The organism is Pedobacter agri (assembly GCF_032678665.1).
GTDB lineage: Bacteria > Bacteroidota > Bacteroidia > Sphingobacteriales > Sphingobacteriaceae > Pedobacter > Pedobacter agri_A.
Genome location: NZ_JAVTSH010000006.1, coordinates 115,344 through 173,014 on the forward strand (window position 1 = coordinate 115,344; position 57,671 = coordinate 173,014).

General features: G+C 38.4%; 52 protein-coding genes and 1 riboswitch (1 of these 53 only partly in view). Of the genes, 24 read left to right on the forward strand and 28 right to left on the reverse strand.

All coding sequences use genetic code 11. From position 1 onward, the window contains the following. Positions 1 to 626 precede the first annotated feature (626 nt). The 11 genes from hemC to dnaK all read left to right on the forward strand — a co-directional run bounded on the left by hemC (position 627) and on the right by dnaK (position 13,645). Positions 627 to 2,207: a hydroxymethylbilane synthase gene (gene hemC / locus R2Q70_RS13755; protein WP_316808144.1), complete on the forward strand. Its 1,581-nt coding sequence runs from the start codon at positions 627 to 629 to the stop codon at positions 2,205 to 2,207. A 661-nt stretch (positions 2,208 to 2,868) separates the two neighbouring features. Next, positions 2,869 to 3,837 carry a porphobilinogen synthase gene (hemB, locus tag R2Q70_RS13760; RefSeq protein ID WP_316808145.1) on the forward strand — a complete coding sequence of 323 codons (969 nt, stop codon included), beginning with the start codon at positions 2,869 to 2,871 and terminating at the stop codon, positions 3,835 to 3,837. 97 nt (positions 3,838 to 3,934) lie between these two features. Continuing rightward, the gene (gene hemL, locus R2Q70_RS13765; protein WP_316808146.1) at positions 3,935 to 5,305 is read left to right on the forward strand and encodes a glutamate-1-semialdehyde 2,1-aminomutase; all 1,371 of its coding nucleotides are present in this window, start codon (positions 3,935 to 3,937) and stop codon (positions 5,303 to 5,305) included. Between the two features lie 628 nt (positions 5,306 to 5,933). Next, entirely contained in the window at positions 5,934 to 6,800 is an 867-nt protein-coding gene (locus tag R2Q70_RS13770; RefSeq protein WP_316808147.1) for a sensor histidine kinase, read from the forward strand. Between the two features lie 8 nt (positions 6,801 to 6,808). After that, positions 6,809 to 7,513 carry a response regulator transcription factor gene (locus R2Q70_RS13775; protein WP_010602455.1) on the forward strand — a complete coding sequence of 235 codons (705 nt, stop codon included), beginning with the start codon at positions 6,809 to 6,811 and terminating at the stop codon, positions 7,511 to 7,513. Beyond that, the gene (locus R2Q70_RS13780; RefSeq protein ID WP_316808148.1) at positions 7,513 to 8,028 is read left to right on the forward strand and encodes a hypothetical protein; all 516 of its coding nucleotides are present in this window, start codon (positions 7,513 to 7,515) and stop codon (positions 8,026 to 8,028) included. The genes R2Q70_RS13775 and R2Q70_RS13780 overlap by 1 nt, the downstream gene beginning before the upstream one ends. A gap of 198 nt (positions 8,029 to 8,226) precedes the next feature. Further along, the gene (gene hemE / locus R2Q70_RS13785) at positions 8,227 to 9,252 is read left to right on the forward strand and encodes a uroporphyrinogen decarboxylase (RefSeq protein WP_316808149.1); all 1,026 of its coding nucleotides are present in this window, start codon (positions 8,227 to 8,229) and stop codon (positions 9,250 to 9,252) included. Positions 9,253 to 9,333: 81 nt separating this feature from the next. Then, positions 9,334 to 9,594, forward strand: coding sequence for a hypothetical protein (locus tag R2Q70_RS13790; RefSeq protein WP_316808150.1), 261 nt, complete (start codon positions 9,334 to 9,336; stop codon positions 9,592 to 9,594). A 34-nt stretch (positions 9,595 to 9,628) separates the two neighbouring features. Next, positions 9,629 to 10,183, forward strand: a complete 555-nt coding sequence (locus R2Q70_RS13795) for a CopD family protein (protein ID WP_316808151.1) — start codon at positions 9,629 to 9,631, stop codon at positions 10,181 to 10,183. A 133-nt stretch (positions 10,184 to 10,316) separates the two neighbouring features. Then, positions 10,317 to 11,471, forward strand: a complete 1,155-nt coding sequence (locus R2Q70_RS13800) for a hypothetical protein (RefSeq protein ID WP_316808152.1) — start codon at positions 10,317 to 10,319, stop codon at positions 11,469 to 11,471. 269 nt (positions 11,472 to 11,740) lie between these two features. Next, complete coding sequence (gene dnaK, locus R2Q70_RS13805; protein ID WP_316808153.1) at positions 11,741 to 13,645, forward strand: molecular chaperone DnaK; 1,905 nt, start codon at positions 11,741 to 11,743, stop codon at positions 13,643 to 13,645. Between the two features lie 421 nt (positions 13,646 to 14,066). On the opposite strand, the gene R2Q70_RS13810 is transcribed toward dnaK, so the two are convergent. From R2Q70_RS13810 to R2Q70_RS13840, 7 genes are all read right to left on the reverse strand, one after another. Then, positions 14,067 to 15,140, reverse strand: a complete 1,074-nt coding sequence (locus tag R2Q70_RS13810) for an aminoglycoside phosphotransferase family protein (RefSeq protein WP_316808154.1) — start codon at positions 15,138 to 15,140, stop codon at positions 14,067 to 14,069. Further along, on the reverse strand, positions 15,131 to 16,030 hold the full coding sequence (locus tag R2Q70_RS13815) for an NDP-sugar synthase (RefSeq protein WP_316808155.1): 900 nt from the start codon (positions 16,028 to 16,030) through the stop codon (positions 15,131 to 15,133). The genes R2Q70_RS13810 and R2Q70_RS13815 overlap by 10 nt, the downstream gene beginning before the upstream one ends. Positions 16,031 to 16,192: 162 nt before the next feature. After that, positions 16,193 to 17,767, reverse strand: coding sequence for a helicase HerA-like domain-containing protein (locus R2Q70_RS13820; protein WP_316808156.1), 1,575 nt, complete (start codon positions 17,765 to 17,767; stop codon positions 16,193 to 16,195). Between the two features lie 104 nt (positions 17,768 to 17,871). Then, complete coding sequence (locus R2Q70_RS13825; protein WP_316808157.1) at positions 17,872 to 18,168, reverse strand: chaperone modulator CbpM; 297 nt, start codon at positions 18,166 to 18,168, stop codon at positions 17,872 to 17,874. A 5-nt stretch (positions 18,169 to 18,173) separates the two neighbouring features. Next, on the reverse strand, positions 18,174 to 19,073 hold the full coding sequence (locus R2Q70_RS13830; protein WP_316808158.1) for a J domain-containing protein: 900 nt from the start codon (positions 19,071 to 19,073) through the stop codon (positions 18,174 to 18,176). A 154-nt stretch (positions 19,074 to 19,227) separates the two neighbouring features. Continuing rightward, positions 19,228 to 21,645, reverse strand: a complete 2,418-nt coding sequence (locus R2Q70_RS13835; RefSeq protein WP_316808159.1) for an alpha/beta hydrolase family protein — start codon at positions 21,643 to 21,645, stop codon at positions 19,228 to 19,230. 118 nt (positions 21,646 to 21,763) lie between these two features. Further along, a complete protein-coding gene (locus tag R2Q70_RS13840) occupies positions 21,764 to 22,180 on the reverse strand; it encodes a DUF1801 domain-containing protein (RefSeq protein ID WP_316808160.1) in 417 nt (138 codons plus the stop codon). 312 nt (positions 22,181 to 22,492) lie between these two features. Between R2Q70_RS13840 and R2Q70_RS13845 the strand changes: the two genes are divergently transcribed. Both R2Q70_RS13845 and R2Q70_RS13850 read left to right on the forward strand, forming a co-directional pair. Then, the gene (locus R2Q70_RS13845; RefSeq protein ID WP_316808161.1) at positions 22,493 to 22,915 is read left to right on the forward strand and encodes a helix-turn-helix domain-containing protein; all 423 of its coding nucleotides are present in this window, start codon (positions 22,493 to 22,495) and stop codon (positions 22,913 to 22,915) included. 468 nt (positions 22,916 to 23,383) lie between these two features. Next, on the forward strand, positions 23,384 to 25,516 hold the full coding sequence (locus tag R2Q70_RS13850; protein WP_316808162.1) for a PAS domain S-box protein: 2,133 nt from the start codon (positions 23,384 to 23,386) through the stop codon (positions 25,514 to 25,516). Positions 25,517 to 25,629: 113 nt separating this feature from the next. On the opposite strand, the gene R2Q70_RS13855 is transcribed toward R2Q70_RS13850, so the two are convergent. After that, complete coding sequence (locus R2Q70_RS13855) at positions 25,630 to 26,046, reverse strand: DUF1810 domain-containing protein (RefSeq protein WP_316808163.1); 417 nt, start codon at positions 26,044 to 26,046, stop codon at positions 25,630 to 25,632. 144 nt (positions 26,047 to 26,190) lie between these two features. Here R2Q70_RS13855 and R2Q70_RS13860 point away from each other — a divergent pair, with 144 nt between their 5' ends. Next, positions 26,191 to 26,595 (forward strand): LytR/AlgR family response regulator transcription factor, encoded by a 405-nt coding sequence (locus tag R2Q70_RS13860; protein WP_316808164.1) that lies wholly within the window; start codon positions 26,191 to 26,193, stop codon positions 26,593 to 26,595. Between the two features lie 119 nt (positions 26,596 to 26,714). Then, positions 26,715 to 28,433, forward strand: a complete 1,719-nt coding sequence (locus tag R2Q70_RS13865; RefSeq protein WP_316808165.1) for an FAD/NAD(P)-binding protein — start codon at positions 26,715 to 26,717, stop codon at positions 28,431 to 28,433. 48 nt (positions 28,434 to 28,481) lie between these two features. Here R2Q70_RS13865 and R2Q70_RS13870 read toward each other — a convergent pair whose 3' ends face one another. The 4 genes from R2Q70_RS13870 to R2Q70_RS13885 all read right to left on the reverse strand — a co-directional run bounded on the left by R2Q70_RS13870 (position 28,482) and on the right by R2Q70_RS13885 (position 30,742). Beyond that, positions 28,482 to 29,069 carry a DUF4142 domain-containing protein gene (locus R2Q70_RS13870; protein ID WP_316808166.1) on the reverse strand — a complete coding sequence of 196 codons (588 nt, stop codon included), beginning with the start codon at positions 29,067 to 29,069 and terminating at the stop codon, positions 28,482 to 28,484. Between the two features lie 79 nt (positions 29,070 to 29,148). Continuing rightward, complete coding sequence (locus R2Q70_RS13875; RefSeq protein WP_316808167.1) at positions 29,149 to 29,730, reverse strand: DUF1543 domain-containing protein; 582 nt, start codon at positions 29,728 to 29,730, stop codon at positions 29,149 to 29,151. A 69-nt stretch (positions 29,731 to 29,799) separates the two neighbouring features. Next, complete coding sequence (locus R2Q70_RS13880) at positions 29,800 to 30,303, reverse strand: hypothetical protein (RefSeq protein ID WP_316808168.1); 504 nt, start codon at positions 30,301 to 30,303, stop codon at positions 29,800 to 29,802. After that, on the reverse strand, positions 30,293 to 30,742 hold the full coding sequence (locus tag R2Q70_RS13885) for a hypothetical protein (RefSeq protein WP_316808169.1): 450 nt from the start codon (positions 30,740 to 30,742) through the stop codon (positions 30,293 to 30,295). The genes R2Q70_RS13880 and R2Q70_RS13885 overlap by 11 nt, the downstream gene beginning before the upstream one ends. Positions 30,743 to 30,933: 191 nt before the next feature. Here R2Q70_RS13885 and xth point away from each other — a divergent pair, with 191 nt between their 5' ends. The 4 genes from xth (at position 30,934) to R2Q70_RS13905 (ending at position 36,413) form a co-directional block, all read left to right on the forward strand. Continuing rightward, complete coding sequence (xth, locus tag R2Q70_RS13890) at positions 30,934 to 31,719, forward strand: exodeoxyribonuclease III (protein WP_316808170.1); 786 nt, start codon at positions 30,934 to 30,936, stop codon at positions 31,717 to 31,719. Positions 31,720 to 31,827: 108 nt separating this feature from the next. Next, a riboswitch (cobalamin riboswitch) is annotated at positions 31,828 to 32,022 on the forward strand. 96 nt (positions 32,023 to 32,118) lie between these two features. Beyond that, complete coding sequence (locus R2Q70_RS13895) at positions 32,119 to 34,152, forward strand: TonB-dependent receptor plug domain-containing protein (RefSeq protein ID WP_316808171.1); 2,034 nt, start codon at positions 32,119 to 32,121, stop codon at positions 34,150 to 34,152. 6 nt (positions 34,153 to 34,158) lie between these two features. Beyond that, on the forward strand, positions 34,159 to 35,268 hold the full coding sequence (locus R2Q70_RS13900; RefSeq protein ID WP_316808172.1) for a YncE family protein: 1,110 nt from the start codon (positions 34,159 to 34,161) through the stop codon (positions 35,266 to 35,268). Positions 35,269 to 35,288: 20 nt separating this feature from the next. After that, positions 35,289 to 36,413 carry a PKD domain-containing protein gene (locus R2Q70_RS13905; RefSeq protein WP_316808173.1) on the forward strand — a complete coding sequence of 375 codons (1,125 nt, stop codon included), beginning with the start codon at positions 35,289 to 35,291 and terminating at the stop codon, positions 36,411 to 36,413. Positions 36,414 to 36,483: 70 nt separating this feature from the next. Here R2Q70_RS13905 and gpmA read toward each other — a convergent pair whose 3' ends face one another. From gpmA to R2Q70_RS13935, 6 genes are all read right to left on the reverse strand, one after another. Continuing rightward, positions 36,484 to 37,173, reverse strand: a complete 690-nt coding sequence (gene gpmA / locus R2Q70_RS13910) for a 2,3-diphosphoglycerate-dependent phosphoglycerate mutase (protein WP_316808174.1) — start codon at positions 37,171 to 37,173, stop codon at positions 36,484 to 36,486. A 7-nt stretch (positions 37,174 to 37,180) separates the two neighbouring features. Continuing rightward, positions 37,181 to 37,630, reverse strand: a complete 450-nt coding sequence (locus R2Q70_RS13915) for a hypothetical protein (RefSeq protein WP_316808175.1) — start codon at positions 37,628 to 37,630, stop codon at positions 37,181 to 37,183. A 97-nt stretch (positions 37,631 to 37,727) separates the two neighbouring features. After that, on the reverse strand, positions 37,728 to 38,864 hold the full coding sequence (locus R2Q70_RS13920) for a M42 family metallopeptidase (RefSeq protein WP_316808176.1): 1,137 nt from the start codon (positions 38,862 to 38,864) through the stop codon (positions 37,728 to 37,730). An 88-nt stretch (positions 38,865 to 38,952) separates the two neighbouring features. Then, the gene (locus R2Q70_RS13925) at positions 38,953 to 39,369 is read right to left on the reverse strand and encodes a GNAT family N-acetyltransferase (protein ID WP_316808177.1); all 417 of its coding nucleotides are present in this window, start codon (positions 39,367 to 39,369) and stop codon (positions 38,953 to 38,955) included. Beyond that, on the reverse strand, positions 39,366 to 40,529 hold the full coding sequence (locus R2Q70_RS13930) for an MFS transporter (RefSeq protein ID WP_316808178.1): 1,164 nt from the start codon (positions 40,527 to 40,529) through the stop codon (positions 39,366 to 39,368). The genes R2Q70_RS13925 and R2Q70_RS13930 overlap by 4 nt, the downstream gene beginning before the upstream one ends. A gap of 247 nt (positions 40,530 to 40,776) precedes the next feature. Then, positions 40,777 to 42,318, reverse strand: coding sequence for an acyl-CoA carboxylase subunit beta (locus R2Q70_RS13935; protein ID WP_316808179.1), 1,542 nt, complete (start codon positions 42,316 to 42,318; stop codon positions 40,777 to 40,779). Between the two features lie 283 nt (positions 42,319 to 42,601). Between R2Q70_RS13935 and R2Q70_RS13940 the strand changes: the two genes are divergently transcribed. Together R2Q70_RS13940 and R2Q70_RS13945 are read left to right on the forward strand one after the other, a co-directional pair. Beyond that, positions 42,602 to 42,946: a hypothetical protein gene (locus tag R2Q70_RS13940; protein WP_316808180.1), complete on the forward strand. Its 345-nt coding sequence runs from the start codon at positions 42,602 to 42,604 to the stop codon at positions 42,944 to 42,946. Positions 42,947 to 43,084: 138 nt separating this feature from the next. Beyond that, the gene (locus tag R2Q70_RS13945) at positions 43,085 to 44,689 is read left to right on the forward strand and encodes a SulP family inorganic anion transporter (RefSeq protein ID WP_316808181.1); all 1,605 of its coding nucleotides are present in this window, start codon (positions 43,085 to 43,087) and stop codon (positions 44,687 to 44,689) included. A gap of 31 nt (positions 44,690 to 44,720) precedes the next feature. Here R2Q70_RS13945 and R2Q70_RS13950 read toward each other — a convergent pair whose 3' ends face one another. From R2Q70_RS13950 to R2Q70_RS13995, 10 genes are all read right to left on the reverse strand, one after another. Then, complete coding sequence (locus R2Q70_RS13950) at positions 44,721 to 44,975, reverse strand: hypothetical protein (RefSeq protein ID WP_316808182.1); 255 nt, start codon at positions 44,973 to 44,975, stop codon at positions 44,721 to 44,723. 563 nt (positions 44,976 to 45,538) lie between these two features. Continuing rightward, positions 45,539 to 47,173 carry an L-glutamate gamma-semialdehyde dehydrogenase gene (gene pruA, locus R2Q70_RS13955; RefSeq protein WP_316808183.1) on the reverse strand — a complete coding sequence of 545 codons (1,635 nt, stop codon included), beginning with the start codon at positions 47,171 to 47,173 and terminating at the stop codon, positions 45,539 to 45,541. A 151-nt stretch (positions 47,174 to 47,324) separates the two neighbouring features. Next, positions 47,325 to 47,786 (reverse strand): 4'-phosphopantetheinyl transferase superfamily protein, encoded by a 462-nt coding sequence (locus R2Q70_RS13960; protein ID WP_316808333.1) that lies wholly within the window; start codon positions 47,784 to 47,786, stop codon positions 47,325 to 47,327. Next, the gene (locus R2Q70_RS13965) at positions 47,773 to 48,036 is read right to left on the reverse strand and encodes an acyl carrier protein (RefSeq protein WP_316808184.1); all 264 of its coding nucleotides are present in this window, start codon (positions 48,034 to 48,036) and stop codon (positions 47,773 to 47,775) included. The genes R2Q70_RS13960 and R2Q70_RS13965 overlap by 14 nt, the downstream gene beginning before the upstream one ends. Then, the gene (locus R2Q70_RS13970) at positions 48,029 to 49,309 is read right to left on the reverse strand and encodes a beta-ketoacyl-[acyl-carrier-protein] synthase family protein (RefSeq protein WP_316808185.1); all 1,281 of its coding nucleotides are present in this window, start codon (positions 49,307 to 49,309) and stop codon (positions 48,029 to 48,031) included. Before R2Q70_RS13970 ends, R2Q70_RS13965 begins: the two co-directional genes overlap by 8 nt. Then, complete coding sequence (locus R2Q70_RS13975; RefSeq protein WP_316808186.1) at positions 49,302 to 49,748, reverse strand: 3-hydroxyacyl-ACP dehydratase FabZ family protein; 447 nt, start codon at positions 49,746 to 49,748, stop codon at positions 49,302 to 49,304. The genes R2Q70_RS13970 and R2Q70_RS13975 overlap by 8 nt, the downstream gene beginning before the upstream one ends. Position 49,749: 1 nt before the next feature. Next, positions 49,750 to 50,802 carry a type III polyketide synthase gene (locus tag R2Q70_RS13980; protein WP_316808187.1) on the reverse strand — a complete coding sequence of 351 codons (1,053 nt, stop codon included), beginning with the start codon at positions 50,800 to 50,802 and terminating at the stop codon, positions 49,750 to 49,752. After that, entirely contained in the window at positions 50,802 to 51,512 is a 711-nt protein-coding gene (locus R2Q70_RS13985; RefSeq protein WP_316808188.1) for a methyltransferase domain-containing protein, read from the reverse strand. Before R2Q70_RS13985 ends, R2Q70_RS13980 begins: the two co-directional genes overlap by 1 nt. Further along, a complete protein-coding gene (locus R2Q70_RS13990) occupies positions 51,509 to 52,645 on the reverse strand; it encodes an NAD(P)/FAD-dependent oxidoreductase (RefSeq protein ID WP_316808189.1) in 1,137 nt (378 codons plus the stop codon). The genes R2Q70_RS13985 and R2Q70_RS13990 overlap by 4 nt, the downstream gene beginning before the upstream one ends. An 81-nt stretch (positions 52,646 to 52,726) precedes the next feature. Then, the gene (locus tag R2Q70_RS13995; RefSeq protein ID WP_316808190.1) at positions 52,727 to 53,866 is read right to left on the reverse strand and encodes a sterol desaturase family protein; all 1,140 of its coding nucleotides are present in this window, start codon (positions 53,864 to 53,866) and stop codon (positions 52,727 to 52,729) included. A 212-nt stretch (positions 53,867 to 54,078) separates the two neighbouring features. On the opposite strand from R2Q70_RS13995, the gene lpxK reads away from it, so the two are divergent. The 3 genes in view from lpxK to R2Q70_RS14010 are tightly spaced (at most 1 nt apart) and all read left to right on the forward strand, a layout consistent with a single transcriptional unit that may run on beyond the window. After that, positions 54,079 to 55,140 (forward strand): tetraacyldisaccharide 4'-kinase, encoded by a 1,062-nt coding sequence (lpxK, locus tag R2Q70_RS14000; protein ID WP_316808191.1) that lies wholly within the window; start codon positions 54,079 to 54,081, stop codon positions 55,138 to 55,140. Further along, the gene (locus R2Q70_RS14005) at positions 55,112 to 55,927 is read left to right on the forward strand and encodes a purine-nucleoside phosphorylase (RefSeq protein WP_010601318.1); all 816 of its coding nucleotides are present in this window, start codon (positions 55,112 to 55,114) and stop codon (positions 55,925 to 55,927) included. The genes lpxK and R2Q70_RS14005 overlap by 29 nt, the downstream gene beginning before the upstream one ends. Position 55,928: 1 nt before the next feature. Beyond that, positions 55,929 to 57,671, forward strand: partial view of a putative porin gene (locus R2Q70_RS14010; protein WP_316808192.1) — the 5' portion only. Its footprint extends 255 nt past the window's final position; the window shows 1,743 of its 1,998 coding nt (coding positions 1-1,743); its start codon is at positions 55,929 to 55,931; the stop codon falls past the right edge of the window.

Genomic DNA, 57,671 nt, shown 5'->3' on the forward strand with positions numbered 1-57,671 from the left:
CATGCTGAGGTACGAAGCATCTGTTTCATCGGTTGCAGAGGCTTCGTACCTCAGCCTGACAGCTTATTCAAAGTTGTTGCAAAAAAAGTATTTCCACTGCAATCAGGTTTACAAAACTTCTGTTTGTATAAGAAACTCAAAAACTCCCATAAGACCTTGTTTATGGCGCTCGTCATAGCGAGGTACAGCCTGCCCCGACATTTCGGGGAAGCAATCTCTTTTAACAAATAATATAATAAATGAGATTGCTTCAATCGATGAAAAATCGATTTCGCAATGACGGAAACAGGAGTAACAGCTATACTATTTGATACAGGAAACCACCCCGCCCTGCGGGCACCCCTCCAGAGGAGGGGAATTGCAAATCGCATCAAAATTCTCTCAATGTTATATGAAACTATCTAGCTTTTTACTTTCAACTCTTAACTTTCAACTCTTAGCTTTCAGCTTTCAACTTTCCGCTTTTCGCTTTTCGCCTTCCGCTTTCAACTTTCCGCTTTCCGCTTTCAACTTTTCGCCTTCCGCCTTCCGCTTTCAACTCTATATGTAACCTCACTGTCTCATTTTTAAACAATTTACTAGATAAGGCCGTATTTAGTTAGATTTGCAAATCATTTAACAACACAGTGAAGAAATTAACCATCGGAACACGCGGTAGCGAACTTGCATTATGGCAGGCTAATCACATTCAAAGTGAATTGGCGGCAATTGGAATTGAGGCAGAAATTAAAATTATCAAAACGCAGGGCGATAAAATCCTGAATTTACGTTTAGATAAATTGGAAGGGAAAGGCTTTTTTACCAAAGAACTGGAAGAAGAACTTTTAGCTGGTACAATCGATTTAGCCGTTCATTGCTTGAAAGATTTGCCGACAACGCATCCTGCCGGCTTGACCATTGCTGCAATTCCACCACGCGAAGAGGCGACCGAATATTTGCTGATTCTAAAAGATTGTGTAGATGTTTCACAAAAGCTTTCTTTGAAAAAAGGCGCAATGGTTGGTACTTCATCAAACCGGAGAAAAGCGCAACTTTTAGGTTTGCGCTCTGATTTGGAAATTGAAGATTTGCGTGGAAACGTTCCAACCCGCATTCAAAAACTTCGTGATGAAGATTATGATGCGATCATGCTGGCAAAAGCAGGCATCAAACGGTTAGGTTTAGACGTTAGCGAATTTCATGTTGAAGAACTGGAACCAACTGAATTTGTTCCGGCTCCGGCTCAGGGTGCTTTGGCCATACAAATCAGAGAAAATGATAACGAACTTTTTAATGCTTTGCAAAAACTCCACGACCCGGCAACAGCTGAAGAAGTTGGTGTTGAACGAAAAGTGCTGAATATTTTCGAAGGCGGTTGTCACATGCCTTTAGGCTGTTATTGTAAAAAGGAAGATGGTGTTTTTGAAGTATGGACATCTAAAGCTGAAACGGCTGATGATTTTCCGGAACGTTTATTTTTACGTTCAGAAACTACAGATGGCTTAGCGGAGAAAATAGTTGCCAAATTCGATAAGGAAAGAAAAAAGCCTGCAAAGGTTTTCATCTCCCGTGAAATCGGCGAGCACAGTTATTTCCGCAAGGCTTTAGAAAACAATAATATAGAAATTGAGGGGCGGTCGCTCATCCGCACTTTCCCAATTGTTACCGTTTTAGACCAGTTTATTTTAAAAAATATTGATTGGATGTTCTTCAGTAGCAGAAACAGTGTAGAGTATTTTTTCAACTTAAAACCACAGTTACCAAAGAAAACACAATTTGGTGTTGTGGGCAGAGGTTCTGAAGATGCTTTGCGTAAGTTTAACCATTTCGCTGATTTTGTAGGTGCAAGTGGCGATATTGCAGAAGTGGCAGAAGATTTTGCAAAGTTGGTTTCTGGCAAAAATGTTCTGTTTCCAAGGGCGCAAGATTCTTTGCAATCCATTCAAAAATCCTTACCGGCAGATGCTAAAATTATCGATTTGCCCATTTACGAAACGGTAATTGAAGAAAATATCGACCAGAGTTATGCTGATGTACTGATTTTTACCAGTCCATCAAACGTTGATGCGTATTTCGCTGATAATTTATTAGAGCCTGGTCAGCAGGTGATTGCAATTGGAAATTCTACGGGTAAGAAATTTGATGAAATGGGGGTGAAGTATGCTTTGCCATATTCGCCTGATGAAATTGGATTGGCTGAAGCAGTTTTTGGGATAGAGATTAGGTAGGGGGTGTAGAGTTAAGGTGTAGGGTTTGGGAGCAGAAAGGCTAAAGCGTTTCGGAGCAGAAGGGCTAAAGCCAAAAGCAAGACCACATCGTCATTGCGAGGTACAGCCTGCCCCGACATTTAGGGGAAGCAATCCAAAAGCGCAGCGGTTTGGGAATTAAAAGAAGGATGCCGAAATACCCCCTCCTGCGGACAGCCCTCTGGAAAAGGGAAATTGCGTAGTGTGTAAAAACATGTTTTAGAAACGCTGAGGGGTATTCCTCTTTGGAGGGTTCAAGGGGAGGATTTAGTTTCTTGCACAAGCCAATATTCTCTAAACCCGTCCCGATAGCTATCGGGAGAAGTGGAAATACTTTTTTAAGTAGCAACCCTGAATAATTTGTCATGCTGAGGCACGAAGCATCTGTAGGCTATGAATCAGATGCTTCGTACCTCAGCATGACAGAAGTTAAAAAAAGGATTGCAACAAAAAGCGGGACTATAATAACCAAAGTATTACTGGATCTGCTTTTCAAAAAAATAATTAGCTGGTTCGTGAAGACACAAACCATGGCGTTAAAAATATAAATTAATGTTTCGTGAAGACACAAACCACGGCGCTACAAAAAATAATACAATACTCAAGTCTTGATACTTGATACTATATACTTGATACAAATAAAATGTTACATCGTCCGAGAAGATTAAGGAAAAACCCGTTGGTTAGAGAGATGGTAGCCGAAACCCGACTATCGAAAGATATGTTTGTGTACCCGTATTTTGTCGTGCCAGGAACGAATGTTACGCATGCAATTGATGCCATGCCGGGTGTTAACCATTATTCGGTTGATACTTTGGTGAAGGATGTGGAGGCCGGAATGAAAAAAGGCTTGAATAAAATCATGCTTTTTGGTGTGGGCGATGAAAAATCGGCTGATGCAAAATCTGCTTATCATGACCATTCGTTGGTGCCTACGGCAGTTCGGGAGTTGAAAAAACAATTTGGTGAAGATCTATATGTTGTTACCGATGTTTGCGTTTGTTCTTACACCACACATGGCCATTGCGGCATTATGGAGAACGATTACGTTCAAAATGATAAAACGGTTGATGTTATTGCAAAAATGGCTTTGACACATGCGCAGGCCGGAGCAGATATGTTTGCGCCATCAGACATGATGGATGGTCGGATTGAAGCGATGCGAAATTTATTAGATAAAAATGGTTTCGTAAACGCCGCAATCATGAGTCATGCGACCAAGTTTGCATCTGCTTATTACGGTCCGTTTAGGGAAGCTGCAGATTGTGCCCCAAGCAAAGGCGATAGAAAGGCTTACCAAATGGATTTCAGAAATCCGTTAGAAGCTTTGCGTGAAGCACAGCTAGACGAGCAGGAAGGTGCAGACGTACTAATGGTAAAGCCAGGTTTAGCTTATCTGGATATCATTCAACGTTTGAAACAGGATACCAATTTGCCTATTGCAGTTTACAATGTCTCGGGCGAATATTCGATGGTTAAAGCGGCGGCAGAACGCGGCTGGATTGACGAACAAAAAGTAGTGATGGAAACAATGCATGCCTTTGCAAGGGCTGGAGCGAGCATTATTACCACTTACCACATTAAAGATATTTTAAATAACGATTGGATGTAATTTGAGCTGAAAGCTTAAAGCAGAAAGACCAAAGCTACTTTACAACGCTTTACTTTTCGCTTTGAGCTTTAGTCTTTCAGCTTTAAGCTTAATAAAAATGTTAGATTCATTAAAGAAAATGTTTTCAGGCAACGAAGCCGATGTTCCGGTAAATACAGGAAGTAAGCCTGATATTTCGAGGGTAAAATCTGCGGAATTGTATGAGAAATCAAAAACGTATTTCCCTGGTGGGGTAAACTCGCCAGTAAGGGCTTTCAAATCGGTTTATGGTACACCACTTTTTATTGAGAAAGGTGACGGCTGCTACATCTGGGACGCAGATGGCAATCAGTTTATTGATTTCTGTGGAAGTTGGGGTCCGTTGATTTTAGGGCACAATAACCCGAAAATACGTGAGAAGGTTACTGAGGTAATGCAGAACGGAATGAGTTTCGGTGCGCCAACAGCTTTGGAAAATGAACTGGCAGAATTGATTATTAAAAACAATCGTTTTGTAGAGAAAATCCGCTTTACAAGCTCTGGTACGGAAGCGGTAATGTCTGCAATTCGTTTGGCAAGAGGCTTTACAGGAAGAGATAAAATTTTAAAATTCGAAGGCTGTTACCACGGTCACAGCGATTCGCTTTTGGTTAAAGCAGGTTCTGGTTTGGTTACCTTTGGCGAAACTTCTTCGGCTGGTGTTCCAAAATCTTTTGCTGAAGAAACGATTGTAATTCCTTTAAATGATAAAACAGCTATTGAACAGGCTTTTGCTCAATTTAAAGACCAAATTGCTGCGGTAATCATCGAGGGTATTCCGGCCAACAACGGTTTGATTATGCAGGATGAAGAATACATTCATTTCTTGCGTAAAATTTGTACGGATAATCATTCGCTTTTAATCTTTGATGAAGTGATTACTGGTTTCCGTGTTGGTTTTGAAGGTGCCGCGGCTTATTACGGCATCACACCTGATATTGTAACTTATGGAAAAATCATCGGTGGTGGTTTGCCTGTTGGGATGTACGGAGCAAGAGCTGAAATTATGGCGCATATTTCGCCTGATGGCGGTGTTTACCAGGCGGGGACGTTATCTGGAAACCCAGTGGCGATGGCTGCAGGTATTGCAACTTTAACGGAACTAAATAAATCTGGTTTTTACAAAGATTTAAATAATAAAACCCAGGATTTTGTAGCCAGCATTCAGCGTTTTGCAACGGCAAGAAATTATAAGTTTAAAGTGTTTACGGTTGGCTCTATTTTCTGGTTTGCTTTTACCGATAAGGATAAAATTCAATCGGCTGATGATATTGATGCAGGTAGCATGGAGAAATTTAAAGTGATGCACCGCGAATTGTTGAATAGAGGAATTTATTTAGGTCCATCGGGATATGAAGTGGGTTTTGTATCTTCAGCACATACGAAAATAGAATTAGAGAAAGCAAAGCGAGCAATTTTTGAGTCGCTTGATTTGGTGTTTAAGAAATAGGTTTTTTAACCACAGAGAACATAAAGGTTTTCACAGAGTGGAATGAGTTTTTAGTTTTTGAACCATTAAAGTACTAAGAAAGTGTAAGCTCATAGTGTCGTCATTGTGAGGTATGAAGCAATGTTAAAGCTGCGGGTTTAGATGCTGAGAGTTGATTGTAAAGAAACACCCCGTCCTGCGGACACCCCTCTGGAAGAGGGGAATGCTGGGCGCAAATGGCGATGGTTTCATGAAAATGGAGAGAAATTTCTCCTAATTTTATCAGGAGGTTAAGGGTGGTTTTTTAGTTTCTCGCAGAAGCCTAAGTTCTCTAAACCCGATTGAAGTGGAAATACTTTTTTGAGCAGCAACCCTGAATAAACTGTCATGCTGAGGCACGAAGCATCTGCAATCGATGAAACAGATGCTTCGTTCCTCAGCATGACAGAAGTTAAAAAAAGATTGGAACAAAAAGCGGGACTGCAATAACCGAAATGAACAGAACATTACTTTTCATAATCGACTACGCTCAGTATGAAAAAAAAACGGTGCGTGAAGACACGAACCATGGCGATTAAAAAAAATATAATTTAGTGATGGAGGAGAAAATCTTAAAATCCTTAAATCATAAAAATCCTGGTAAAGACAGATGAAAAAATCGATTATCATATTTTACGCTTTATTACTTTATGCTTTAATCCAGCTCATTTCTTGGGGTACGTTGGTGGTGCGTTTGCAGCCAAGCCGCATGACAATGATCATGGGGGAGGGTTCGGTATTTTTATTTCTGCTTTGCATTGGTGGTTATTTTCTTCATCAATCGTTAAAACGTGAGGATAAGTTGAGGGAGCAGCAGCAGAATTTCTTAATGTCGATTACCCACGAATTGAAATCGCCGTTGGCGGCTATAAAACTTTCTATTCAAACCATTGTTAAAAGAGATTTGGATAAAGCCCGCCAGGTTTCGTTGCTAAATAATTCTTTAAAAGATATTGAACGTTTGGATGATCTGGTTGAAAATATGCTTTTGGCAACCAAAATTGAAAACCGTTCTTATACATTCCCGAAAGAGGAATTTAATTTTTCGGAATTGGTTTATAAGATTACGGATCGGTTGCAGGTTCACTCATGTGGAAATGAACAGTTAATTAATGCTCAGATTCAGCCAAATTTGCAGATAATGGGTGACAAATTTGCCTTATCGTCAGTCGTGACAAATTTGATAGAGAATGCAGTAAAATATTCGAGTCCTTGCGATGAGATAAATGTGCTTTTGGATCAAGTTGACGGCCATATTCAGTTGAGTGTGATTGATAAAGGTCCTGGCATTTCAGATGCCGAAAAAATGTTGATATTTGATAAGTTTTACCGCGTTGGTAATGAGAATGTCAGGAAAGCGAAAGGAACAGGTTTAGGCTTGTTTATTGTGAAAGAGGTTTTACAATACCATGATGCAGATATTACAGTAAAAGACAATTTGCCTCAAGGAAGTATTTTTGAAGTAACATTTAGTTAATCTCAATTATGTCACAAAAATTAAGAATTCTATTGGTAGAAGACGAGGACCACTTGTTAGATGCTATTAAATTGAACCTCGAACTTGAGGGTTATAAAGTTCACGCCGTTAAAGATGGCAAAACCGCTCTTAAAATATTTAAAGAAGAACGTTTCAATCTAATTGTTTTAGATGTAATGTTGCCGGAAATGGATGGTTTCCAGGTTTGTGAAACGATTCGTTTAGAGAATGCAGAAGTACCGATTATGTTTTTAACGGCTAAAAACACATCAGAAGACCGCGTTTTAGGTTTGAAAAAAGGTGCTGATGACTATTTAGTTAAACCTTTCAATTTAGAGGAATTAATTCTTCGCGTTGGTATTTTAGTTAAACGCAGTTTAAAATCTGATGATTTAAAAGAATTAAACTCTTACAAAATTGGTGATAAAACAATCTATTTTAACTCTTTTGAATTAAAACATGATGATGGTACAATTACACCATTAACCAAGAAAGAAACAATGTTGTTAAAGCTTTTAATTGAGCGTAAAAACGATGCGGTTTCTCGTGAGCAGATTTTAGAAACGGTTTGGAATTATGATGTTTATCCATCTACAAGAACCATTGATAATTTCATCTTAACGTTCCGTAAGTATTTTGAACCAGATCAAAAAAATCCGGTTTATTTCCATTCGATTCGTGGTGTGGGGTATAAATTTACCGATAGTCATTAATGTACAATAGCTTAGGCAGGTATGCGCTGATGGCCGTTTTTTTATTGGCCGCTTTGGTATGCGTGTTTTTCACCCAATATGAGTTGGCCGCGGTGGCTGGCTTTTTATTCATATTCGTAATTTGGAGTCATTTCAGGCATAGTTCTGTGTTAATGGCATCTAAGTATTTCAAAAACAACGAATATGGTAAAGCAAAGCTGATGCTGGCAGAAGTACCAAATCCGGAAAGACTATCGAAAAGCCGCAGGGGTTATTACGAATTTATGCAGGGAAACATCGCTTTAAAGGAAGAAGACTATGAAAAAGCTGAATATCATTTTCAGTTGGCAAGTCGTTTTCCGGTGGGTGGCAAAACGCAAAAAGGTTACGTATTGATTCATTTGGCTAATCTCGCTTTGCGGAAAAAAGATAAAGAAAGGGCAGAGGTTTATGTTAGTAAAGCAAAAGAACTTGCAGAGTCTACCCGTTCGAAAGATATAATTGTTAAAATAGAAAATGAAATAAGCAAATTATAATATTCGTATTGTCATTTTGAGAAACGAAGCACCCGTTTAGGAATAAAAAGGTACTTCGTTTTTTTTTTATTTATACCTTTGCGGAATTAAAATTTTATCCACGCGTCATCCTGAATTCAGTTCAGGATCTAATTGATAGAAAGACCCTAATCCCGAATGTTCGGGACAGGGTGACGAAATGGAAACACACAACAAATCATGAAGAATAATTTATTTTTAGACGCAGCATTTTCAAAACAAACAGAACGTCCACCAGTTTGGATGATGCGTCAGGCAGGTCGTTTTATGCCACAATATTGGGAGATTAAAAACAAATACTCTTTTTTAGAGATGTGTAAAACTCCAGAAATTGCTGCAGATGTAACGATGCTTCCTGTTGATTTGTTAGATATTGATGTAGCGATTTTATTCTGTGATATTCTGGTAACTGGCGAGGCGATGGGTGGCGATTTGAGCTTTACTCAAGGTGTTGGTCCGAAGTTTGCCAACCCGGTGCGTAATGCGCAAGACATTGAAAACTTAAATGTTGATTGTTTGGATGAATTGCAATATGTTGCGGATGCGATTAAGGTAATTCAGCAGAGATTGGATGGCCGTATTCCTTTAATCGGGTTTGCTGGTGCACCATTTACCGTAATGAGCTATTTAATTGAAGGTGGTTCATCTAAAGATTTTAAGTTAACCAAACTTTTTATACATAATCAACCAGAGTTAGCACATAAACTTTTAGCTAAAATTGCAAAGGTTACTGCCGATTATTTGAATCTTCAGATTGCTGCAGGCGTTAATGCAGTTCAGATTTTTGACAGCTGGGCTTTGGCATTATCGTGGAACGATTATCAGGAATTTTCTCACCGTTACATTCAGGAAATCATCGCTAACTTAAACAGAAAAGATATTCCGGTAATTTCTTTCTGTAAAGGAAGTTCGGTTTTTGCACCAATTATGGCAGAAGCTAAACCTGATGTAATTTCTGTTGATTGGAACGCAGATTTGTTAAACATTAAAAATGCATTGCCAAAAGGTATTGCTGTTCAGGGAAATTTAGATCCACATATATTATATGCAGATCAATCGGTTATCAAAGCACAGATTCATAAATTATTTGAGCGTATGCGTGGCACTGAGGGTTTTATCTTTAACTTAGGTCATGGTATTATGCCAGATATTCCTTTTGATAACGTAAAGTATGCGATTGATGTAGTGAAAGAGTTTAGGTATTAAACCCCTAAATCTCCTAAAGGGGACTTTGAACAGCGAGTGTAAATTGTTAGATTAATTTAATATTCTATCATTTAAACTAGTATGAAAAAATCTGATGTTATTTATATTCTAAAAGATATGCCCGATGAATTTTGTGTGGAAGAATTAATCGAGAAAATTCTATTAGCTCAAAAGATAGAAATAGGATTAAATCAGGTTAAAATGGGGAAAGTTTTTTCAGGAATTGAGGGCGAAAAAAAGGTGTTTAATGCAAAGACAATCAAGACCATGAATGATGCACAAAACGGTGTTAATATTAAAGAACCTATTCAAGATATAAATCACTTTTTAAGGAATTTATAAATAAAAATCAATTTTCCTTTCAAATAAAACTTCGATGATCGAAACCCTACAACCATATTATTTCTATTTCGTTGCGGTGCACATCGTATTTGTAATTAGCTGGATGGCGGGTCTGTTTTATATTTTAAGTCTTTTCATTTACCATACTGAAGCCAACGAAAAACCAGAACCTGAAAAAAGTATTCTTGTAAATCAGTTTACAAAAATGGAGGCTACTTTATGGAAAATTATCGCAACCCCTGCGATGATCATTTCCGTATTGGCCGGTATCTCTATGCTTACGCTAAACCCAGGTTTACTGCGGGCTGATTGGATGCATGTTAAACTTGGTTTCGTAGTCGGATTGTTAATCTACCATTTTATTTGCCAAAACATTGTTAAGCAACTTAAAAGAGGTGAATTTAAAATGAGCAGTTTTCAGCTTCGCCTATGGCGGGAGTTGGCCACCATTTTCATGATTGCGATTGTTTTTGTGGTGATTTTGAAAGATTCCTTAAACTGGATCTACGGCCTTATTGGCATTATGGGCGTTGCGATGGCGATTATGATTGCTGTGAAATTGTACAAGAATTATCGGTTAAGAAAGTAATCATTACTATTGAAGCTGAAGCATTAAAGCAGATATAGATAACCTTTCTTTGTTTTCTTTGCGTAAACTTAGTGTGCTTTGCGGTTAAATAAACGAAAAACTATTCTAAATTTGGCTGATAAAATCCAAACACATGTTCACAAATGCAGGTCTGCAAAAGACCTTACTTTTCATATCATTCATTTTTACTTCTTATGTTGCTTCGGCACAGTTTAACCAATCGGCTTTAGAAAACAGAATCCGCCCGGATAGCAGTTTAACTAACGAAGTTCATTTCAACTTTTACAACTTCAACTACGTTCGGAACTACGAATACACAAACGATTTCCACGACGGTTATACTTTGTATGGAACACAGCTACAGCCCCAAATTGTGTATTATGCACATCCAAATTTGGCAATAACTGCCGGTGCTTTCATTCGTAAAGATTTCGGTCGGAACGGCATCACAGATGCAAAACCATTATTTAGTTTAAAATATCACAAAAGGAATCTAACATTAGTTTTTGGTAGTCTGGAAGGTGGCATTCAGCATAAATACATTGAACCGATTTATAATTTCGAAAGGACGATAACGAATCCAATAGAATATGGAACACAGTTATTGGTGGAGCGAAAGAAATTTAATTTAGATGCGTGGATTGCCTGGCAGAAAATGATCGAAAAAGGCGAAGCTGCAAAAGAAGAAATTGTTGGAGGTTTATCTACCGAAACCACAATTGCCGAAAACAATGGCTGGAAATTTAGTTTTCCCGCACAGTTTTTAGCTTTCCATCAAGGTGGACAGATTGATGTTTTAAAAGATATTGCCATTAGCACGGTTTTAAACGGTGCGGCTGGATTGAAATTGCATAAGGAAATTAATGCCAACATTAAACAAGTTTATACAGATAACTATATCGCTGTTTATAAAGATTTATCTCCAGATAAAAGGAGGGCCTACGAAGGTGGTTTTGGCCTTTGGTTAAACGCCGGTGTTGAGAGTAAATGGGGCAGTTTGGTCGCGTCATATTGGAAGGGAAATAACTTTATTTCTATTAAAGGTATGCCTTTATACGAATCGGTTTCGAGTAATTTGTATACCAATGGTTTAAAGCAGAGCGGCAGAAACATTGTTTCGCTGCGTTATGCTTATCAAAAAGAATTGATTCCACATTTATATCTTGATGTTCGTTTTGAACCCCATATTGATCTGGATCATACCGATAAACAACTTCAGTTTAATCACTCATTTTTTCTGACTTATAAACAGGATTTCAGATTGTTTAAAGTAAAAAAGTCAAATTAACTTATTAACTAAAAACCGCTAAGTTTAAATTCTTGACGCCATTGATGATGGACTGTAAATGGGCCCGGTAGATTTCAATTCAACTGGCCTCACTTGAACAACAGTTCGTTAAATCTACTTCATTTCTGTCATGCTGTCAGTAAACTAAGACCATGTTTTTTACATTTTATCAGTCTTTTAGCTATATTTCCTGCCAAAAACCAATTGGCACAAGCATTGTTTAATAGGAGTAGAAATTATAATACTTAAAAAGAGAAAATAAAAATACAATGGGAAAAATTATTGGAATAGACTTAGGAACAACAAACTCTTGCGTAAGCGTAATGGAGGGCAATGAGCCTGTAGTTATTGCGAACAGTGAGGGTAAACGTACTACACCGTCTATTGTTGCTTTTGCAGAAAACGGTGAGCGTAAAGTTGGCGAGCCTGCTAAACGTCAGGCTATAACCAACCCAACAAAAACGATATATTCGATTAAACGCTTTATGGGTAACAGCTACGACGAAAGTGCGAAAGAAGCTGGACGTGTACCTTATAAAGTTGTTAAAGGTGATAACAATACACCTCGTGTAGAAATCGATGACAGAAAATATACTCCACAAGAGATTTCTGCGATGATTCTACAAAAAATGAAAAAAACTGCTGAAGATTTCTTGGGTCAGGAAGTTACTGAAGCGGTTATTACAGTACCAGCTTACTTTAATGATGCACAACGTCAGGCTACTAAAGAAGCGGGCGAAATTGCAGGTTTAACTGTAAAACGTATCATTAACGAGCCAACTGCAGCTGCTTTAGCTTATGGTTTAGATAAAGCACACAAAGACATGAAAATTGTTGTGTTTGACTGTGGTGGTGGTACACATGACGTTTCTGTTTTAGAATTAGGTGATGGCGTTTTCGAAGTAAAATCTACTGATGGTGATACGCACTTAGGTGGTGATGACTTTGATCACATTATTATCGACTGGTTAACAAGTGAATTCAAAGCTGAAAACAGCATGGACCTTGCAAAAGATCCAATGGCATTACAGCGTTTAAAAGAAGCTGCTGAGAAAGCTAAAATTGAGTTATCAAGCACAACTTCTACTGAAATTAACTTGCCATACATTACTGCTGATGCAAGCGGCCCGAAACACTTGGTACGTACATTATCTCGTGCTAAATTTGAGCAATTGGCTGATAGCTTAATCAAACGTACGATCGAGCCTTGTAAATCTGCGTTGAAAAATGCTGGTTTAAGCACAAGCGATATCGACGAAATTATCTTAGTTGGTGGTTCAACTCGTATTCCTGCAATTCAGGATGCTGTTAAAGCTTTTTTCGGTAAAGAGCCAAGTAAAGGTGTTAACCCTGATGAGGTTGTAGCAATTGGTGCTGCCATTCAAGGTGGTGTGTTAACTGGTGATGTAAAAGATGTATTGTTATTAGACGTTACACCTTTATCATTAGGTATCGAAACTATGGGTGGTGTAATGACTAAATTAATCGAGTCTAACACAACTATCCCAACCAAAAAATCTGAAACTTTCTCAACTGCAGCTGATAACCAGCCTTCAGTAGAAATCCACATTTTACAAGGTGAGCGCCCAATGGCTGGCCAAAACCGTACAATTGGTCGTTTCATTTTAGATGGTATTCCACCAGCACCTCGTGGTGTGCCTCAAGTAGAAGTTTCTTTTGATATTGATGCAAACGGTATCTTACACGTAAGTGCAAAAGATAAAGCTACAGGTAAAGAGCAAAAAATCCGTATCGAAGCATCTTCAGGTTTAACTGATGCAGAGATCAAAAAAATGAAAGAAGAAGCCGAAGCTAATGCAGCAGATGATGCTAAGCAAAAAGAAGAAGCTGACAAAATTAACGGAGCTGATGCTTTAATTTTCTCTACTGAGAAACAATTAAAAGAGTTTGGTGATAAATTATCTGCTGATAAAAAAGCGCCAATCGAAGCTGGTTTAGAGAAATTAAAAGCAGCGCACAGTTCTCGTAACTTCGCAGATATCGATGCAGCACAAGCTGAATTGCAAAATGCATGGAATGCAGCATCTGAGGAAATGTATAAAGATGGCGGTCAGCCTCAAGGTGGTGAGCAACCACAAGCTGATGGTCAACCTCAAGGTGGCGGTGATAACGTTACTGATGTTGATTTCGAAGAAGTAAAAGAAGAAAAATAGTTAACAGTTTACCGTTAATAGTTCTGGGTGTACAAACCCAGTTAAAAAAAGCGTTTCTGATTAAGTTCAGGAGCGCTTTTTTGGTTTAAAAATTTACATTTAAGGAGTGTAAGATTCATTTTAAACTCATCGTCTAACATGATTCTTATACCTTATATGGTGAAAAATTATTTGGAAATGAAAGGGTCGGTTCTTTTCGGAGACTGCAGCCCCGCCATTCGCTATAGCCCTCATGAAGAATTCGGGGCTGTCGCTACTGTCGGGTTTATTGATTAGAGCCGCTACAATTATTATTTAAATTTGGCTAAAGCCCAAACTTTTTATAGATTCCTCATGCTTCGAAATGACAGGAGCCTAAAAAGCTTTGTGTTTAAAAAGCATCATGCTATTCATTGCCGTTGGCTTCAGCCAATGGAAAACATTATAAACATTCATCTATAATTCCCTGCAACTCTTTCTCGTTTCCATATAATTCTGACAGTAATTTAAATTGATTTTTAGCCCGATCTAAGTTTTGAGTAGGGTAGGCTATCGGATAGTAAATATCACCATTTAAGAAATCAGTTAAGAAACGCAAGGCTTGCATGTAGATAATATATTTCCCGGAAAATAGAATCAATTCTTTTTCAGTTTCCGTCAGTATATTTTTCATCTCTGATAAATAGCCTTTAATCATCGCTTCGAAATAAGGCAAACGAATTTTGACTTTTGCCAAATCGGTCTCATTTTCAGAGAATGCACATAAGTATGTGCGCATCATATCGCCTAAGTCCGAAATAAACTTACCAGGCATAATGGTATCTAAATCAATTACACAAACCCCTTCAAACGTATCTGAATTTAGTAATACATTACTAATCTTAGTATCGTGATGCATCACACGATCAGGGAAGTCTGTCCGGTGCGAATACGACTTAAAATATTCAAGAATATATTTGTGTTCCAAAGCATCATCTATTTGAACTTTGGCTTTTTCTTTTTGCGCTTCCGAGGTTGCGTTTAGCGCAAGTATAAATTGCTCAAAACGTAAACCAAGATCGTGAAAACCCGGTATGGTAGGTTCAAGAATTGCAGCATTGAAGTTATTTAAGAGCCGACTCAGTTTACCAAACTGTTTGGCAGCTTCAAAAGCCTGACAGGGCTCGCTTAATACATCAAGTGATACCGTATCAGGAACAAATGGTAACATGCGCCAATACTCGCTATTTACCTCCGCCATCTGCTCACCATTAATGGTAGGTACTGGCTTAATAAAAAGATACTCGGGATGATGTTGAGCTAGATAATCTGAAATTGCTTTCAGATTATTTGCAATAGACGCAGGGTTTTTAAAAACCGAAGTATTAATATTTTGAAGAATATACTTTTTATCTGCTGATAGGGGAGAAAGCAAATAAGTCCGGTTAATTAAACCCGAACCTATTTGTGTGATTTTAATGTTTTCTTTAGTATATCCGAAGGCTTGTAAAACTTCAGCATCTAAATTTAACTCCATAGTTTTTCAGGATATGTTCCGTTTTTAACCAATTGATCAATCGAATCCTGAACGTAAGGTTTATCTTCTTTGTAAGTTACGCCAAACCATTTATTTGATGTTGGTACAACTTTAAATGTTGCGCTATTACTTTTAACTAAGTTTTCGCCAATTAAAGGAATAAAAAATTCTGCTTTTGGTTTATCTTTATTTGCTTTTGCAAATTCAACGAAAAGTTCTTCAGTTATTTTGAAAACAGCAGGGGTAAATCCCCAGAAATTCATTGAAACAGGTGTGCTGAAATCTAAAGGATATTCTTCGCCATCTTCTTCGTAAAAAATCTTTCCATCTTTAGGATAAACTTTTGTACGTTCAACAATCTCAGTCAAATTGCCAGCATCATCTACTTTACAAACACCTCTGGATACGGCTCCGAATTCAGAAAGGGTTTTTCCGATCTCATAACCAATAATTGAGTAATTACTGTCTGTGGCTTCGGTATTTAAAAAATCGGCCATTTTTTTAAAGGCATCAAAGCCGTAATAATCATCAGCATTAATTACACAGAAAGGTTCTTTTACTACTTTTCTGCCCGAAAGAATTGCATGAGCGGTTCCCCATGGTTTTTCTCTGTAAATTTCTTCTTCGATGCCAAATTGTTTTAAATCGAAGTTCTGGAATACATAATCTGTTTCAATTCTGCCATTCAGTTTAGGCTCAAATATCGCTTTGAAATTCTCAACAAACTCCTCTTTAATGATAAATACCACTTTGCCAAATCCGGCTTGTATGGCATCGTAAATTGAATAATCGATGATGGTTTCTCCGTTTGGACCAAAGCCATCAATTTGTTTCATGCTTCCGTAACGGCTAGCCATTCCGGCTGCCAATATTAATAAGGTAGGTTTCATCTATGTTTTTTATGTTATTTGCGTTAGGGAAACTGATTTCTAAGAGGCTACAAATGTTAGCTATAGTCGTTCTAGTTATCTGGCATTTTCCTATTGCGAAAATACTGTTTTGAGTGTTAATTGTGATATAGGTATTTAGTACTATTAAAATTTAAAATGGTGTTAAAAGCCAAATAAGCCACCGCCACTTTTTGTTCGTGTTTTCTTGCCGGTAAGCATGCCAAAAATTCCCCTCACAATCTCTTTACCAATTTGGCGAGTGATTGTAGCGCCCATTACTTGTTCTATAAAGCTTTTTTCACCTGGCTTAGGTTTGTTTTCTATTTCCTGCTGTTTTTGTGCTGCAACCTCTTGTTTTTCTTGTTCTTCCGCTGCGGCTCGGTCATTAATTCTCTTAGTTAAAATATCGTAAGCACTTTCCGGGTCAACAGCATCCTTATATTTTACATACCTGGCACTTGCCTGTACTAATTTTTCGAAATCGGCAGCAGTTAAAGGGCCCATTACAGCCCGAGGAGGAGTAAGCATTGTAGCTGACACCTCTGTTGGGATACCTTTTTCATTAAGAACGGTAACCAACGCCTGGCCGGTTCCTAGTGATGTTAAGATCTTATCAATTTCGTAAAAATCTGATTTTGGATAAGTATTAACCGTTTTCTTCAACGCATCAACATCATTCGGTGTAAAAGCCCGTAAAGCATGCTGAACGCGATTACCCAGTTGCCCTAAAACACTCTCCGGCACATCTGTTGGTGCCTGGGTGCAAAAGAAAACACCTATTCCTTTTGATCTGATTAATCTGATGATGGTTTCAATTTGCTCTAAAAACGCTTTAGAAGAATTTTTAAATAGTAAGTGTGCTTCATCGAAAAAGAAAACGAGTTTTGGTTTATCCAAATCCCCAACTTCGGGCATGGTGTTAAATAATTCTGCCAATAAACTCAATAAAAATGTGGAGTATAAAACCGGCTGATTTTGAACATCAGCAATGTTTAATAAACTGATGGTTCCTTTGCCGTCTACACGTTCGAATAAATCTTCAATGTCGAAAGATTTCTCTCCAAACATTCCACCTAAACCTTGTTGCTCAATAGCCACAATTTTTCTTAGAATTGTTCCGGAAGTTGAAGTCGAAATACTTCCATATACTTCCTTAATTTCGGCAGCTCCGGCACCTTCAGATAAATAAGAAACCAGCTTTTTTAAATCATTTAAATCGATAATCGGCATTTTATTATCGTCGGCATATTTAAATATTACCGCCATTACACCAGATTGTGTATCGTTTAAATCTAATATTTTTGATAAAAGTGTTGGTCCGAACTCTAAAACTGTCGCTCTCATTTGAGCGCCTATTTTTCCAGATAAAGAGTATATTTCTACCGGAAATCCGGAAGGAGAAAATGGCTTGTTAAGCTGCTGAGCTCTTTCTTCAATTTTTGGATTAATAGAACCAGCCTGATTTAAACCAGATAAATCTCCTTTAACATCTAACATGAAAACAGGAACAGCAGCGTCTGATAATTGCTCGGCCAGTAGCTGCAGTGTTCTGGTTTTTCCAGTACCGGTAGCGCCTGCAATTAATCCGTGTCTGTTCATCATTTTTAATGATAAATTTACTTCAGCTTCGCTATAAACTTGCCCATCCAAAATACCTGCGCCCAAATAAATATAAGACCCTGCCGGGGAATAGGATGACTTTATTTTTTCGATGAATTTTGAAGACAAATCGCTCATTCTTTAAAAAATTAGATTGCCAATTTAAGAAACAAATTTAAAAAGATTACTTTTTGGCTTTCAATTTCCGCTCAAATTTTTGCACAAACGATTGTTTTGAGGTGCTAGTTAACCTGTTTATAATAGTTCAACTCGTTTTTCAGTGAAATAATTTCATCTTGCATTTCACTTAATTGCGTTAGTAGGTGGGCTACTGCATGTAAACCCTCCAGGTTTATTTCCAGGTCATTACTTAACCGCAAATAGCGTTCTAGTTTTGATAGTTCATCACTATCCAACCAAACTGTTTTCTTCACTATTGTAGTGTGGATCAAACCAAATTCTTCCAATGATTGAATGAAATTAATTTTGACCTGATGATGTATGCACACATCTTCAATCGATATGAGATGATTTTCCATATTGGTTAGCTTTTGGAAAGTTTTTCGAATAATTCTCTTTGTTCTGCCGTTAAATTTGTGGGCAGTTTAATTTGCCATTTAACATATAAATCGCCAAATGCATCAGCTTTTTTGTAAATAGGGAAACCTTTGCCTTTTAAGCGCAGTGTTGTATCGGGCTGTGTGCCTTCTGGTACTTTCAATTTCACTTTACCGTTTAGGGTTTCCACAATTTTTTCGCCACCTAAAATTGCAGTGTATAAATCTATTTCTTCCTGAATGTAAATGTCGTTACCCTTTCTTTTAAATCTGGGATGATCTGAAATGTTAAACTTCAGGTATAAGTCTCCGGGAGGGCCGTTATTAACACCTGTTGCACCATAACCAGGCAACTTAATTTTCTGGCCATTCTCTACACCCGCAGGGATGGTAATACGAACTTGTTTACCGTTTACGGTTAGGGTTTGCTTATGGGTTGTGTAGGCATCTATCAAATTTAGTTGTAATTCGGCATTGTAATCCTGGCCCTTGAAAGGCGAATTGCGACTGCTTCTTCCACCGCCGCCCCCAAACATTGATGAAAAAAAGTCAGAGAAATCTTCTCCTCCAAAGCCACCTGAATAGCCACTTCCTCCACTATAACCGCCACCTTGAGATTGGTACTGTTGGCGTTGTTGTGCTTGTGCGTCTAACTGATCGGCATGTTGCCAGTCTTTTCCATATTTGTCGTATTTTTTCCTTTTTTCAGGATCACTTAAAACTTCGTTAGCCTCATTTATCTGTTGAAATTTTTTGTTCGCCTCTTCGTTATTCGGATTTAAATCAGGGTGATGTTTTCTGGCCAGTTTCCGATAAGCCTTTTTGATATCATCGGTTGAGGCATCTTTTTTTAAATCGAGGATTTTATAATAGTCAATATAGTCCATGGAATATAAACAGATAAGTATGTGGAATGTTCAGTTTTGATGAGATAAAGATAAACGGAAATTGGGATGTTTATAACGACCAGTTTTTTAAAATTCTCAGTAAAAACAAAAGCTCCGAAAAATCGGAGCTTTTAAATGATCACAAGGGAGTGGATTATTTTTTGCCTTTAACGTATTTTTCCAACCATTGGTCTTCTTCCCAAAGGGTATGAAGAATATTTTCTTTGCCACGGTAACCATGTGCTTCATAAGGTAAAAATACGAAACGGGTTGTACCGCCGGCTCCTTTAATTGCGTTGAATAAGCGTTCGCTGTTGATCGGAAAAGTTCCTGGGTTGTCGTCTGAATCTCCGTGAATTAATAAAATAGGTGTTTTAAATTTATCAGCATAGCTAAACGGGCTCATTTCGTAATACAACTGTGGCACTTGCCAGTAGGTACGTTCTTCATTTTGGAAGCCAAATGGCGTAAGCGTTCTGTTATAGGCACCGCTGCGGGCAATTCCGGCTGCAAAGAGATCAGTATGTGCCAATAAGTTTGCTGTCATAAATGCGCCATAGCTGTGACCGCCAACTGCCATACGTTTTTTGTCGCCAACACCTAAATCTGATAATTTTTTGATTGCAGCTTCGGCATTCAGCTTTAACTGCTCAATGAAGGTATCATTGGGTTTTTTGCCGTCTTTAGCAACGATTGGCATTTCTGCGTTATCTAAAATAGCATAACCTCTGGTTACCCAGTAAATTGGAGATCCCCAGCTAATGGCTGTAAATTTATCTTTTGATCCACGAATTTGAGCGGCATCGGCTGCTGAGTTAAACTCACGCGGATAGGCCCAAATTAGCGTTGGAAGCGGTCCATCTTTGTCCTTGTTATAACCTTTCGGTAAATATAAATCACCAGTTAAATCAACTCCATCGGCACGTTTGTATGAAATTTTCTCTTTGGTAATGCCATCTAATGATGGGTAAGGATTAGCGAAATTTGTAATTAGCTGATCGGCTACACGGAGAACCAAGTTTTTGATATAATAATTTGGAACTAATTTTTGACTTTCTTTCCTGGTAAGCAAAACCAATTTGTCTGGATTGATTACATCGCTAACATATTCGAAAGTTCCCTCAGCGCTGCGCCAAACAATTTCGTTCTTTTTCGATGCCAGATCAAATTTGGCCAGGAATGGTAAATCACCTTTTTCTGATGAACCTACCGGGTTATTCATCAATAATTTGGTTCCGTTATCAACGGTTTTAATCACCTGGCGACCGTACTTATTTTTTACGGTAACAGGAGAACCCGGATTGCCATAGGCATCGGTTTGGTTGCGGCTATATAGTTCTTCTACAGCGCCAGTTGTAGGGTTATATCTGCTCACTTTCGAAGTCTGTTTACTTCTTAAACCTTCCATAATTAAAGCAAGGTTTGCATCGCCCCATTGAACGCCACGGTAGCGAGTCTGCGTTTTAAAAAGTTCTTTTTCAGTTCCGGTAAATGGAGCACTTAAAGCATATACAGCATCGTGAAAAGGCACATTCTTTTTGATCAAACCGCTGTCAAGTGGTTTCGCCCAAACCAATGTTGCTGGTTCATCATCTCTCCAGTCGAAGCCACGGGCCACGTTTTGGGTATTGTCATATCCCGAAGGTGTTCCTTCTGATGAGGGTAACTCGGCAATAATTTTGACAGATTTTCCTGTTAAATCAGTAATGGCAACTGTTGATGGAAAGCCAAAAGCAGATACTAAATAGGAGAAGGGCTTGCGAATGGTTTCAATTTTCATGTAATTTTTATCGGGCGATAAACTTACACTTTGGTAAATGGCAGGTTTGCCTATTGGCGTTTCAACGCCTGCGGTATTTTTTACCAGCTGAGAGGTCGCGAAAAATTCAAAAAGTCGCTCATCAAAAGGCGATTTAATCAAATCTTGATAAGTTGCGCTTGGTGCTGCCTTGCCTAAATTTTGTTGAATGGTAGGCCCCTTAGGCATCAAAGGTTTTGTTGGAGCAGCACTTGCAGGTTTCGTTACCGTGCGATAGATAATTGTATTATCATTCAACCAGGTTAAACCACTTCCCAAAACAACATTTAAAAACGCTTTATTGGTTTTAGTTGCTTTTTTGGTGGCCAGATCGATGATGTATAAATCTACACCCTTTTGTGTGGTGTTGGTAAACGCAATTTTATTCTCAGCAGGGTTCCAGCTAATATTGCCAGCATATAACGGGCTTGGCAAACCAGTAACCTGAAAAGTTTGATTGGATTTGATGTTTTTTAAGCTGAAATTATTGATGAAATTCTGTCTGCTGGGAGAGTAGTTATTTGGATTTAACCTTAAACCTGCAATACGATATTCTGGCATGGCCAATTCTTCAACTGAAGGGTATGAATTGCGTTCGCTGAATAAAATCCATTCTGCTTTGCCATCAATACTTACCGCAGGCGTTGGCTTTGCTAATAATAGGTCAGCAATTTCTTTTGGTGGTGTTTGGTAGGTGATGGCATCTTGTGCATTTGCGTTCAGTGAAACACATACACCCGCCAATAAAAAATAAAGCTGTAATTTTTTAATCATCTCAGTTAGTTTATTTGAAATAAGGAATGCCCAAATATTGCAAAATTTAGCTTGATGATGCGTAACTTCTTATTTACAGAAATTAAAAGCTGTTTGTTCTCCTGCTTCGAAGTAAAGCTCAGGGATATAGATTTTGGATATGTTTAACCGAATTTTCAATCATAGTTACTAATGTTTTTTGATCAATATCGGCTAGCTTTTTTATGTAAATGCAGGCTTTGCCCATTTTGTGTTTGCCAAACTTCGCCAATAGTTCATTTCGGTCATCAAATTCTTCAGAAAGATATAAGGCTATCGCGTCTTTTCTTGGAGAAAAACTTACCAATGGTGCATCTCCCGATCTTCCACTATCATACTTATAATGGTAGCTTCCAAACCCGATAATAGCGGTTCCCCACATTTTGGCTTCAAAACCTGTTACCCTCTCCATAATTCCTATAATTTCGAAACTGTTTTGTTTCTTGATCTGATCATCAAGGCGATCTAAGAAATCGCTTACTGCCAAGTCGTTTTGGTTAGTTTTGTTAGCGGTCATTTTTCAACTTTATAATTTGTAATTAGTTTTTAAGCATACCATTAAATTAAAAAAATTCATCTGATTGAACATAAATCGCATTAAAAAATGTAAAATCACGGTATTTTGTATTCGTAAATTTACTTCTTTGAAACACGTATTTATACCCTTTAGATGTAGTTTTTACAATTTTTTTAGCCATGTTATTGACAAAAGTCAAATAATGCGCATGATTTATACATCCTTACACGCTTTTTATTAAATTTGATATGTCAGTCGTCCCCGATATTTGATTTAATAAATTTTTTTAACCAAAGGAAATTAATTATCTCAATGACAAATCAATCAAAACACGGTGAAATTCTTGAGCGCATAGTGCGCCGGGACCGCATGGGAATCAGCGAACTTTCAAGGAAACTGAATGTGAGCAGAAGAACAATCTACAACTGGTTTGGCCAAGACCGGCTAAGCCACGAGGTTATCTGGCAAATTGGTAATTTGCTGGGGCAAGACCTGTCCATTTCTTTTCCTGATATTTTTCCTAACGGAAATTCCCACATCACAGCAAACGCCGATTCATCTACACAGCCGGCTGCTGAACCAAATTCTGTTTATTTTTGGATGAATAAATACATCCATCTGTTAGAAAAGTATAACGATTTGTTAAACTCCGAAGAGCAAGATGTTTTAGAAGGCGTGCAACCGAAAACCATACCACTAAGAAACAGGAGAACAGATACTTTCATGTTTCATTAAGTGAATCTGAAGTGTTTAATTACTTTTTAAAATTTAATATTCGTTCAAAATAATTTGCTTCAATTTAACGCTCTTTAGATTGCCAAGCATTTCTAAAAGGAATAGCCACTTAAAATATTTAAGTGGCTATCTTTTTTTTAAAGGAAGTATCCTGTTATGGTGTGCCTGCCCTCCGCGGATTGCCCGCTCACAGGACTTTTTTGTCTGCTGTTATATGGTTAACAATTTAGTGAAATGTTGGTTTTATCAGATGGAATAATTTTACACAAATTGATAAAAATGTTAATAACTTCGAATTAGTCAATCAAACAATAATTCGGCTTATACCGTTGTTTATTTCAGATTTATTGGTAACCCTAAAAATCCATGCTACATGGCCCGTGAAACTAATATTTTCATTATGGGAATTGTAATTTTTAAAACTTAATAAAAAAATATTATCTTCAAAATTTCATCCCGATAACTAGAATGAGTCATCAAAATTATCTCTTAAGTAATGAGCAATTGTTGCAAGTGTTCAACTTAACTTATACAGCCACTGCTATTCATGTTACAGAAGATGCAATCATCCAGGAAGCGAATGACGCCATGTTGCGAATTTGGGGCAAAGACAGAAGCGTGATTGGAAAATCGTTAGAAGAAGCGCTTCCCGAACTCAAAGGCCAACCATTTATAGATATGTTCAAAGCCGTTTGGCGTGAAGGATTAACTATTTCTGGAAAAGATACTGCTGCTGATTTGGAGATTGAAGGTGAAATCAAAACTTTTTATTTTGATTTCGAATATAAAGCGGTAAAAAATGAAAGTGGTCAGGTAATTTGTATTCTACATACCGCGATTGATGTTACCGAACGTTTCTTGAAAAAAGAGGCTGAAGACCGGGCTGCTGAAAAGGAAATGGCCCTGCAGAGGGAACAAGAGCTTAATGAAGAACTTGCGGCCACCAACGAGGAGCTTATGGCCACCAATGAGGAACTGCAGGTAGCGCAAGAAAAACTTTCCGTTTTAAATAATGAGTTAGAAGAGCGGGTGTTAAAACGTGTGCGTGAATTATCTGAAAGCGAAGAACGGTTTAGAACGATGGCTGAGGGAACAGATATTTTTATAGCCGTTGGTGATGAAACTGGAAATGCGATATACTTTAATAAGCCTTGGGTAGAATTGACCGGAAGATCAATGGAAGATCTTCTTGAGTTTGGTTGGGCAGATTTAATTCACCCCGATGACCGAGAACGTTATGTGGGCATATATCTATCAGCACTAGCGAAACAAGCACCTTTTGCCGGAGAATTCAGGATTTTAAGTAAAGAGGGAAACTACAGATGGCTACTGGCAAGTGGTCCGCCGCGTTTGCACCCTGATGGTACTTTTGCAGGTTATATCAGCTCTTGTATTGACATTACCGACCGGAAAAAACACCAGGAAGAATTGCAGGAGCTTAATGAAGAAATGGCTACCGCAAATGAGGAACTAGCAGCCACTAATGAAGAACTTGCGGCCACAAATGAGGAGCTGGCGCAAACCCACAGCGACCTTGTTGCCTACATCAAAAAACTTTCAGATAGCGAAGAAAAATTACTGCAGGCAATTGAAACCGGTAAAATGGGTACCTGGAGCATCAATCCCGAAACTATGGAAATAACCATGTCTGCTTTCGTTAGAGATTTGCTGGGCTTAGATATGGAACATTCGGTAGATATTGATGAAGTAATGAAGGCTGTAGACAAAGATTATCATGAAATGCTTTTTAGCGCTTTGGATAATGCCCTGAAAAAACATGTTGCAAGTGATACCGAGTATCCGATCACGAATTTAATTACTGGAGAAGAAAAATGGGTGAAAGCAACAGGCAAGGTTTTCTTAGATCAACAAGGCAATCCGACAGAATATTCCGGAATGTTTATGGATATTACCGAAAGGAAGCTCGATGAACTTCGCAAAAATGATTTTATTGGAATGGTAAGCCATGAGCTGAAAACACCACTCACGGCCATCAATGGTTTTGTGCAGGTACTCCAGCGCAAAGCCAAGAATGCAGATGATGACTATTCTACAAATGCTTTGGATAAAGCTTACATCCAGGTGAGAAAAATGACCGCCATGATTAATGGTTTCTTAAATGTTTCAAGATTAGAGTCAGGGAAATTGCTGATTGATAAACGACCTTTCAGGCTGGATCAGCTATTACAGGAAACTATCGATGAGTCATTTATTTCTCCATCAACACATGAAATACACTTTGGTAGTTCGTGTGAGGTAACGGTGAACGGCGACCGTGATAAAATTGGGAATGTAATTTCAAACCTGTTGAGCAATGCGCATAAATACTCAGCTAACGGAACCCATATTGAAGTTAATTGCGAAATTACCGGAGCAGAAGTAATTGTAAGTGTGAGTGATGAAGGGATTGGCATTACTGAACAGGATGCCAAAAAATTATTTGAACGTTACTACCGTGTAGCCACCAACCACACCATATCAGGTTTCGGAATTGGACTATATTTGAGCGCTGAAATTATAGAGCGGCATAACGGGCGGATCTGGGTAGAAAGCGAAACGGGTAAGGGCTCGGTATTTTATTTTGCATTACCATTATCATAAAAAAAGGATAGGCTAAAAAGCCTATCCCATATCTAAACCCAAACATGCGCTCAAACATGAATGAATTATAATTGAAACAGCAAAATAGCACATTGGTTTTAAACTATCCAAATTTATGCGCTACAAATTTCAATTGTTTTTTGATCTCCTATGCCGTTAAAATAAGCTAATAAGACGTTATCAAATACCGGGTCGCTGTTTGGTAAAAGTGAAAAAAGGGTCATAGAAGAGTGTAGTTTTAAGTCATCCGGATAACCGAAAATTTCATTTGCGGTTTTACCTTGATGCTTTAATAATGTGCTGGAAATTTCAATTAATCTTTTTCCTAAAACAGGATGATTTAAATAATTTTCCGCTTCCAAGGTGTTTTGCAAAGCATAATATTTTGCAGTGTCGCTATGGCCTAAGCCTTTGATTTGTGGAAAAATATACCACATCCAATGACTTGTTTTTCTTCCGCCTTTTATTTCTGAAAGTGCCTGTTCATAACTATCGTGTTGCGCTGTAATAAATCTTTCTAATGATTTCATAATTTAGAATATTTGCTTTAACAACGCCACATTTTAATTATAGTTTTCCGTTGAGGAAAGTAGGTTATCCCGTTGTAGTTGAAAAACTACAGCCTGTAATTTTGTGTTTGGCTTGCCGTTTGCTTACAGTAGCAAAAATTCTAAATGGACTACGCTAATAATTCTCCTTATAAATGTATAATTGTCGATGATGATCAGCTCAGCATTGATATTCTTGCAAATTTCCTTTCAAAAATACCCGATTTTGAGGTTGTAAAAACCTATATCGATCCTGCGAAAGCGATAATGGATCTTAGATCGGAGAGCGATATTGATTTCTTGTTTCTTGATATCAGGATGGACATATCAGGCTTGGATGTGGCTAAAGTACTTCGTGATAGTGTTCGGTTTTTGTTTTTTGTAACCTCTTATGAAGAATATGCAATAGATGCATTTGGCGTAAACGGCGATAAATTCTTAGTTAAACCTATTATATTTAAAAAGCTAGTAACCGCAATCGATGAGGTGCTGCAAAAAGAAAAGAAACAAAAGGGCTACTCAATCACTTAGGTGAAAAGATAGTGCTTCATGAACAAAACAATTTTCTTTTTTTAGGATTGTAAGAAAAGCTTAAAATGATAAATCCTGTTTTAGGCATTATATATCAACAAATTTTCTACTCCTAATACATGAGCAAAAAGGTTTCAACCAAAAGAATTGCAATACTTGGCGGCGGTCCTTGCGGACTTTTTATCTATAAGCGACTCATTGAGTCTGGCTTAAAAAATATCGAGATCGAGATTTTCGAAAGGAAAGCATCTTTAGGGTCGGGTATGCCCTATAGCCCGGAAGGCGCAGCGAAGGAACATATCACAAACGTATCAGATAATGAAATTCCAGTTATCTACAATTCGATAGAAGATTGGGTGAAAATTGCGCCTAAATCTGTGTTAAAGAAATTCGATATTAATTCGGCAAAGTTTAATGAATACAAGGTTTTACCGCGATTGTTTTTTGGTGAATATCTTTCGGCACAATTTGATCTGTTGATGGCAGAAGCCAAAAAAAAGTCGATTTCTACAAAAGTTCATCTAAATACAACGGTAACGAACGTTTTTGATGATAAGGAAAATAAAAAGGTTAAGGTTCAGCTAGATAATAAAGATGAGTTGATTTTTGACGAAATCATGATTTGTACCGGACACCATTGGCCAAAAAAATACGAAGGTAAAATTCCTGGTTATTTTGATGCTCCATATCCACCAAAAAAGTTGGCTAAACATTTTAATGGAGCTATTGCCCTGAAAGGTTCATCGTTAACTGCCGTTGATGCCATTAGAACGCTGGCCAGAAATAATGGTGTTTTTACACAAAATGATGATGGAACCTATTTGTTCAAACTAGATCCAAAAAGCAGTAAATTTAAAATTGTGATGCATTCCAGAAATGGACTGTTACCTGCCATCCGGTTTCATTTGGAAGATAGTCATTTAGGTAAAGATACCACACTAAGCAAAAAACAGATTCAAAAGCATATTAAAGAAAATGGGGGTTTCATTGCACTCGATTATGTTTTTGAAAAAAACTTTAAGGAACAATTTAAAAAGAAAGAACCAAAATTTTATGAACGGATAAAAGACATGGATCTGGAAACTTTTGTTGATGCCATGATGGATTATCGGGAAAAGTTACCACCTTTTGATCTCTTTAAAAAAGAATATTTGGAGGCTGAAAAATCTATTGAAAAAAAGGAATCGATTTATTGGAAGGAAGTACTGGCAGTGTTAAGTTTTGCAATGAATTATCCGGCGAAATACTTGCCAGCAGAAGATATGTTGAGGCTTCAAAAAGTGTTGATGCCTTTGATTTCAATTGTAATTGCTTTTGTGCCTCAAAGTTCATGTCGCGATTTAATGGCCCTTCATGATGCCGGCGTATTAGATATTGTTTCCGTTGGTGATGACAGTCGCGTTGAGCCAAATCCTGAAGGTGGCGCAACCTACTATTACAAAGATGAAAATGGAAAGGAGATTTCTGAAAGCTACGACATGTTTGTTGACTGCGTTGGACAACCCCATTTATCATTCGAAGATTTTCCTTTCCAGGGCTTAATAGATGACGGTACAATAAGCCCGGCTACATTGCGGTTTAAAGACGCTGAAAAAGCCGAAAAACAGTTAAAACAAAAAAACAAACTGGTTGAGAAACATAAGAACGGAGAATATTTTCTGAGTGTTCCTGGAATAACCATTAACGATTTTTTTCAGGTGGTAGATAAAGATGGAAGAGCAAATGAACGCATTTATATTCTAGCGGTTCCTTATATTGGGGGCTACAATCCAGATTATTCGGGTATTGATTTCTGCGAAGCTGCAACAGAACAAGTAATGAAAAAAGTAAAAGCATAAAAAAAACCGGAGCATCAGCTCCGGTTTTTTTTATGATGTGATGAAAACTTATTTCATGCCATCTTTAATTTTATTAATCATTGTTAAATGTGTTTGAACCACAGGAGCAGTTTTAGTTGCAAATGCTTTTAACTCCGCATCTGCTCCGCTTTTCGATTCATCTTCCATTAATTTCAAGGTAGATTTATGCCCGTCAACCATGGCATCAACATAAGCTTTATCAAAATCAGCACCCGATTTTTTGCTTAAATCATCCATTTTGGATTTGTGCTCTTCATCAACTGTAGATGGTAAGGTAATGTTTTTCGCTGCAGCAATTTCCATTAATTCGGTATTTGCTTTTCCATGGTCATTCACCATCATTGTTGCAAACTCTTTTACCTGTGGATTGCTACTTTTTTGCAATGCCAGTTTTCCAAGTTCAACTTCTGCCATTCCGCCTACTGCAGCAGCTGTAGTAAATTTCGCATCAGCATCATCAACAGCAATACCACCGGTTGCAGCAGCGTTTGTGGTGGTGTCTTTGCTCATGTTTAAGCTGTCTGCTGTTTCTTTCGCATCTTTATCTCCACCGCCACACGCTTGAAATGCCAGGGCCGAAACTGAAACGGCCATTAAATAAATTAACTTTTTCATATTATTGGTTTTTGTTGTAATCTAATAACATGATTTAATTGGAAAGGTTTAAGATAATCTTGCCTTCAGTCTACTATCTTTAAATTTTATCTAGTTTAAAGTAACCCAGATGGATTTCATCTTCTGGTAGGTCTGCATTCGGCGTAATTTCGATATGATACTTCTCTTTATGCTGCGGACTCAAAATATCTTCCACCCGATAAATATCATCAATGTCAATTCCGTATTTTTCATCAATATGCGAATTAGCACCTTTTACGGAGTTGGTTTTAAAAAACACTGTTTTTTTTGCATCCTGAATGGCAGCAGCACGGTCATCTTTCACACCTAAAACAATGTAGTGCTGTTCTTCTAATTTGCCAGATTGGTAGCCACCCAGATTGATGAAAAATAATTTATGCGGAGAAGTGTTATGCCCGGCAATTCTTGGCTTAACCTGAATTCGGAAACCATCAACTTCATTCACCTCACGCCAACCATCAATATGGATGCTGTTACCAGCTTCAGGCCAAAAGGCGTTAATGTCTGGCACAAGTTCTTTTAAAGAATGCGCAATTCCGAAAAAATAGTCGTGCTGCTCTACATTTCGCTTAGGTGCCTTCGAACCTAAGAGTAACATATATAATTTGGGATTTCCGTTTGATGATAACTGATCGTTCATATTGCTGAATTATAGATATTATAACCAGCAATTGATCTTATCGTTTTGAAAAATGTTATTTAACGCGTTTTACCTGATGGATCGGATATCTTTAATCTCTAGTTTTAAATCTTTAATTTGCTCCTGCGCCTGACGGTTCTCCAGATAAAAATAGATGGCAAAACCCAGAAATATTTTTCCTAATACAAAAACAGCCGCAAAAACCCATCGCCATGCTTTACTGATGCGCATCTGGTTTGATTCAGACTCTACCTCGATGTAGCGATCTTGTTTTACTTTTTCCTGTTCAGCTTGCTGATATTTGTGTTCTGGTGGAGTATAGCGATCTAAATTTTGCTCACGAAGTTTAATTTCATTTACCTCTTGCTCAATTCTAGATAATATTCCGGGAGGTGGAGGAACAGCCATACTTTGAGCAAGTATTTCCATGTCCAATTCCAGTTTTGTTAAAGCCTCATCAAATTCAGGATATTGTTTTTTAAGCAATAACACCTGCTGAACTTCGTCATCCGTTGCCACGCCCATTACATAGGTTTCCATTAGGCCGCTATCTATCAATCTTTTAATTTCCACGAGCTTTCCTGATTTTATCTACTGATGATTTTAATTGGGTGCGCAAAATATCTTCGTTTCTGTTAAGTAAGTTTGCCAGCTGAGAGATTGATTTTTTCTGATAATAAACCGCCTGGAAAACAATGCGTTCATCATCATTTAACAAGTTTAAATCATCGTTAGTCTCATTGGCATTTCGTAACTTACCACCTTCATGATCTGCTGAAGAAAACTCAATTAGTTTAAATTGTGCATACTGCCTCAACGCTAACCAAGAGGTTGGGCGGCCATTGCTTTCTATAGCAAATGCAGATATAATTTTAATTAAGTGTTCTTCTGACCTTTTATGATCTTGAACCGTTCCTCGGATAAAACCTAAAAGCATGCCAGCATATTTATCGTATAACTGACGAATATCTTTTACGTTATCTTTACGGATATTTAAAGCAACTTCAGACATTTATTAACGGGAGTAATTAAATATAATTGCAAGATAAGCGCAAAAACTTAAAATACTTTTATCAAAAAGGAAAAAAGAGTCAACTTTAATTATTTTAGATGGTTTTATATACAAAATCGCAAAATCCCTAATATCATTTTAATTTGATCAATATTTTGTTCCTTTAATTTAGTGCTCCAATATTTTTGAAGATGAGAATAGCAACCTATAATGTAAACGGCGTAAACGGACGCTTACCGGTTTTGTTAAAATGGCTCGAAGAAACCCAGCCGGATGTGGTTTGTTTGCAGGAACTGAAAGCTCCTGATGAGAAATTTCCTCATCAAGCCATTTTGGATGCAGGTTATCATGCGATTTGGCATGGGCAAAAAAGTTGGAACGGTGTGGCCATCTTATCTCGTGGGCATGAAATAAAGGAATTAAAAAGAGGCTTGCCCGGCGATCCGGAAGATTTGCACAGCCGTTACATTGAGGCTTTGGTAAATGGGGTAGTTGTCGGCTGTTTATATTTGCCTAACGGAAACCCTGCTCCAGGTTTAAAACTGGATTACAAATTGGCCTGGTTTGAGCGATTAATACAGCATGCAGCAAAGCTTTTAGAATACAACTTACCTGTTGTACTGGCTGGAGATTATAACGTAATGCCCACTGAACTCGACGTTTATAAGCCTGAGCGTTGGGTTGAAGATGCGCTTTTCAGACCTGAAGTGCGTAAAGCATTTCATGATCTTGTTGCGCAAGGGTGGACAGATGCCATTAGAAAACTGTTTCCTAATGAAGTGATTTACACTTTCTTCGATTATTTTAGAAATGCTTATGGCAGGAATGCAGGGTTGAGAATCGATCATTTTCTGCTTAGTCCTCAGCTGGAGAAAAGGCTTTTAAAGGCAGGGGTAGATAAGCATGTTCGTGGATGGGAAAAAACGAGTGACCATTGCCCGGTTTGGATTGAAATTAGCGATCCCACAAACGAATAATTCTGTTTTAGCTGAACATAGATAGCCATCAAATTTTGTCGGTTAACCTGCATTGACGTCTGTTTTTTGAACAATTTTATATTTTCAGAATTCTTTTCAAATTTTGGCTACCTTTGCCATGCTTTTGGTTTCCGCTTAACACCCGGAATTAAAAGGGAATTTGGTGTAAATCCAAAACTGTCCCGCAGCTGTAAGCTCCGTAACGGATTTCTATTCATAAAGCCACTGTTTCATATCCATGAAATGGGAAGGTAAGAAACCCGGGAGCAAGTCAGAAGACCTGCCTCTAGCAATATTTCATAGCTTTCGGGGATTGAAGCTAGAGATGAGGTACTTTTGGTATTCCGTATTTTCATTTCTTGTAATTCTGTTTGCTGTGGGGATTAAACTCACACCAAAATGTTTAGGTTTTTACCTGCCTTTAATGGCGTAAAATATTACTCTATCTGCTTGTTCATTTTCTGGACGGCTATTCTCATGCCTGAATTATCTGTTGCGCAAACAGATTCTTTAAAAGCTAATGTATTGAAGGAAGTAGAAATCAAACAGAAAAGAAGATCTACACAAAACCTTTCGCCCACACCGCTACAGATATTAAATGGTAAAGAATTAAAAAATTTAAGCGCCTTATCTGTGGCTGACGCTATTCGCTATTTTTCAGGTGTTCAACTAAAAGATTATGGTGGCATCGGTGGTTTAAAAACCATTAACGTTCGCAGTATGGGTACCAACCATACCGCGGTATTTTATGATGGTGTGCAATTGGGCAACGCACAAAATGGCCAGGTAGATTTGGGTAAATATTCACTTGATAACATTGAAGAAATTTCGCTTTACAGCGGGCAAAAAAGTGATTTGTTAATGCCAGCTAAAGCTTTTGCTTCAGCCAGTTCACTCTATTTAAAAACAATTGTTCCTTCGTTTGAAGCTGATAAACCCCGAAATTTTAGGATTGCTGTTAAAACAGGTTCCTTCGGCCTAATTGATCCTTCGCTTACGTATTACCATCAATTGGGAAAGCGCTTGTCGCTAAGTTTAAATGCCGAACTCATCAATGCCAATGGGAAATACAAATACCGGTACACCAATGGCGTTTATGATACAACGGTAGTGAGGCACAACGCAGATATTTTTGCAAAACGAATGGAGGCTGGTTTGTATGGTACTACGCTTGATAGCAGCAAATGGCAAATCAAGTTATACAACTACAATAGCGAAAGGGGAGTGCCCGGTGCCATTGTTTCCAATAAATTTGATTTTACCCAGCGCCAGTGGGACGATAACTTCTTTGCTCAGTCATCTTTTGAAACTAAGGTAAATCGAAAATTTCAATTCCTCGCAAATGCCAAATATGCATATGATTTTACCAGATATCTTGATCCGGATCGGGTTTCACTATTTGGCGCATTAGATAACCGATATGCACAGCAAGAATTCTATTTATCACTTGCAGGTTTGTATCATTTCACTAAATTCTGGGATCTTTCCTTATCAACAGATTATACCTATCAGCAATTGGATGCCAACCTGGAAAACTTCGCCTATCCGGAAAGGCAAACTGGTTTAGTCGCCCTGGCTACGAAATTTAGCTGGCCAAGGTTTAACATCCAGGGCAATGTTTTGGCAACCCTGGTTAACGATCAGGTTAGAAATAATACGCCAGCAGGCGATAAAACTGAGTATACGCCAACCGTAATGGCTTCCTGGCAGCCCTTTACAAAAAATAATTTGAGGTTAAGGGCCTTCTACAAATCAATTTTCAGGATGCCAACTTTTAATGATCTGTACTATACTTTTATTGGTAACAGTAAGCTGAATCCGGAATATACGAGTCAGTACGATTTTGGCTTTACCTATTCGAAATCTTTTGAAGGTAAAAAACTCAATCACATTTCGCTTCAAACAGATGTTTACTATAGCGATATAAGGGATAAAATTGTTGCCATACCTACCTTAACGTTATTCCGCTGGACCATGTTGAATTTGGGCAAAGTAGAAGTAAAAGGCTTAGAAACGAATCTGCAAAGCCATTGGAATTTCGACCAGCTTAATATCATTGCAAAGGCCAATTATACCTATGAGCAGGCCTTGGATGTTACTCCCGCAAGTGAGCTTTTTGGTCAGCAGATTCCTTATATCCCGGTAAATAGTGCCTCGTTTACGCTGGCATCAGATTATAAAAACTTTGGGTTAAGCTACAGTTACATCTACACTGGCGAACGCTATAGCCAGAAAGCAAATATCCCCGTTAACTATGTAGAACCGTGGTATACTCATGATTTGGCAGTTCGGTATTCCATTAACGCTTCAAAAATAAACTACAGCATTTCTGCTGAATTGAATAATGTTTTTAACCAGTACTACGATGTGGTGCTTAATTATCCAATGCCTGGAAGAAATTTCAGAATTACACTTATTACAAAATTTAATTAATACAAAATGAAAAATTCTACAACTGTTAAAATGTTAATGTTGTTCGGCTTAAGTACCGTTTTATGGTCTTGCCGAAAAGATAAATCGGTTACGCCAGAGGAGCAGGTTCAGTTACCCGGGCAAGGCATTACTGCCGTAAATGGCCTTTATATTTTGAATGAAGGAAATTTTGGTTCGAACAAAGCTTCATTAGATTATTATGATTATGCAACCGGCGTTTACCGCAGAAACCTTTATGGAGCGGCTAATCCGGGTGTAACTTTAGGTTTAGGTGATGTAGGTAATGATATTAAAATCTATGGATCAAAACTTTATGTGGTGGTAAATGGCTCAAACAAACTGGAAATTCTAGATGTTAAAACGACGAAAAAACTGGCACAGGTTGATATTCCAAACTGTCGTTATGTTGCATTTTACAAAAATAAGGCTTACGTAACGTCCTATGATGGTTACGTTGGGGTAATTGATACCGCATCATTTAAAATAGATACCAAAATTACGGTTGGCCGCCAGCCTGAAGATTTGGCTGTAGTTGGCGATAAGTTGTACGTGGCAAATTCTGGCGGTTATACCAGCAGCAATTATGAGCGTACAATTTCTGTAATTAATTTAGCCACTAATCTGGAAACCAAAAAGATTGATGTTGCCATTAATCTTAATCGTTTAAAAGCTGATCAATATGGCGATTTGTATGTGACGTCAAGAGGTGATTATGGAAGTATTAAATCAAACCTTTATGTGGTGGATACCAAAACTGAAACCGTGAAGAAAAAGTTCGATATTGAAGCCAGCACCTTTACCATAGATAAAGATTTTGCTTACATTATCAGTACCGCCTGGAGCAATGCAACCATGTCTACGGTGGTTTCGTATTCAAAAATAAATGTTAAAGATGAAACGGTAATTGCCGGCGGCTTTATCAGTGATGGAACCGAAAAGCAAATTATCATGCCTTATGGAATTGCAGTTGACCCGATCTCATCCGACATTTACCTTACCGATGCTAAGGATTATGTTTCGCCTGGTGCATTGTACTGCTTTGATAAAACTGGTAAAAAGAAACTCTCTGTAGTTACAGGAGATGTACCGGCTCATTTGGTTTTCTACACTAAATAATTGACCCTCAAAATATAAAAATGAAAATTAACAAGCACCTATTGGTTTTATTTGCTGTATCATTATTCTTTTTTGGATGTAAAAAAGATTCAGTAACTGCACCTGACGGGAAAATGGGCATCACCGAAAATGCCCTTACAGGAAAGGTAAATTCGAAAACTGAATTATATGCAGTTTCAAACAACGGAAAAGGTTTCCAGCATGAATGGAAGCTGGATGGTAAAGTAGTGAGTACGGCTTACAATTTTGGATTTACGCCAACTACAGCGGGTACCTATATTGTAGATTACAAGGGATACAATGAGGCCGGAAGTTTTACGCATCAATATACCATTACTGTTCCGGTTCCGGTAGTTGCTGCTACGCCAACCAGCAGCAAATTTATCAGTAAAGTTTTTGAATATGCACCAGCGCCTGGCCAACACATTAATAATGCTTCTTTAGGTTCTCCGGAGCAAGCGCAGAAATTAATTGGGAGTACTGCAAATATGGTTTCGTTAGGTGGTTTTGGTGGTTACATCGTTTTTGGTTTTGACCACTCAGTGGTAAATCAAACCGGAGCCGATTTAGCAATTTATGGAAATCCTTTCGGTCCACCTTACGCTTTTGCTGAACCAGGAATTGTAATGGTGAGCCAGGATAAAAACGGCAATGGTTTACCTGATGATGAATGGTTTGAATTGGCTGGAAGTGAATATGCGAAAGCAACGACCATCAAAAATTATGAAATTACCTACACCAATCCGAAAGCGGCTGCAAATGTAGCCTGGACAGATAACCAGGGGAATAGTGGTTTTGTAAACAACAGTGCAAAGCGGATTAATTTTTATCCATTGTTTGCTTCAAATCAGGATAAAATAACTTTTAAAGGTACTTTATTGCCATCAACATTGAACAGTTCTGGTATCGTAACCAATGCAGCTTTCGATTGGGGCTACACAGATAGTTATTCAACAGGTGATGATTATAAAACGAATCTTTACAACAGCTTCGACATCTCGTGGGCTGTTGATTCAACCGGTAAAAAGGTAACCTTAAATACGGTAGACTTCGTTAAAGTTTATACTGCTCAGAATGTAAACGCTGGCATTTTAGGCGAAGTTTCGACAGATGTTAAAGGTGCTACAGACTTAAATATAAAATAATTCTTTTACGCTTCTCAAAGTAACAAAGCTCTTCAGATGGAAACGTTTGAGGGGTTTTTGTTTTTAAAGACTACGTTAAATAATAATGGCGAATTTTTTGGAGATCATCATCAAGCTCATAAACTAAAGGAACTCCGGTTGGAATTTCCAATGCTGTAACTTCATCATTTGAGAGTTTATCAATGTATTTGATTAAGGCTCTCAGGCTATTTCCATGAGCCGAGATAATCACTTTTTCATTTTTGCTAATGGCAGGTACAATCGATTCAATCCAGAAAGGAAGTACCCTAGCAATCGTATCACTGAGGTTTTCGGTTAGTGGTAACTCATCAGGTTTTAACGATTGATACCTTGAATCGTTACCAGGCCAGCGCTCGTCGGTTATTGTAATGGCCGGCGGTTCTTCTTCCGGATCTCTCCGCCATTTTTGAACTTGCTCAATGCCATACTTTTTGGCTGTTTCTTCCTTATTTAATCCCTGCAGGTTTCCATAAAAACGTTCGTTTAAATGCCAGCTTTTATATTCCGGAATCCAGAGATGGTCAAGATCTTCTAAAATGATATGGAGGGTTTTAATGGCTCTTTTTAAAAGTGAGGTGAAAGCAATATCAAAGTTGTAACCGTTTTTCTTTAAAATTTCGCCTGCTTTTTTGGCTTCCAGATAGCCCTGATCCGCTAAATCAACGTCTGTCCAGCCTGTAAATTTATTTTCTACATTCCAAATACTTTCGCCATGGCGGATCAATACCAGTTTTTTCATTTTTAAATTACTTTCTAATCACAACTTTACAGGGCTTGAATAAAAATATTTTCATCAAAACCGGAGAAGCAAATAATAAAGTTCCTATCATAAATGTAGCGGTAAGGCCTGTTATGAGTTTGCTTTTTATCCTTAAAAAAATAAATTGCTCGATTGTTCTTCCTAACCAAAACAAAGAGATGCCAAGCAGAAATACATTACCTAATCTGCTGCTAACTAATTCTTTTGGAAATACAAAACAGACTATTGCTATACCGATAAAAATATAAATTAACCGGAGATTTGCTATTTGTACTATTGCTCTATTGGCGAGTGAAATTTTTTTGAGATCTTGTTTCCAGTCAAATAGTTTCCAAAAGTATGCATGGAAAATTGCAAACGAAATTGAATAGATTCCACAGAGATATACGATATATTTAACTGTTGAATAGTTCATGCTTGCGAAATGATTTTTCATGAATTACAATTAAGGTTTAAGAAGCTAGCCTTAAACCTTAATTTGTAACAAAAGAGATTGCCACGTCGCTGCGCTCCTCGCAATGACGACTGTGGTGTTATTTAAATTCTCTGAAATCCTGTCCGTCTTTAATGTTTAGCAAACTTTGGTAAATCAAGCTGATCACATTGTCAACATCCTCTTTGTGCACCATTTCTACCGTAGTGTGCATGTAGCGCAATGGTAATGAAATTAATGCCGATGGAACACCGCCGTTTGAATATGCAAAAGCATCGGTATCTGTTCCGGTAGAACGGGATGATGCCTGGCGTTGAAACGGAATTTCGTTTTTCTCTGCAGTTTTAATCAACAACTTATTCAAATTAGTTTGAACCGCCGGAGCATAAGAAACCACCGGACCTTTACCCGCTGATAAATCACCCTGTGTATTTTTATTGATCATTGGCGTAGTGGTATCATGAGTTACATCCGTAACGATAGCCACATTTGGTTTAATGCGTTGCGCAATCATTTCAGCGCCACGTAAACCAATTTCTTCCTGTACTGAGTTTACAATGTATAAACCAAAGGGAAGTTTTTTCTTGTTTTCTTTTAACAAACGGGCAACCTCGGCAATCATAAAACCACCAACGCGGTTATCTAAAGCACGACCAACATAATAACGGTCGTTTAAAACCATAAACTCGTCTTCGTAGGTGATTACGCAACCCACGTGAATACCCAATTTCTCCACTTCTTCTTTGGAAGTACAGCCACAATCCAGGAAAATATTTTTCAGTTCTGGTGCCTGTTCTTTTTCGCCATGGCGGGTATGAATGGCTGGCCAGCCGAAAACAGCTTTAACCAATCCTTTTTCGGTATGGATGTTTACACGTTTAGAGGGTGCAATCTGATGGTCAGAACCACCATTGCGGATTACGTAAATTAAACCATCATTTGTGATGTAATTCACATACCATGAAATTTCATCGGCATGAGCCTCAATTACAACTTTATAAGGTGCTTTTGGATTAATTACACCAACCGCAGTGCCATAATTGTCTACAAAATGCTCATCAATATACGGCTTCAAATAATTTAACCATAATTTCTGTCCTTCCCACTCGTAACCGGTAGGAGCAGGGTTATTGATGTATTCTTCTAAAAACTGCAACGATTTTTTGGTTACCACAGCAACGTGTTTTTTCTTATCCTGCGCCTGAGGCAGGTTAGCGTCTTCTTTTTTCTTAGCCATATTTTTATTTTATCTGCCGTCATCCTGAATTTATTTCAGGATCTAATTCAATAGGTGCTGACACAAGTTCAGCATGACGATTTTCCTATTAAAGTTCTCTTTCCATTACAACAAAATCATACCCATCTTTAAAAAAGGTTTTTTCGGTCTCATGGAATCCAAATTTATAATAAAATTCTTTAGCATTCACCCTGGCGTTACACCATAGCTTACTTGCTTTTTGAATTTTACAAAAATCTAAGATATATTCCATCAGTTGAGAGCCATAACCTGATTTTTGCACATCAGCCAGGACGGCCAGTTTCCGGAATTGGTAAACATCTCCTTTGTGAAACAACGAAACTACACCAGTGAGTTTATGGTCGGCATAAAGGCCAAAGTGTAAACCATCAAAATCATCTGGCAACTTTACGCTGTCGAAAGGAAGTTCCGGATACATTACCTCATGGCGGATGCGCCAGGTGAGTGAAGGAAATATTTGTTCAATTTGTACTAAGCTGCTCAAGTTTTAATTTTTTTTCGTCCGTAAAATAAATATATTAAAATATTTAACAGGATGATTCCAGTCATACCGTAGCAAAACATTGCCCAGCCGCCATGCCCCCAAAGCCATAAACCCAGTGCCGAGCCGCAGCTGGCACCGATAAAACTTACTGACATGAAGATGGTATTCAGGCGGTTTCGGGCTTCGGGAATTAAAGTATAAATACGGGTCTGGTTGGTGACGTGAATCGCCTGCTGACCAATATCGATGAGTACAATTCCGATAACAAACAGATACAAATGACTGCCGGTGAAATAAAACAAAGCAATGCTGATGATTTGCAAAATGAAACCAATCATCAGGTTTTTACGTGGATTGTTGCCATCACTTAGTTTTCCTACCAGTGGCGCTGCCAATGCACCTGCTGCGCCGGCAATTCCGAACAATCCGATTTGTAGGGTTTGAAAACTGAATGGTGGATTGGCGAGAAACAATACCATTGTAGTCCAGAAAGCACTGATGATGGCGAAAGCTAAAAAGTTGATAATTGAGGTTTCGCGGAGTGCAGGCTGGGTTTTGATGTAACCAAACATCGAACTCATTAATTGTTTATAGCTGCCTTTAAATGCCGGGAAACTTTGAGGAAACCGTTTCGCCATTAAGAGAATAAGCAATACGCAGATTCCTGCAGCCATGTAGTAAACTGCCCGCCAGCCTAACCAGAAACCAATGCTGCCACTAACAGCTCTCGATGCCAAAATGCCCACCAATAGTCCGCTCATAATCATGCCAATGTTTGCCCCACGATTTTCATCAGTACTTAAATTAGCTGCAAGCGGTAAAATAAGCTGTGGAACAATGGAGCAAATGCCTATCAGCAGCGAAGCGATTTCGAGCAGGAAAAACGAATGCGAAACCGCTGCGGTTAACAAAGCTAAAATTGCCATTCCGGTGATGATCAGGATTTGTTTTTTACGTTCAAACATATCGCCCAGCGGAACAAGCAGAAACAAACCTATTGCATAGCCTATTTGAGTGATGTAAGTGATTCGACCCGCATAAGTTTCTGTTAAATTAAAATCTTTGGCAATTAGAATCACCAGGGGTTGGCAATAGTAAATGTTCGCAACAATTAAACCTGTGCAAAAGGCCATTAATAGGATGTCTATTCTTTTTAACATGGTGACATGTAAGATGTAAATATATAAATGGATGATGTAGGCGTGAATTTACCATCTTCCATTGTTATAAAGGTATGAAAGATGTAAAATGGATGATGGAGCTACATTATTGGATAAGGAGTTTTCCATTTCCCATTTTCGCTCATCCATCTTCCATCGTTACAAAACTATATAAGATGTAAATATGTAAATTGAAATACTTTGTGAGATTTGAAATTTTCCATTTCCCCTCATCCATCTTCCATCCTTACAAAGGTATATTGCCGTGTTTTTTACGTGGATGATTCACCACCTTATTTTCTAACATTTTAAAAGCTTTTATCAACTTTATTCTGGTTTGGGCAGGCTCAATCACTTCATCAATAAAACCACGTTCTGCAGCACGATAAGGGTTTGCAAAAATATCCGAATAAAGTTTTTCTTTCTCCAGCCATTTCTCCTGCGGATCTGCTGATGCCGTAATTTCTTTTTTGAAAATGATTTCCGCTGCACCCTTGGCACCCATTACAGCGATTTCGGCACTTGGCCAGGCGTAATTCATATCGGCACCAATGTGTTTGCTGTTCATTACATCGTAAGCGCCGCCATAAGCTTTTCTGGTGATGACTGTAATGCGTGGAACCGTTGCCTCGCTAAAGGCATAGAGTAATTTCGCCCCATTGCTGATGATGCCATTCCACTCCTGATCAGTTCCCGGTAAAAAGCCGGGTACATCTTCAAAAACCAATAAAGGAATATTAAAACAATCGCAAAAGCGAACAAATCTAGCAGCTTTGGTGGATGAATTGCTGTCTAAAACGCCAGCCAGATAAGCGGGTTGATTGGCTACAATACCGATGCTTCTGCCTGCCAAACGGGCGAACCCGACCACAATATTTTCAGCATATATGGCATGAACTTCCAAAAAGCTATTTTCATCTGCCACTTCGTTGATAATTTCCCGAATATCATAAGGTTGAGAAGCATTCTCTGGCATAAAGGTATTTAACGATAATCTACTTTCATCGCCAGTTTCAAAATCAACTTGCTCAGGTATTTCCTCACAATTTTGAGGCATATAACTCAGTAATTTTTTAAGGTGATTAATCGCCTCAATTTCATTGGCGCAGGCAAAATGCGTTACGCCTGATTTAGTTGCATGCGTGGTTGCGCCACCCAATTCTTCTGAAGTGACTTCTTCATGTGTAACCGTTTTTACTACGTTTGGTCCGGTAACAAACATGTAAGAGGTATTTTCTACCATTAAAATAAAATCGGTAATGGCAGGAGAATATACCGCACCACCTGCACAAGGCCCCATAATGGCAGAAAGCTGCGGAATAACTCCCGAAGCTTGTACATTTTTGTAAAAAATATCGGCATAACCACCTAAAGAAACCACGCCCTCCTGAATCCGTGCGCCACCACTATCATTTAATCCAATTAATGGAGCACCATTTTTCATGGCCATATCCATCAGCTTGCAGATTTTTTCGGCATGGGTTTCAGATAATGACCCCCCAAAAACAGTAAAGTCCTGAGAAAAAACATAGGTTAAGCGACCATTGATGGTTCCGTAACCAGTTACCACACCATCACCCAGGTATTTTTCACGCTCCATTCCAAAATCGGTGCTGCGGTGTGTTACGAACATGCCAATTTCTTCAAAACTTCCTTCATCCATTAAAAAATGAATCCGCTCACGGGCAGTAAGTTTTCCTTTTTTATGCTGACTATCAATTCTTGCCTGCCCACCGCCAAGCTTTGCTTGGTTCGTTTTATCTTGAAGTATTGCTATTTTCTTATCCATTACCGAAGGTTGAGAATTTAAAATTAAAAATTCCTAGCGGTAATGCAAGTCAGCATTCAATTTTCACACAACCAAACTGAGCGAATAAGCAAATTATGAAGAAAACTCAGCTTAAGCCAAACGCCGATTGTTGATTTTTTCTTCGTAAATTAAATATGAGAAAATTTGCTTTATGAGCGAGCGTATTGGCTAGTCAATATTTTTTACAACTTAAAGTATTGAAAAACCAATTATCCGTTTATTTTTGTAAGATCACATTAGAATGAGATTAGAATTTTAAAAAATGTTTCTAAGAAAATACAGATACATCATCGTTGCAGCATTTATGCTCATCTTCTCTGCGAAGATGGTCATTTCTGGTGCGCCGGTATTTTGTGCAAGTATTGATAAAGAAATAATGAATGCGGTGATCATGCAAATCGAATTAGAGCATGATGGCGGGAAAGATGCCGCCAAAGACATTGCAAAATTTTCTGATTTCAAACTTTTAGAACTTAACCATCCCATTTTTTCTTACGAGTTCTCTTCCAGTCATTTCATTTTGAAGAGCAGTTTTATTGAGCATTTCAAACGGTATGTTGATCCATATCACCCTACGGTTCCGACACCGCCACCGAACTTTATTTAGTTTATTTTTTGAGCTAATCCTTTAGTTTTACTACAATTGATCTGGTGGAAATACTGGCAGAATCATCTGTAAGAAAAATTTAAATGAGGTTAGCGCCAGCGATTTGTTCGTTAAAATTTACCAGATAATTATATCGTTATGCAAAAGTTTAACCCGGCCCTTTCAGGCTCGGACGTGAAGAAATATTTTCTTGCCAAGAATTTAAAAAGAGATCTTCCCTCAAGTATTGTTGTTTTTTTAGTGGCCTTGCCACTTTGTTTAGGTATCGCACTGGCCTCGGGTGCAGAACTGTTTGCCGGTTTAATTACGGGTATCATCGGCGGCATTGTCGTGGCTTCTTGTAGCGGATCGCAGCTTAGTGTCAGCGGACCAGCAGCTGGTTTAACAGTTATTGTTTTAGGCGCAATCACCTCATTGGGCAGCTACCCGACTTTCTTATTAGCCGTGGTTTTAGCTGGGGTTTTTCAAATTATTTTGGGCCTGGTAAAAGCCGGAACAATCGGCAATTATTTCCCGTCAAGCGTAATAGAAGGGATGCTGGCAGCAATTGGTTTAATCTTAATTTTAAAACAACTTCCGCATGCTTTAGGAGTGGATACAGATTTCAGTGGCGATGAAGGTTTCTTTCAGCAAGATCACGAAAACACGTTTTCTGCCATTAGCGCTGCAATAGGACATTTCAGCCTGGCTGCGGTGGTTATCAGTGTTCTATCTATTTTCATTTTGTTGTTCTGGCCAAAAGTTAGGCAACTGGCAATTGTGCCCGCTCCATTAATCGTGGTAGTAATTGGTGTGGTTGGTACGCTTATCTTTGCCGGAACAGATAATGCTTTGCGAGCCGATCAAATGGTTAAAATACCAGTGGTTGGAGGTTTTTCTGAGTTTATGGGTTTATTTACCACACCCGATTTTTCGCAATTGGCAAATAAAAACGTTTACATCGTTGCGCTAACCATTGCGGTTGTGGCCAGTTTAGAAACCTTGTTAAGCATCGAAGCAATTGATAAAATCGATCCTATTAAACGGGTATCGCCAACAAACAGAGAATTACTTGCGCAGGGAATAGGAAACGTTGCTAGCGGTATGATTGGTGGTTTACCCATGACTTCGGTAATTGTTCGGAGTTCAGCCAACGTAAATGCAGGAGCGAGAACCAAAATGTCGGCCATTTTTCACGGTGTTTGGTTGTTGCTATCGCTATTGTTTATTCCGCAAATCATCAATATGATTCCGCTTTCGTGTTTGGCCGCCATATTACTGGTAACTGGTTATCGGTTAACGAGAATTAGCCTATTTAAGCACATGTACCACAAAGGCTGGGATCAGTTTGTGCCATTTGTAGTCACCATTGTTGCCGTATTATTTACCGATTTATTAAAAGGAGTAGCTATCGGAATGTTGGTTTCAATTTTCTATCTGCTCCGCACCAACATGCGTAACCCTTACTTTTACAGAATTACGAATGAAGGCGATAAAAAGAACATTAGAATTAAACTGGCCGAAGAAGTATCTTTTTTAAATAAGGCTGCCATTCAGGTGGTTTTAACTAATATTCCTCGCGAAACCAATGTAATTATTGATGGGTCAAATGCCCGTTATATCGATCCGGATGTATTGGAAACGATTTTTAATTACAAGCATAACGCCTACACAAAAGGCATCATTGTTACGCTTGAGAACGTAAAGAAACACTACACGGTACCAAAGTTAACCAATAAGGTTTTAGAGGATATCAATAAATAACGTAAAAGAAGCCTTGGCTAATGCCAGGGCTTTATTTTTCTTCGGTATTCGGCATGTTACCTGCATGGCCTTTGTTCCCTTTTTCAGCATCTTCACGTGCCTCTTCTGATCCAAAATCACCTCTTCCAAAATTTCTGCCCAAATTTCCAGCATCCGATTTTACCTTGTTTTTGTCGTTATTTTCATCGCTGTGGTGGCGAGGCACCAATCCATCAGGCATATTGGTTTTATCTGCCGAATTATCAGCATTTTTATCTTTTAAGTTTTCGTTATCTTGATTTTCCATGATGTTGTTTTTTATATAGAACAGCTGGAAATGGCGATAGTTTTAAAGGATTTGGAAATGAGCGGTTTTGCTCTTCGTAGGTACTCAAGTCCCGCCATTTGCTATAGCCCTCGTGAAAAACTCGGGGCTGCCGCTTCTGTCGGGTTTAGAAACTATGGGTTGTAGTTCAAAGTAAAAACCACCCCGCCTTGCAGGCACCCCTCTTTGAAACAAGGAGGGGAGTTGAGCGTGCTAAAAAACGGTCGTCATTGCGAGAAATTATTTTTCATAGTTTCGTGGCAATCTCATTTGAATCAGGAATGAGGTTGCTTCTCCCATGAAAATCGATTTCAAAATGACGGAAAGCCGCAACCCTAAATAGTAGCAAAAACTTCTGTGTATAAACGGGATTGAAGCGACATCTTTTTAGCTGTCATCCTGGGCACAGCGTAAGGGCAGCTAAAAAATATAGCGCAAAGCCCGACTAACATTAATTTAATTACTGCATTGCTTTCCAAATCGTTTTTAAAAAGAAAAACCTCCGATTGCTCAGAGGTTTTTACATATTTATCTTTGCAAAAAGATTAGTCTTCGGCTAAAAACGGGTAACGGTAATCAGTCGGCGATTCGAAAACTTCTTTGATGGTACGTGGAGAAACCCAACGCAATAAGTTAATCATCGAACCGGCTTTATCGTTTGTACCAGAACCTCTGGCACCACCAAATGGCTGCTGTCCAACAACGGCTCCTGTACATTTATCGTTGATGTAAAAATTACCTGCCGAGTTGCGTAACGCATGGCTTGCCTTGTCAATCGCATAACGATCTTGCGCAATCAAAGCGCCTGTTAACGCGTATGGCGAAGTGGTATCAATTACTTCTAAAATCGAATCGAAATCTTTATCAGCGTATACGTAAACGGTTAAAACCGGACCAAATAACTCTTCGCACATGGTGGTATATTTCGGATCGTCGACCACTAAAACGGTTGGTTCTACAAAATAACCTTTACTCTTATCGTAATTTCCGCCAGCAATAATTTCTACGCCTTTATCCTGTTTGGCTTGGTCGATATATTTAGCTAATTTATCGAATGAACGCTCATCAATTACGGCGTTGATGAAATTTGTAAAATCTTCAGTTCCACCCATTTTAAATGTAGCCAAATCGCGTAGCATTAACTTTTTAATTTCAGGCCAAAGGCTTTCTGCGATGTAAACACGACTTGCGGCTGAACATTTTTGTCCCTGATATTCGAAAGCACCACGAACAATTGCAGTACTTGCAATATCAGTTTGTGCCGATGGATGAACCAGAATAAAATCTTTTCCACCAGTTTCACCAACGATACGAGGATATGATTTGTATTTATGGATGTTTGTTCCAATCGTTTTCCAAATTTCCTGGAAAACTTTTGTAGAACCGGTGAAGTGAATACCTGCAAAATCAGGGTGATTGAAAATGACATCGCCAGTTTCTGGTCCGTCAGCATAAACTAAATTGACAACGCCATCTGGCAAACCCGCTTCACGGAAAATTTCCATTAAAAGGTTTGCTGCGTAAACTTGTGTATCTGCAGGTTTCCAAACCACAACATTACCCATCATCGCTGCTGATGCTGGTAAATTTGCTGCGATTGCGGTGAAGTTAAAAGGAGTTAGGGCGAAAACAAAACCCTCTAATGGGCGTTGCTCCACTCTGTTCCAGCTTCCACGAGGTGAAACCGGAGGTTGTTGTTTGTAAATATCGCTCATGTAACTTACGTTAAAACGTAAGAAATCAATAAGCTCGCAAGCGGCGTCTATTTCAGCCTGGTAGGCATTTTTGCTTTGACCCAACATGGTCGCTGCATTCAATTTATAACGGTATTTTCCAGCGATTAAATCAGCTGCCTTTAAAAAGATTGCGGCTCTGTGTTCCCATGGAAGGTTTTCCCAATCTTCTTTTGCCGCCAATGCCGCATCAATAGCTTGTTGAATATGTGTTTTGTCGCCAATGCTATATTGCGCTAAAATATGTTGATGATCGTGTGGTGGAACAACTTTACCCTTTTTCGCGGTGTGAACTTGTTTACCGCCAATATACATCGGGATGTCTTGCTGGTGTGAGCGAGCTTCAGCCAACGCTTCTTTTAAAAGAACACGTTCTTTACTGCCTGGGCCATAATTTAATATAGGTTCGTTTACCGGAGTGGGTACGTTAAAAAATCCTTTAAGCATATTTTATTTTTTATGATTTGGGCAAAGATAAGGCTTTTTGAGGGATGCAATTCTATTCTTCTGTAAAGAAAATATGGAGAAAATTTGGTGTTATGAACTGTAAAAAAGCTTTAGTTTAAATAGGCGTCAAAGTTTCGGCAGTTGCAGAAAGTTAATAAACAAGCGCCAGGTATTGACCATGATGACTTACACATGCCGGAAAGGTTTCTTTGTAATGATCAGGCAGATTTGGTGTTTGATAGATCATCACTTTTACTTTTGTATCATCCTGGTGAGGTGTAGCGATGGTATGGATGTATTCTTTGTTGATGTTGCTTTTGGTAAAGTACGTATCCTGATCGACGGTAACAATACCAGATGTTAAGCCATTTTCTGATTGGACACTACATGCTAAACCTGCAGGCGCAAAACTCCTGATGCCGGTTCTGCGGTTATGAATTTTGTAAGCAGCCTCTTTCATACTCCAAAATAACCAAACCATCACATCTGGCTTAGTTGCAGATTGAATGAGTAGCTGCTCATGGGCTGTAAATATTTTATTCAGGAATCCTTTTCGCTTCCAGTTGCTTTGGACTTTAGCCAACGACAGATCGACAATGTCATTCCCCAGCATTGTTGCCAAGCTTTGATTGTATTATTTCAATAGTTGCCTGTACGGTGAGCATTTTCGCCATCGAATCATTGTCTATTTCGATGCCAAATTTTTCTTCCACATCTAATACAACATCAACCAGGTTGGCAGAATTGATTTTAAGATCTTTAATAAAATCTGTGTTTTCACTTAGCGTTTCGAGCACTGTTGTTTCTTCGCTATAGGGTTTGATGATCGTTTTAAGTGCTGCGATAATTTCGTCTTTAGTCATGGTTGTATTTTTTAAAAATTACACATACGTTCACATCGCCAAAGCCAAAACTAGCCTTTGCAACGATCTCGATTGGTTTGTTGACAAGCTTTTGCGGAATGCGGTCCTCATTAATCAAGGCTGTTATTTCGGGATTTAAATCTTCGCAATTGATATTTGGGAAAATAAAACCATGTTTAAGCTGTAAAACCGAGGCTACGCTTTCTATACTCCCGGCTGCGCTAATGCAATGACCAATCATTCCCTTTAAAGAATTGATGTAAGGGAAATTCTCAGCTGTTGAGTTCAACGCCGTTTTCCAGTTTTCGATTTCAAGTGCATCTTTTGCTGTCGCCGTAAGATGTCCGTTTATTGCCTCAATTTCATCAGCACGAATTCCGGCATTTTCAATGGCATTTTTAATACATCGCTGAACAGCTTGTGGATTTGGAGCGGTCATGGTGCCTAAACCACGTTGACCGCCAGAATTTAAATGGCCGCCCAATATTTCAGCGTAAATTTTTGCACCCCTGGCCAGGGCAGACTCAAGGGTTTCCAGTACCATTGCTCCGGCACCGCTTCCGGGCACAAAGCCACTTGCAGTGGCACTCATGGGTCTGCTTCCTTTTTCAGGCTCGTTATTGTGCTTAAAGGTACAAACTTTCATGGCATCAAAACCACCCCAGATATACGGTCCGCTATCACTGGTGCTGCCAGCAAGCATTCTTTTCGCTTTACCAGCCTTAATTCTTTCAAAGGCTAACAAAATACTTTCGGCTCCGGTTGCACATGCCGAAGAGTTGGTGCTGATTTGATTGCCCAAACCAAGCTTGCCGCTAAGAAAGGCACTCACGGCGCTCGCCATGGTTTGAATGACTACAGAACTTCCGATCTTTCGGATTTCCATATCATCAATTTTATTAATTGCCCATCTAAATTTGTCAATGCCCGATGTTCCCGTTCCGAAAATGGTTCCGCTATCCCAATCCGGTTCGTCATCTGCGCTTTTTTCTAAACCTGCATCTTTCCAGGCATCTAAACCCGCAATTACACCATAAACAATTCCGCTGCTGTTTAAATTTCTTAATTCAAGCGGTGAAAAATATTGAGCAATCCGCTCATCGCTTAAGTCGGGTTTTCCCGCAATTTGGCAAGAAAACCCAAAAGCTTCCAAGTCTGGCTGGTGGGTGATGCCTGAGATTCCATTTTTAATGGCATGGGTAAATGAAGCAACGTCTGTTCCATTCGGAGCACATACGCCCAACCCGGTGATGACCACACGAGGGCTATTCATGGCTTTTTGAAAGTAACATTCCAGAAATAGTTCCTTTACTTACAAGCTCTCCTTTAACGTTTTCCATTTTTACGCTACAGCTTAATTTATTGAACCTAAAATATTTTTTTTCACTACTCACCCACACCTGTTCACCAGGATAAACGGGCTGCATAAAATCAAGTGAATTTGAGGTCATGGCGAAGGCCAGGTTTTTATCATTCAGCTGATCTTTTAACAGGAAAATCCCCAGGCATACCAAACCAATTTGTGCCATGGTTTCGGTTAAAATTACTGCCGGTGTTACTGGTTTATCCTTAAAATGACTACCGTAAAAATTGAGGTCTTTACTGAAGGTATAAGTTCCTTTGATAAATTCCTCATTTACATCCAAAAGCTCGTCAACGAATAAAAAATCCTTTCCATAAGGTAACTGGTCTAAAATTTCCTGTACTTTCATATTACCATTGCAATAAGATTCTTTGTGCTGAGAAACCCGGACCAAAACTTAACATTAAACCCTTTTCTCCAGGCGCCGGCTTTTTATCCATATAATTTTCCAGTACATATAAAACTGTAGCACTACTCATATTGCCGTACTGCTTTAGAACTGCCTTTGTTTCGTTTATGTTTTTACCTAATTTACTAAACAATTCCTCTACGAGTTGGATAATTTTCTTTCCACCTGGATGGAAGATCAGATGATCAACATCTTTAATTTCGAGACTATTTTTTGCCAGAAAAGGATGAATAATTTGTGGGAAATGCGATTCGATGGTATTTGGAACCTCCACATCTAAAACCATTTGCAGTCCGGTATTGGTTAACCTAAAGCCCATCATTTCCTCTGCATCATAAAAGTGATACATTTCTTCGTCAATAATTTCTGGCCCTGTGTCATTGGGGTTAGAACTGAGTAATACACATGCAGCACCATCGCCAAAAATCGCGGCACTAACAATGTTTGCCATCGAGAAATCATTTAGCTGGAAGGTTGCAGAAGGCGATTCGACGGATACAACGGCAGCCCTTTTGCCGGGATTTGCTTTTAAAAAGTTCTTTGCATAAATCATCCCCGAAACACCAGCGGCACAACCCATTTCAGTAACGGGCAACCGAACAATATCCTGACGAAGTTTGAGCTTGTTAATTAAATAGGCATCCAAAGATGGAATCATAATGCCTGTGCAACTCACGGTAATGATATAATCTAAATCTTGTGGCTTCCAGTTTGCTTTTTCGAGTGCATTTTCCAAACATTTTGCGCCTAATTTGATACCCTCACGAATATAAATGTCATTTCTGGCTTCGAAGCTCAGGTCGCTGAAAACTTCTTCAGGAGACATAAAAGAATAACGTTTATCAACGGCAGCGCCTTCAAAAATCTTTTTAACTTTTCTCACAAAACGCTCATCCTGATCTTTCAGCCAACCATCTAAAAAAGGAATAATATCTGCTGTTTCACGCCAAAATTCGGGTAAGGCCTTGGCCACTGCTTTTACAATTACGCTCATTATGTTTTAATTATCCATTGGTATCTAAAAGCCCACTTCCATTTAACTGCACTCGATTTTAAATTTAACTTTCGGGCATATTCAAGAAGATCTGCCTTTTTAAATCCGCGGAGGATGGAGACCAATCCATCTTCGCGTGACATGTCATTTAACCTAAAAACAAAGCATAAGGCCTTGAAGAGTTTGTACGCCAAAGCACTACGGTGTAAGTCATTTATTACAATTCCAATTCTAGCAGATTGTTTCAGCCGATTCATCAGTTTTATGATTTCTTCATCAGTAAAATGATGCAAGGTTAAAGTACAGAGATAAATATCAGTAGATTCTTCAGTAGCGGAATGATCGAAAATATCTTTGCACTCGTAAGTGATGTTGGAATAGGCGCCCGATAAATGTTTTGCATGATCAATTGTAAACTGGTTTGCATCAATTCCTGTCAAACTAAAGTTCAAATTATTTTTTCGGGCATATTCAGCTAAAGTTCTAAGCATATCACCATTGCCACAACCTATATCAGTTATACGCACCAATTGGGTTTTTGGTTTGTCTTTTAATAATGTTTTTACGCCATCGAGGGTAACTTTGTTTCCGCCGAGCAGTTTGTTTATGTTTGCAATTTTGTCTAATGCGTCGCGTAATGTTTCGCCCTTCATTTCGAAATCATCCATCAGCTCTGGCGCATTGCTTCTAAATCTGGTATCAACAATCATAAATCCAAAATGGTTATCGGCTTACCGTGCGTATATTTTATCATTTTTTGTAGTACAGCTGGAAACTTCGCTGCAATATTTATGGCTACATCTTCAACGATTTTATTTTTTAGGAATGAAGCCAATACTTTTCCAGCTTGCAACCTTTTGCTAAATAATCGTTTCCATGCTAAAGTGTAATTCTTTTCCAATTCAAACCGATCGGCTGATGTGTTTAGCCGATGTTTGGCCAGCAGCTCAGCTGCAATTTTTGCGCTGTGAATGGCCATTGCCATGCCATTTCCGCACAGCGGATGGATCAATCCGGCGGTATCACCAAGCATTAATATGTGGTGATGTACAGGTTCTTTTTGTTGGAACGAAATCTGACTAATTGTTAGTGGCGCATCAAAAATCATTTCTGCTTCCTGAAGAATTTCTTTTAAATTTTTATTTTGATAGAGTACGTTTTCCTGATAAGCCTCAATATCCTTATGTTTTTTAAAGCTTTCATAACTTGCCAGATAACATACATTCAGCACATCGTTTTCTACTTTTGAAACGCCACAATATCCTCCGGGAAAACTATTCAGGCTTACCAGATTATTGGGGAAATTTGAGCGATAATGCGCTTTGATGGCAAGATATGGAGATTTTTGATTAATGAATTTACGTTCCAGTTTGATGTCGACAGCCGAACGTTTGCCGTAAGCGCCTAAAACGTAGCGGGCTTCGAAACTTGTGCCAGATGTCGTTTCAACCAGAAAGTGGTTTTCATTAAAGGTTACCTGATCTACTTTTTGGTGTATTACGTTAACGCCATTATTTATTGCCAGCTTGTACAGGTAATTATCAATGCTATGTCGGCTGATGCCAAAACCACCGAGCGGCAAACTGGTGTTAACTTGTTTACCAGAAGCTGATGTAAATTGTAATTTGTTGATTTGCGTAGGCAATAGATTTCGAAGATCTATACCTAGCCAATTTAAATAGGGAAGAACTTCGTTAGAAATATATTCCCCGCAAACTTTATGATGAGGATAGACAGATTTCTCAATTAATGCAACTTCAAAGCCTAACTTATTGAGATGAAGCGCTGCAGTTAAGCCAGCTAATCCACCACCAATAATTAAGATTTCTGCTTGAAGCGGCATAAAAGGATTAGAGATATACGATTTAACAATTATATCTATCCTTTGTTCAAAAAATTATTATTGTTTTAAACGCATTAAAATCTAGCGGTCACTTCGCTCTTCCATTTTCAAATCGGTATCAAACGGACTCTTGGTAAACGGATAAATGGTTTGTTTAACAAAGCCTTTCGGATATTCGGCTTCGTGCACTCCGGTACCAGCGGGCCATTCTTTTCCTGGCAAATAATAAGTGCCAAACATCATATCAATAAAAGGAAATATCGATGCGAAGTTGTGTCCATAATATTTTGGATCTTCGCAATGGTGCCAGTGATGATATTGCGGCGTGGTAAAAATATACTTTAGCGGGCCAAAGTTAATTCTCGTATTCGCGTGAATTAATACGGCGTGAATTGCAATGAAAATGATGTACACATTAAAAACCGTCGATGAAAAACCCAGAATATATAGTGGAATAAATGTCATTGTCCGGGTAAAAAATATATCAATGAAGTGCGTTCGGCTTCCGGCCAGCCAGTCCATGTTTTGGGTAGAATGGTGTATAGAATGAAAACGCCATAAGGATACCCGCGTATGAAAAAAGCGGTGCGCCCAGTACTGAAATAAATCTGTGGTAAAGAATGCTAAAAACAGTGCTACTATAAAGGGTAAACCCTGCACCCAGGTATGTAGTTTATCCAAGCCCATCCAGCCGAAAAATAAGACAGCAGGCTTTTGTGTTACAATTCCGAAAAACTGGATAAATAAGTGGCTAATCACGAAGTAGGTTAAATCTGTTCGCCATTCTTCATGGAATTTAGTTTGTTCATTGTTCTTTGGGAAAAATAATTCCAACGGTACAAAAATGGCAACCATCAATAATAAATCCAGAATCATCCAGTCTAAACCGAAATGCCAGCTCGATTTTGCAACATCTCTTCCTTCTACACTTAAGGCACCTAAAATTACTGCCAACGCCGCCAATGCAAAACCTGGCCAGCCCCATTTTAATTTTTTACTTAAAATTACACTAAGAGCGGCGAAAAAAAACGAGGTAATTACACCGCCCCGCATCAACGCCTCCATGCTATCTTTTGTGTAAATTTCACGAAATTCAGGCGTAGTTAATTTTTCAGGATAATGGAAACATAAAATTCCGAGGAGGGCTAAAACTGCTAAAAAAATAGAGATGTAGCCGCTAATTTGGCCTTGGCCGACTACTAAACGTTTATTTGGAGACATTAAATTAAATTTTGTTAATTAACAATTATACTGAATTTTAAGTATTTGTACAGAACTGATGCAAAAAATTATAGTGATAAAATATAGTTAACGCTGGCATTTCAATAATATTCTGACAAACCTTTTTTGCTTACTTGGGTTGGTTTAATAGTCATTGCTAAAAAAGCAGTGCTTAAATTTTAAATAATCCCTATTTTTGAAAACAACACGGTATGCTAGTTAACTATTTACGCCTTTTACTTCTCCCTTTTTCTTTTATTTATGGTTTAGCCATTACGCTTCGTAAAAAGCTTTACGATTGGGGAATTATGCGTTCGGTAAAATTTGATTTGCCAGTAATTTGTGTGGGTAATCTGGCTGTAGGTGGTTCGGGAAAAACACCCACAACCGAATATTTAGTAAGGCTTCTATCAGAATATAGAATTGCCATTTTAAGTAGGGGATATGGGCGCAAAACAAAAGGTTTTATTCTTGCTGACGAGAACGCCACCGCAGAAACTATTGGCGATGAGCCTTTGCAATATTATCAAAAATTTACGAATGTTACCGTAGCGGTTTGCGAAGAACGGGTGGTTGGAATTGAGAAGCTGAAGGAAAATCATGATCTCATCATTTTAGATGATGCATTTCAGCATCGTGCTGTTACCGCAGGACTAAATATATTACTCTTTGAATTTAGAAAACTGGGAACGTTGCAATTTTTACTCCCGGCAGGAAATTTAAGGGATGTCTTCTCTTCGCGAAAAAGAGCGGATGTTTTGCTGGTTACAAAGTCGCCGGTTCCATTATTACATGTTGCACAGCAGGCATCAATCAATGAATTGCAGCCGAATAGCACTCAAAAAGTATTACACTCTTATTTGAAATACGGCAATCTTCAGCATTTATATAGCGAAGAAAGCCTTCCACTAGAGTCGATAAAAGACTATCAAATTTTCCTATTAACCGGAATTGCCAATCCGGATCCTTTAATTGAAGAGCTTGGAAAGTATTCGGAGCATATCAAACATGAGAAATTTCCGGATCATTATAACTTCAAAACTGATGATATTAAAAAGTTCAGGTCGGCATTTGATGCTAGTGAGAAAAAAGAAAAAATTATCATCACAACAGAAAAGGATAGCAAACGTTTAAAAGCTGCGGGATTTAAAGATTTACTGGTAAATTTACCCGTATATTTTTTACCCATTGAGGTTGATTTATTTGAAGAAGATAAGATTACCTTTGATGAACTTATTTTAAACTATGTTAAGAGCAATAGAAGAAACCGTTGAGTATATAAAACGTAAAACCGAAAACTTTAAACCAGAAATAGGCATTATTTTAGGGACCGGATTGGGTGGCCTTGTTAAAGAAATTGAAGTGGAGCATCAGTTGATGTACTCCAATATTCCAAATTTCCCGATATCTACATTAGAATTTCATAGTGGTAAATTAATTTTTGGAACCTTAAACGGGAAGAAGATTGTAGCCATGCAAGGCCGTTTGCATTATTACGAAGGTTACAGCATGCAGCAAATTACTTTTCCTGTTCGGGTAATGAAAGGCTTAGGCATCGAAAACCTGATTGTTTCCAATGCGGCGGGTTCCTTAAACCCTGAATTTAAAAAGGGCGATTTGATGATCATTGAAGATCATATTAATCTTCAGCCCGACAATCCTTTACGTGGTTTAATTGAAAGCTCACTGGGCCCACGTTTTCCTGATATGAGCCAGCCATATCAGCGTTCGATCATCGCAAAAGCATTAGAAATTGCCAAAACTGTTGATATTAAATGCCACAAGGGCGTTTATGTAGCTGTTTCTGGTCCGAATTTAGAAACCAAAGCAGAATATAAATATTTGAGATTGATTGGTGCTGATGCTGTTGGCATGAGTACTGTTCCTGAAGTGATTGTGGCCAACCATGCCGGATTACCTGTTTTCGCCATATCGGTGTTAACTGACGAAGGATTTCCCGAAGATTTACAGCCATTTAATCTCGACGAGATTTTGGAGGCTGCGGCGAAAGCTGAGCCTAAAATGACGGAGATTTTAACCCGCTTAATTGCCGAATTGTAAGATGCGTATCATTGTTCAAATCTGTTTCTTTATCTTATTGCTTTCGGGTACTCAAATGGCTTTTGCCCAGGATTTAAAAACGAACATAAACGATAAGTCGGAGGCAGATTCAATCAGGAAAAAACTTGATGCAAAAGATACAATCATTTATACAGCAAAGTTTATCCGTTTTACCAAACTGGCTTTAAGTAAAGATAGTATTGTTCTATTGCCGCTTGATACCTCTACAACCAATATTCAGAATTATAGTCCGCTGTTACAGCCGCAACACCCTACCATCAATAATGGAAATATGGGTTTGGCCGCAAGACCACTACTTTTCGAACCAAGCAAAAGAATTGGTTTTGATGCTGGATTTCATTCGCTTGATTATTATGCCTTAACTCCCGAAGATATTATCTATTACCAGGCCCGTGCACCATATACCAGCTTATACCTGATTAGTGCCGGACAAAAAGAACAGTTATTTAAGGCAACGCATAGTCAAAACATTAAGAAAAACTGGAATGCTGGTGTCAACTTTAACCGTGGCGATTCAAGAGGGTTCTACAGCAGGCAGCGTGGCGATAACTTAAATGTTGCTGTTTTCTCCTGGTATCAATCTCCCAGTAAACGTTACAATATGTGGGCATCGGCAATATTTAATACCATGCGGGCATATGAAAATGGGTCGACTCTAGATTCGAATATTTTTGAGCCGGGGTACAATAAAATCAGAAGGGAAGCTGAACCCGTTAAGTTAACCACTGCCCGCAACTTGTATCGTAAAAATACGGTTTTCCTAAAACAGACTTATTATGTAGGGCGGATTGATACATCAGCCAATTTTAGCAGTGCTGTTTTGCCAACAAATAAAGTAACGTATACCGTTGAATATAATAATGATAGTTACGACTTCGCGAAAAATGAGGAGGATACTTATGGTGTAATGCCGGAAGGTTTTGCCAGTACAACTTTCACCAACGATTCAACTCACGTTCAGCATTTAAAGAATGAATTTGTTTATAGTTTTTTTCTCCGGCCAAAAAATTCAACTGTTATTAAAAATGAGTTAAAGGTTGATGCGGGAATTCGCCACGATTATTATCAGCACAAATTTTTAGGTAATAAAGAAGATGGAACGCAATATGAACAAAGCCAGTTCACCTATCAAAACATCACCGTATTGGGTGCTGCAGGTTACCGTTTTACCAGTAACATCGATTTAAATTTAGATGTTCAACAAATATTGCAGGGCGAAAATGCCGGAGATTATTTGTATGAAGCGAAGAGTAGAATCTTATTGAGTAAGTCAGTAGGTAGAATTGAACTTGGTGCTTATGCGCAAAACCAAAGTCCGGCCGCTTTATTTAACTATTATCATGGTAACCATTATCGTTGGGATCGTCAGAGTTTTAGTAAAACTAAAGTCAACAACTTATCCTTTAACTTTATAAATGATAAGTATGGTTTTACCGCTGGAGCCAAATATTTTTTGACCAGTAACTACCTGTACTTTATGGCTGATTACAGTTATGGTACCAATGCAATTATGCCTGTTCAGGAAAGCAGTGATATTAGTTTGATTCGTTTGGATATCTCAAAAAAATGGCGTTTTGGCAAGTTTGTTTTAGAAAACTATATCGCTTACCAGAAAACAGATAAAAACGCAATTTTACGAACGCCAGAATTTTATACTTACAACAGTTTTTACCTGGATCAAACCTTTTTCAAAGTGCTGAAGGCGAATATCGGTTTTGATGTG

Excerpts from the sequence above, each read along its gene's own strand:
- R2Q70_RS13795 (WP_316808151.1), top strand. The coding sequence starts at position 9,629 with ATGATCGAAACCCTACAACCATATTATTTCTATTTCGTTGCGGTGCAC.
- R2Q70_RS13850 (WP_316808162.1), top strand. The coding sequence starts at position 23,384 with ATGAGTCATCAAAATTATCTCTTAAGTAATGAGCAATTGTTGCAAGTG.
- R2Q70_RS13820 (WP_316808156.1), bottom strand. The coding sequence starts at position 17,767 with ATGAGCGATTTGTCTTCAAAATTCATCGAAAAAATAAAGTCATCCTAT.
- R2Q70_RS13930 (WP_316808178.1), bottom strand. The coding sequence starts at position 40,529 with ATGTTAAAAAGAATAGACATCCTATTAATGGCCTTTTGCACAGGTTTA.
- R2Q70_RS13810 (WP_316808154.1), bottom strand. The coding sequence starts at position 15,140 with ATGGAGTTAAATTTAGATGCTGAAGTTTTACAAGCCTTCGGATATACT.
- R2Q70_RS13825 (WP_316808157.1), bottom strand. The coding sequence starts at position 18,168 with ATGGAAAATCATCTCATATCGATTGAAGATGTGTGCATACATCATCAG.
- R2Q70_RS13915 (WP_316808175.1), bottom strand. The coding sequence starts at position 37,630 with ATGAAAAATCATTTCGCAAGCATGAACTATTCAACAGTTAAATATATC.
- xth (WP_316808170.1), top strand. The coding sequence starts at position 30,934 with ATGAGAATAGCAACCTATAATGTAAACGGCGTAAACGGACGCTTACCG.
- R2Q70_RS13860 (WP_316808164.1), top strand. The coding sequence starts at position 26,191 with ATGGACTACGCTAATAATTCTCCTTATAAATGTATAATTGTCGATGAT.
- R2Q70_RS13855 (WP_316808163.1), bottom strand. The coding sequence starts at position 26,046 with ATGAAATCATTAGAAAGATTTATTACAGCGCAACACGATAGTTATGAA.
- R2Q70_RS13830 (WP_316808158.1), bottom strand. The coding sequence starts at position 19,073 with ATGGACTATATTGACTATTATAAAATCCTCGATTTAAAAAAAGATGCC.
- R2Q70_RS13935 (WP_316808179.1), bottom strand. The coding sequence starts at position 42,318 with ATGGATAAGAAAATAGCAATACTTCAAGATAAAACGAACCAAGCAAAG.
- R2Q70_RS13900 (WP_316808172.1), top strand. The coding sequence starts at position 34,159 with ATGAAAAATTCTACAACTGTTAAAATGTTAATGTTGTTCGGCTTAAGT.
- R2Q70_RS13990 (WP_316808189.1), bottom strand. The coding sequence starts at position 52,645 with ATGCCGCTTCAAGCAGAAATCTTAATTATTGGTGGTGGATTAGCTGGC.
- dnaK (WP_316808153.1), top strand. The coding sequence starts at position 11,741 with ATGGGAAAAATTATTGGAATAGACTTAGGAACAACAAACTCTTGCGTA.
- R2Q70_RS13945 (WP_316808181.1), top strand. The coding sequence starts at position 43,085 with ATGCAAAAGTTTAACCCGGCCCTTTCAGGCTCGGACGTGAAGAAATAT.
- hemE (WP_316808149.1), top strand. The coding sequence starts at position 8,227 with ATGAAGAATAATTTATTTTTAGACGCAGCATTTTCAAAACAAACAGAA.
- R2Q70_RS13865 (WP_316808165.1), top strand. The coding sequence starts at position 26,715 with ATGAGCAAAAAGGTTTCAACCAAAAGAATTGCAATACTTGGCGGCGGT.
- R2Q70_RS13840 (WP_316808160.1), bottom strand. The coding sequence starts at position 22,180 with ATGACCGCTAACAAAACTAACCAAAACGACTTGGCAGTAAGCGATTTC.
- R2Q70_RS13790 (WP_316808150.1), top strand. The coding sequence starts at position 9,334 with ATGAAAAAATCTGATGTTATTTATATTCTAAAAGATATGCCCGATGAA.
- R2Q70_RS13920 (WP_316808176.1), bottom strand. The coding sequence starts at position 38,864 with ATGGCTAAGAAAAAAGAAGACGCTAACCTGCCTCAGGCGCAGGATAAG.
- hemB (WP_316808145.1), top strand. The coding sequence starts at position 2,869 with ATGTTACATCGTCCGAGAAGATTAAGGAAAAACCCGTTGGTTAGAGAG.
- R2Q70_RS13845 (WP_316808161.1), top strand. The coding sequence starts at position 22,493 with ATGACAAATCAATCAAAACACGGTGAAATTCTTGAGCGCATAGTGCGC.
- R2Q70_RS13980 (WP_316808187.1), bottom strand. The coding sequence starts at position 50,802 with ATGAGCGTAATTGTAAAAGCAGTGGCCAAGGCCTTACCCGAATTTTGG.
- R2Q70_RS13965 (WP_316808184.1), bottom strand. The coding sequence starts at position 48,036 with ATGACTAAAGACGAAATTATCGCAGCACTTAAAACGATCATCAAACCC.
- R2Q70_RS13800 (WP_316808152.1), top strand. The coding sequence starts at position 10,317 with ATGTTCACAAATGCAGGTCTGCAAAAGACCTTACTTTTCATATCATTC.
- R2Q70_RS13895 (WP_316808171.1), top strand. The coding sequence starts at position 32,119 with ATGTTTAGGTTTTTACCTGCCTTTAATGGCGTAAAATATTACTCTATC.
- R2Q70_RS13780 (WP_316808148.1), top strand. The coding sequence starts at position 7,513 with ATGTACAATAGCTTAGGCAGGTATGCGCTGATGGCCGTTTTTTTATTG.
- R2Q70_RS13985 (WP_316808188.1), bottom strand. The coding sequence starts at position 51,512 with ATGATTGTTGATACCAGATTTAGAAGCAATGCGCCAGAGCTGATGGAT.
- R2Q70_RS13885 (WP_316808169.1), bottom strand. The coding sequence starts at position 30,742 with ATGTCTGAAGTTGCTTTAAATATCCGTAAAGATAACGTAAAAGATATT.
- R2Q70_RS13835 (WP_316808159.1), bottom strand. The coding sequence starts at position 21,645 with ATGATTAAAAAATTACAGCTTTATTTTTTATTGGCGGGTGTATGTGTT.
- R2Q70_RS13815 (WP_316808155.1), bottom strand. The coding sequence starts at position 16,030 with ATGAAACCTACCTTATTAATATTGGCAGCCGGAATGGCTAGCCGTTAC.
- hemL (WP_316808146.1), top strand. The coding sequence starts at position 3,935 with ATGTTAGATTCATTAAAGAAAATGTTTTCAGGCAACGAAGCCGATGTT.
- R2Q70_RS13950 (WP_316808182.1), bottom strand. The coding sequence starts at position 44,975 with ATGGAAAATCAAGATAACGAAAACTTAAAAGATAAAAATGCTGATAAT.
- R2Q70_RS13960 (WP_316808333.1), bottom strand. The coding sequence starts at position 47,786 with ATGCTGGGGAATGACATTGTCGATCTGTCGTTGGCTAAAGTCCAAAGC.
- lpxK (WP_316808191.1), top strand. The coding sequence starts at position 54,079 with ATGCTAGTTAACTATTTACGCCTTTTACTTCTCCCTTTTTCTTTTATT.
- R2Q70_RS13975 (WP_316808186.1), bottom strand. The coding sequence starts at position 49,748 with ATGAAAGTACAGGAAATTTTAGACCAGTTACCTTATGGAAAGGATTTT.
- R2Q70_RS14005 (WP_010601318.1), top strand. The coding sequence starts at position 55,112 with ATGTTAAGAGCAATAGAAGAAACCGTTGAGTATATAAAACGTAAAACC.
- R2Q70_RS13970 (WP_316808185.1), bottom strand. The coding sequence starts at position 49,309 with ATGAATAGCCCTCGTGTGGTCATCACCGGGTTGGGCGTATGTGCTCCG.
- gpmA (WP_316808174.1), bottom strand. The coding sequence starts at position 37,173 with ATGAAAAAACTGGTATTGATCCGCCATGGCGAAAGTATTTGGAATGTA.
- R2Q70_RS13870 (WP_316808166.1), bottom strand. The coding sequence starts at position 29,069 with ATGAAAAAGTTAATTTATTTAATGGCCGTTTCAGTTTCGGCCCTGGCA.
- pruA (WP_316808183.1), bottom strand. The coding sequence starts at position 47,173 with ATGCTTAAAGGATTTTTTAACGTACCCACTCCGGTAAACGAACCTATA.
- R2Q70_RS13905 (WP_316808173.1), top strand. The coding sequence starts at position 35,289 with ATGAAAATTAACAAGCACCTATTGGTTTTATTTGCTGTATCATTATTC.
- R2Q70_RS13775 (WP_010602455.1), top strand. The coding sequence starts at position 6,809 with ATGTCACAAAAATTAAGAATTCTATTGGTAGAAGACGAGGACCACTTG.
- R2Q70_RS13995 (WP_316808190.1), bottom strand. The coding sequence starts at position 53,866 with ATGTCTCCAAATAAACGTTTAGTAGTCGGCCAAGGCCAAATTAGCGGC.
- R2Q70_RS13770 (WP_316808147.1), top strand. The coding sequence starts at position 5,934 with ATGAAAAAATCGATTATCATATTTTACGCTTTATTACTTTATGCTTTA.
- R2Q70_RS13875 (WP_316808167.1), bottom strand. The coding sequence starts at position 29,730 with ATGAACGATCAGTTATCATCAAACGGAAATCCCAAATTATATATGTTA.
- R2Q70_RS13940 (WP_316808180.1), top strand. The coding sequence starts at position 42,602 with ATGTTTCTAAGAAAATACAGATACATCATCGTTGCAGCATTTATGCTC.